The sequence below is a fragment of the Streptomyces sp. NPDC045968 genome, assembly GCF_056430475.1.
Map to the genome: position 1 here is coordinate 341239 of NZ_JBWKLF010000009.1, position 56362 is coordinate 397600.

Here is a 56362-nt window from a genome sequence, read left to right on the forward strand (position 1 = left end):
GGCGGTACGGACTCCGGCGGCGGTCTCGCGGCCACCGGGGCCGAGGACGACGGCGCACTGCGCGCACTCGGGCTGGTCGCCGGCACGGCGATCCTGCTCGGCGGCGCGGTGTTCACCTTCACCCCGTGGCGCCGACTGCGCGGAAACAGCTGACACCAGGGCGCGAGCCAAGGCCCAGGCCGGTACCAGGGCACGAGCCAAGGCGCAGGCCGCTACAAGGCACACGACGGAGGGCCGCCGCACCGGAATCGGTGCGACGGCCCTCCGTACGCGCTACGAGGCTGTACGCGTATCAGCGCACGTTGCCCATGAGCTCCTTGACCTTGCCGCGGTACATGAAGATCGCGACACCCGCGAGCACCGCGAGCGCGGCCTGGAGGGCGACCACCCCGGAGCCGTTGAGCTCGACCCCGGCGATGGACAGCAGACCCGTGGTGCAGTCACCGGCCGTCACGGCCAGGAACCAGACACCCATCATCTGGCTGGCGTACTTGGCCGGAGCCATCTTCGTGGTGACGGAGAGGCCGACGGGGGAGAGCGTCAGCTCGGCGACGGTCTGGATGAAGTAGATCGCGACCAGCCACATCGCGGCGGCCTTGTGGCCGTCACCCGCGATCGTCAGGGGCAGCAGGAAGACGAAGAACGACGCACCGACCAGCACCAGACCGGAGCTGAACTTCACGATGGTGCTCGGCTCCTTGCCCCGCCGGTTCAGCGCCAGCCAGAAGGCGGCGAAGACCGGGGCCAGCGCCATGATCAGGACCGGGTTGACCGACTGGTACCAGGAGACCGGGAAGTCCCAGCCGAGGACCGAGTTCTCGGCCGAGGACTCGGCGAAGATCGCCAGCGTCGAACCGCCCTGGTCGTAGATCATCCAGAAGATGGCGGCGGCGACGAAGAACCAGATGTAGCCGGACATCTTCGACTGCTCGGCGGCGCTGAGGTCCTTGTCGCGCTTGATGCGCGCCAGGACGACCACCGGGATGACCAGACCGGCGACGGTGATCGGGACCAGCAGCCAGTTGAGCGTGTAGACGCCGGTGACGACCGTGCCGATGTAGAAGACGGCGGCGACGCCCATCCAGATCATGGCCTTGCGCAGGGTCGACGCACGCTCGGCGGCGTCCAGCGGCTTCGGGACGACCAGGCTGCGCTCGTTCAGGTGACGCGTACCGAGCAGGAACTGCGCGACGCCCAGGCCCATGCCGAGCGCGGCGATCGCGAAGCCGAGGTGCCAGTTGACGTTCTCACCGATGGTGCCGATCACCAGGGGCGCGGCGAAGGCGCCCATGTTGATGCCCATGTAGAAGATCGTGAAGCCACCGTCACGGCGCGGGTCGTCCGGGCCGTCGTAGAGGTGGCCGACCATCGTCGAGATGTTGGACTTCAGCAGACCGGAACCGATCGCCACCAGTCCGAGACCGGCGAAGAAGGTGCCCTCGGACGGCAGCGCCAGCGTCAGGTGGCCGACCATGATGATTCCGCCGGCGATGGCGACGGTCTTGCGCGGACCCCAGACGCGGTCACCGAACCAGCCGCCGGGCATGGCGAGCAGGTACACCAAGGACAGGTAGACCGAGTAGATCGCGGTGGCCGTGCCCGCGTCCATGTCGAGCCCGTTGGGGGCGATCAGGTAGAGCGGGAGGAGCGCGCGCATTCCGTAGTAGCTGAAGCGCTCCCACATCTCCGTCATGAAGAGCGTGGCCAGGCCGCGGGGGTGGCCGAAGAAGGTCTTACCGCCGGTCGTACTGGCGGAATCCCTCGTCAGGCTGGAAGCCATGGTCGATCCTTGCTGGTCGGGACGCGTCGCCTCGTGAGCGTTACGCGCCCGGTGGGGGGTGGCCGGCACCGGCGCGGGCGTGCCCCGTCCCTCCACTCGCGAGGGACTCGCTCAGGCCACCGCTCTCCGTACGGAGTCGATGCCGGAGCCGGGGGAAGCCGACCGCACCGGGATCCACACCCGGCACGCGAGAGCGCACCGGGCCCGGCCCACAGGTCATCCACCTTCGAGGCCGGCGGGTACCGGCCCGCACACAAAAGTGACCCTTGGCGCTCAAAACAGCCCAAAGGTCCTTCAGTAGTGCATGAGGCGTCGGCACACCATACGACACGACACTGCGGCATATGAAAGGACTTGAGACATGGATCACAGGTGATGTTGGAACCACGCTCCCATATTCAAAGGTGTACGGAGAGTTCGCTGCCCAGGTGCAGAGGGCTTTACCGGCACCTCACTCCTCGCCCTCCGTGCGGACTACCATCACCCCATGACCCGTGTACTGCTCGCCGAGGACGACGCATCCATCTCGGAGCCGCTGGCCCGCGCACTGCGTCGGGAGGGTTACGAGGTCGAGGTCCGGCAGGACGGCCCGACCGCTCTGGACGCCGGACTCCAGGGCGGCATCGATCTCGTCGTGCTCGACCTGGGGCTGCCCGGCATGGACGGCCTCGAAGTCGCCCGCCGCCTCCGCGGCGACGGGCTCGCCGTGCCGATCCTGGTGCTGACCGCCCGCGCCGACGAGGTGGACACCGTGGTCGGTCTCGACGCGGGCGCCGACGACTACGTCACCAAGCCCTTCCGTCTCGCGGAGCTGCTGGCCCGTGTCCGCGCCCTGCTGCGCCGCGGCGCCACCGAGCCCGCCGCGCAGCCCGCCACCCACGGCGTCCGGATCGACGTCGAGTCGCACCGGGCCTGGATGGGCGAGGAGGAACTCCAGCTCACCGCCAAGGAGTTCGATCTGCTGCGCGTCCTCGTCCGGGACGCCGGCCGGGTCGTCACCCGCGACCAGCTGATGCGCGAGGTCTGGGACACGACCTGGTGGTCCTCCACCAAGACGCTCGACATGCACATCTCCTGGCTCCGCAAGAAGCTCGGCGACGACGCCGCCAATCCCCGCTACATCGCGACGGTGCGGGGCGTCGGCTTCCGGTTCGAGAAGAGCTGACGTACAGAGACAGTCATGCGCCGCCGACTGATCAACTCCACGCTCGCCGTGGTGCTCGTGGTGATCGCCGTCTTCGGCGTCTCCCTCGTCCTCGTGGAATCCCGCACCATCAGCAGCAGTGCCCAGGAAAGCGTCGACTCCGAGGCGCTGCGGCTGATCAGCGTCGTCGACAGCCGGCTGCTCGGTGAGGAGCGGATCACCGCGGGCGTACTGGCCGAACAGGTCGACTCCAACCGCTACGCACGGGTCGAGATCCCCGGCCGGGCACCCATCGAGGTGGGCGAGCGCCCCAGCGGCAGCGTCATCCGCAGTTCGGCGACGGGGGAGCAGGGCGAGAAGGTCACCGTCGAGGAGTCCGGTTCGGCCGTCACCCGTGAGCTCGGCCGCACCCTGCTGATCATCGGCGCGGTGGCGCTCCTCGCGATCGTCTCCGCGGTGCTCCTCGCCGTACGCCAGGCCAACCGGCTCGCCTCACCGCTGACCGACCTCGCCGAGACGGCCGAACGCCTCGGCTCCGGCGACCCGCGCCCCCGCCACAAGCGGTACGGAGTCCCGGAGCTGGACCGGGTCGCCGACGTCCTGGACTCCTCCGCCGAGCGGATCGCTCGGATGCTGACGGCGGAACGGCGCCTCGCCGCCGACGCCTCCCACCAGCTCCGCACCCCGCTGACCGCGCTCTCCATGCGGATCGAGGAGATCTCCGTCACCGAGGACCTGGAGACGGTGCGGGAGGAGGCGCATATCGCGCTGACGCAGGTCGAGCGGCTGACCGACGTGGTGGAGCGGCTCCTGACGAACTCACGCGACCCGCGTACCGGCTCCGCCGTCGTCTTCGACCTCGACGAGGTCGTCAAGCAGCAGATCGAGGAGTGGCGCCCCGCCTACCGCAGCGCGGGCCGCGCGGTCGTCTGCTCGGGCAAGCACGGACTGCGGGCCGTCGGCACCCCCGGCGCGGTGGCCCAGGTGCTCGCCGCACTGATCGAGAACTCGCTGATGCACGGGGGAGGCACCGTCGCCCTGCGCACCCGCGTCACGGGCAACCAGGTGGTCGTCGAGGTGACGGACGAGGGTCCCGGCGTCCCCGCCGACCTCGGTGCGCGGATCTTCGAGCGCACCATCAGCGGCCGGAACTCCACGGGAATCGGCCTGGCCGTCGCCCGGGACCTCGCGGAGGCGGACGGCGGCCGGCTCGAACTGCTTCAGCAGCAGCCCCCGGTCTTCGCGCTCTTCCTCAGCAGGGTGGCCAGACAACCCGAAGCCCCGGACCGCCCGGTCCGCTGAGGACGGCACCTGACGCGGACCGGGCCGGACCAAGCCCGTCCGGCGACGGAGACCAGACGGCAGCCGGACGCCCCGGTGCCTCTCCCGCCCTACCGACGGGCAGGGTCGGGCCCCACCCGCGGCACCTGCTCCACCACGGGCAGCCGTCCCACGACCGGCGCGGCCCCCACCGCACTCACCGCCACCTCTTTGGCAGGCAGCGCCCTGAACACCCAGGTCCGGTACGACCAGAACCGGAACAGGGTGGCGATCCCAATGCCGACGATCTTGAAGACGTTGTTCTGGAGCGGGGTGTCCCAGCCGAACCAGTAAGTCGCCGCGTACAGCACGCCGACCTCGATCACCGCCCCCACGGCGCTGAACGCCAGGAACAGCATCAGCTCCCGTGTCCGCCCGCTCTTGTCGCGGTCCCGGTAGGTCCAGTAACGGAAGCCCACGTAGTTGAAGAGGATGGCCACACAGGTGGCCATGAGGCCGGCCCTGACCACCGGAATGTCCGTGGTGCGCCAGATCAGGTTCGAGACCGCGATGTTGACCAGCACCCCGACCGCGCCTACCGCGCCGAACTTGGCGACCTCCCGGCCCAGCAGATCGATGCGGGCCCGCAATGCGCCACGTTCGTCCATGGTGATCGCTCAGCCCCGTCCGCTCGGTTTCGTCAACCCGGCCATGCTAACCAGCCCTCCCGTGTGATGCCCGTGAGCGCTGTGGAGGGCGGCGATGCCGTGACGTGCGCCCGCCGCCGGTCCGCCGCCGGTCCGCCGCCGGTCCGCCGCCGGTCCGCCGTCCGGGGAGCCCCGGCGCGCCGGATACTCTGGAGAGGTGACGTTCCCGGTAGTCGGCATGGTCGGCGGCGGTCAGCTCGCCCGTATGACCCACGAGGCGGGTATCCCCCTCGGCCTGAAATTCAAGCTTCTCAGTGACACCCCCCAGGACTCGGCCGCCCAGGTGGTGAGCGAAGTCGTCATCGGCGACTATCGCGACCTGGACACGCTGCGAGCCTTCGCGCGCGGCTGCGACGTGATCACCTTCGATCACGAGCACGTCCCCACGGAGCACCTGCGGGCCCTGGAGGCGGACGGCATCCCCGTCCGCCCCGGCCCCGACGCCCTGGTGCACGCCCAGGACAAGGGGGTGATGCGGGCCAGGCTCACCGAGATCGGCGCGCCCTGCCCCCGCCACCGCCTCGTGGAGGACCCGGCCGACGTCGCGGCCTTCGCGGCTGAGACCGGGGGCTTCCCCGTGATCCTCAAGACGGTCCGCGGCGGGTACGACGGCAAGGGCGTGTGGGTCGTCCGCTCCGAGCAGGACGCGGCCGAGCCGTTCCGGGCGGGAGTCCCCGTCCTCGCGGAGGAGAAGGTCGACTTCGTACGGGAGCTGGCGGCCAACATCGTCCGCTCCCCGCACGGCCAGGCCGTCGCCTACCCCGTCGTCGAGTCGATCCAGGTCGACGGCGTCTGCGACACCGTCATCGCCCCGGCCCCGGAGCTGGACGAGAGGCTGGCGGGCGAGGCCCAGCAGCTCGCCCTGCGGATCGCCGCCGAGCTCGGTGTCGTCGGCCACCTCGCCGTCGAGCTGTTCGAGACCCGCGACGGACGCATCCTGGTCAACGAGCTGGCGATGCGCCCGCACAACTCCGGGCACTGGACCCAGGACGGTGCGATCACCTCGCAGTTCGCCAACCACGTGCGGGCCGTCCTGGACCTCCCGCTCGGCGACCCGCGCCCGCGCGCCACGTGGACGGTCATGTGCAACGTCCTCGGCGGGGACTACCCGGACATGTACCGCGCGTACCTGCACTGCATGGCCCGTGACCCGCAGCTCAAGATCCACATGTACGGCAAGGACGTGAAGCCCGGCCGCAAGGTCGGACACGTCAACACCTACGGCGACGACCTGGCGGACGTGCGGGAGCGCGCCCGGCACGCGGCCGACTACCTGCGAGGAACGATCACCGAATGACCTCCCCCGGTACCGCCCCTGTCATCGGCATCGTCATGGGCTCGGACTCCGACTGGCCCGTCATGGAAGCAGCCGCGAAGGCCCTCGACGAGTTCGAGATCCCCTACGAGGTCGACGTCGTCTCCGCCCACCGCATGCCGCACGAGATGATCGCGTACGGCGAGGGCGCGGCCGGCCGCGGTCTCAAGGCGATCATCGCGGGCGCGGGCGGCGCCGCCCACCTGCCCGGCATGCTCGCCTCCGTGACCCCGCTGCCCGTCATCGGCGTCCCCGTCCCGCTGAAGTACCTGGACGGCATGGACAGTCTGCTCTCCATCGTGCAGATGCCCGCCGGAGTCCCGGTCGCCACCGTCTCGGTCGGCGGAGCGCGCAACGCGGGCCTGCTCGCCGCCCGGATCCTCGCCGCCCACGACAGTGAGCTGCTGGCCCGGATGAAGGACTTCCAGCAGGAACTGAACGAACAGGCCACCGAGAAGGGGAAACGGCTCCGGGCCAAGGTCGAGGGCTCCGACTCCTTCGGCTTCGGAAAGTAGGGGGACCGTGGACTACCTGGACCGGGCCCGGGAACTCCTCGCAGCCCACCCCGTCGCCGACGGCCACAACGATCTGCCGTGGGCCCTGCGCCAACAGGTCGGCTACGACCTGGACGCACGCGACATCGCCACCGACCTGACCGGCACCCTGCACACCGACATCCCCCGGCTGCGCGCCGGTGGCGTCGGGGCGCAGTTCTGGTCGGTCTACGTCCGCAGCGACCTCGCCGGTGACGCCGCCGTCAGCGCCACCCTCGAACAGATCGACGTCGTCACCGAACTGCTGGCCCGCTATCCCGCGGACCTGCGGCGCGCGCTGACCGCCGACGACATGGAGATCGCCCGCGCAGAGGGCCGGATCGCCTCCCTGATGGGCGCCGAGGGCGGCCACTCCATCAACAACTCGCTGGGCACGCTGCGCGCCCTGCACACCCTCGGCGTGCGCTACATGACGCTGACGCACAACGACAACATCGACTGGGCGGACTCGGCGACCGACGTCCCGCGCATCGGTGGTCTGTCGGCGTTCGGCCGCGAGGTCGTACGGGAGATGAACCGCATCGGCATGCTGGTCGACCTCTCCCACGTGGCGGCCACGACCATGCGCCAGGCGCTCGCCACCTCCACGGCGCCGGTGATCTTCTCGCACTCCTCGGCCCAGGCGATCTGCGACCACCCGCGCAACATCCCGGACGACGTGCTGGCCCAGCTCCCCGCCAACGGCGGCGTGGCCATGGCGACCTTCGTGCCGAAGTTCGTCCTCCCGGCCGCCGTCGCCTGGACGCTGGCCGCCGACCGCAACATGCGCGAGCACGGTCTGCACCACCTGGACACCACATCGGCGGCCATGCGCGTCCACGCCGACTTCGAGGCGGCCTACCCCCGCCCCGAGGCCACCGTCGCCACGATCGCCGACCACCTCGACCACATGCGCGAGGTCGCCGGGATCAACCACATCGGCATCGGCGGCGACTTCGACGGCACGGCCTTCCTCCCGGAGGGCCTGCGGGACGTCGCCGGCTACCCGAACCTGATCGCGGAGCTCCTCGGCCGCGGCTGGTCCGACGCCGACCTCGCCAAGCTGACCTGGCGGAACGCCGTACGGGTGCTGCGCGACGCGGAAGCCGTCGCCCGGGACCTCAGCGCCCGCTACGGCCCGTCCCACGCCACGATCGAGGAAGTGGACGGCCACACGTACTGAGTCGTCCGGGGTACGGGCCTGCCCGTACCCCGGAAGGCCGGCCGCAGCCCTAGGCCTTCGGCCGCCCCATGGCCCGGTACGTCCAGCCCGCCTCACGCCACAACGCGGGATCGAGTGCGTTGCGCCCGTCCAGAATGATCCGCCGCGTCGCCACCCCGCCCAGCTCCGCCGGGTCGAGCTCACGGAACGCGCGCCACTCCGTCAGGTGCAGCACCACATCCGCCCCGCGCACGGCATCGAGCGCCGAGTCCGCGTAGGCAAGTGTGGGGAAGAGCCGCCGGGCGTTGTCCATGCCCTTCGGGTCGTACACCGTGACCTGGCCGCCCTGAAGGTGGATCTGACCGGCCACGTTGAGCGCGGGCGAGTCCCGTACGTCGTCCGAGTCCGGCTTGAACGTCGCGCCGAGCACCGCCACCCGCTTGCCCAGGAACGAATCGCCGCCCACGGCCTCCCGGGCCAGCTCCACCATGTGACCGCGACGCCGCATGTTGATCGAGTCGACCTCGCGCAGGAACGTCAGCGCCTGGTCCGCCCCCAGCTCACCGGCGCGGGCCATGAAGGCCCGGATGTCCTTGGGCAGGCAGCCGCCCCCGAACCCGATGCCCGCACGCAGGAACTTCTTCCCGATGCGGTCGTCGTGCCCGATCGCCTCGGCCAGCTTCACCACGTCACCGTCGGCCGCCTCACAGACCTCGGCCATGGCGTTGATGAAGGAGATCTTGGTCGCGAGGAACGAGTTCGCGGAGGTCTTGACCAGCTCGGCGGTCGGGTAGTCCGTCACCACGAACGGCGACCCCTCCCCGATCGGCCCCGCGTACACCTCGCGCAGCAGCTTCTCGGCCCGCTCGCTCCGCACCCCGACGACGATCCGGTCCGGGTGCAGGGTGTCCTGGACGGCGAAGCCCTCCCGCAGGAACTCCGGGTTCCACGCCAGCTCGGCATCGGCACCCACCGGCGCCAGCTCCGCGAGCCGCTCCGCGAGCCGGGCGGCGGAGCCCACCGGCACGGTGGACTTCCCGACGACGAGGGCCGAGCGGGTCAGCTGCGGTGCGAGCGACTCGAAGGCGCTGTCCACATAGCTCATGTCGCAGGCGTACTCGCCGTGCTTCTGCGGAGTGTTCACGCAGACGAAGTGGACATCACCAAAGGCACCCACCTCCTCCCAGGAGGTGGTGAACCGCAGCCGCCCGGTCGATCCCTCGATCCCCGCGACGTGCTTCCGCAGGATCTCTTCGAGCCCCGGCTCGTACATCGGCACCTTGCCGGCCGAGAGCATCTCGATCTTCTCCGGCACCACGTCGAGCCCCAGGACGTCGAAGCCCAGCTCCGCCATGGCCGCGGCATGGGTGGCGCCGAGGTAGCCGGTGCCGATCACAGTGATCTTGAGGGCCATCGAGTGCTCCTGGGAGATACGGACGGGAGTGCGGAGCCGAGCATAGTCGGGCCCCCTGGCCACGCCTTTCCCCCACCCCACCCCCTGCTTGCCCCTTTTGCCCCACCCCTGTCGTCAAGCTCACGCGCCGGTTGCGTATGCCATTGCCGGGGCGGCCCACTAAAATTGGGTTACTTAACGGTAGTTAGCACATTTGGGGAGTGAGAGTCTTGGCGGGTTCGACCGATTTCGACCTGTACCGTCCGGCGGAGGAGCACGACATGCTCCGCGAGACGGTCCGCTCGCTCGCCGAAGCGAAGATCGCCCCGCACGCGGCAGCGGTCGACGAAGAGGCCCGCTTCCCGCAGGAGGCCCTCGACGCGCTCGTCGCCTCCGACCTGCACGCGGTCCACGTACCCGAGGAGTACGGCGGCGCCGGTGCCGACGCGCTCGCCACGGTCATCGTCATCGAGGAAGTGGCCCGCGCCTGCTGCTCCTCCTCCCTCATCCCCGCAGTGAACAAGCTGGGCTCGCTCCCGGTGATCCTCTCCGGCTCCGAGGACCTGAAGAAGAAGTACCTGGGCCCGCTCGCCAAGGGCGACGCGATGTTCTCGTACTGCCTCTCCGAGCCCGACGCGGGCTCCGACGCCGCCGGTATGAAGACCAGGGCCGTCCGCGACGGCGACTTCTGGGTCCTCAACGGCGTGAAGCGCTGGATCACCAACGCGGGCGTCTCCGACTTCTACACGGTCATGGCCGTCACGGACCCGACCAAGCGCTCCAAGGGCATCTCCGCCTTCGTCGTCGAGAAGTCCGACGAGGGCGTCTCCTTCGGCGCCCCGGAGAAGAAGCTCGGCATCAAGGGCTCCCCGACCCGCGAGGTCTACCTCGACAACGTCCGCATCCCCGCCGACCGCATGATCGGCGAGGAGGGTACGGGCTTCGCCACCGCGATGAAGACCCTGGACCACACCCGCATCACGATCGCGGCCCAGGCGCTCGGCGTCGCGCAGGGCGCCCTCGACTACGCCAAGGGCTACGTCCAGGAGCGCAAGCAGTTCGGCAAGCCGATCGCCGAGTTCCAGGGCGTGCAGTTCATGCTCGCGGACATGGCCATGAAGATTGAGGCCGCCCGCCAGCTGACCTACGCGGCCGCCGCCAAGTCGGAGCGCGGCGACAGCGACCTCACCTTCGCCGGCGCCGCGGCCAAGTGCTTCGCGTCGGACGTCGCCATGGAGGTCACCACGGACGCGGTCCAGCTGCTCGGCGGCTACGGCTACACGCGGGACTACCCGGTGGAGCGCATGATGCGCGACGCGAAGATCACCCAGATCTACGAGGGCACGAACCAGGTCCAGCGCATCGTCATGGCAAGGAACCTTCCGTAGCAGGGTTTTCGCAGGTCAGTCGCCTTTTCCGGTGATCCCGGAGAGGTGATCGGCTTCCAGTCCGTTCGGGCCCGTTCCGGACCCTTCCGGGGCGTCATGCTGGGGGAATCCTGGGCGGACACTGGCCCCGGAACGGGTGCTGACCTGCATAAACGACAAGGCCTCCGGCGTGATGCCGGGGGCTTTTCGTATGGGCTGGGTCAGGCGACTTCGTCTCGCTCGGTGGGGTCGTCCGCGTCGGGGGTCAGCATGGTGGCGATGGCTGCGCGCCCTCGCTGCTCGGCACCCTCGAAGATGTAGTGATAGTGCTCGCGGAGCACGTCCGTGCTGCTGTGCCCCATCCAGTCGGCAACGTCGTTCTCAGGGACGCCCGCATAGAGCAGCCGGGACCCGTAGGAGTGCCGCATGGAGTGCGGCTTGCAGTGGGTCACCTCACCCTGCGTCAGGGCGACCAGCCAGATTTGCCGGTAGAAGTACGAGGCGTACAGGTACCCGGTGCGAGTGACGTTGGGGAACAGCAGGCGCTCTGATCCCCAGACGCCGTGGTTCTTGATGTGCCTGCGCAGCTCGAAGGCCACGTTCGGCGGAAGGGGCACCACTCGCCCCGGCTCCTCTTCGTCACGGGCCTTGATGTGCCGCCGCTGTAGCGCGCTGTTCTTTCCTGACTCGGATTCACCGTCCTCCGCTATCTGGAAATCGACGCGTAGGACCCCGGCCTGGAAGTCGATCTGATCGCGTGAGACCGCCATGGCCTCGCCGATCCGGAGACCGCATCCCGCCATAAGCCAGAGCATCGCCCGATATCGGGGCGGGACCCCGTTCAGCATGGCCAGCACTTCCCGAGTCGTCAGCCGCCGGGCGTTGCTCTTGTGCTCGCGTATTTCTTTGGCACGGCTGCCTGCGTGCCTGATCTTCTTGCACGGATTGCGCCCGATGATTTCGTTGACGACAGCCCAATCCATCATCCCGGAGAAGAACGAAAACCGCTGACGCCGAGTCCGGGCAGAGAGGTTTCTGTCCTGCTCCATCCACAGCAGCCATTGTTCGATGTCCGCGACCTTCAAGGACACGATGGAGCGGGCCTTGAAGAACGGTTCCAGGGTGGTGTTCTGGATCGATCTGTACTGCTTCTTGGTGCTGTTCTCCAGCCTCCGTGTTGCCGTACGCGCGCGGTCAGCAGGCCAGCGCGCGTACGAGCATCGTGCCCACGGTCCTGTCCTGCGGCGGATCGATAAGCGATGCTGACACCGCCGTGAATCCGTGGCTTGTGAGCAGACGCTCCCATGCGTCGAGGCTGTGATTGTGCCGCAACCCTGCCCCGCCTGGTTTCACGTCTTGGATTCCGGCGGGGAGGTGGGAGAACGCGAGAGTGCCGCCCGAAATCATGCGTGATCGAATCAGCGGTAGCAGGGTTCGCGGATCGACGAACCACACGGCACCAAAGATTGAGAGCACGACGTCAAACGTCTCGTCCGTCTCGGTCAGGAATGCCGTCACCTCTGCGGTGCGAAACTCAAGACCGGCCAGGCCAGCCCAACGCTCCTTCGCGACCGTTTCGCGGGCAGGTGCAACGTCCACTCCCAGGCCCGTCGCACCGAGCGTGACCAGGTGCGCCAGGTTGCTCCCGCTGCCTGAGCCGAGTTCCAGCACCCGACGTCCGGCGACGGGTCCTAGAACGCTCTCGTTCGGTCCGTGATCGGCGTACTGAGTCCAGTTCAGCCACGTCGTCTCGCCCGTGGCGTTCACTGCCCTGCGCGGCTTGCTTCCGACCGCGTATTTGTCCCAGGACTCAGCCAATGACATGCGGTGATCCTTTCCAGCAGAAGGGGCCTACTCCCAACGTACGGGGTAGGCCCCAACTCAACGGCTATGCAGTACTACTTGGGTGAGTCGTGGCACCCGGCGTGGCACTGGTTGCAGTCGGCTGCACTCTCCATGCCCCACAGGTCGGGGTCGATCTCGAACCCGGCCCCCTTGATGGCCTTGATCGTCTGCTCCAGGACCAGCGGGCCGCCGGTCCTGGAGTCGTGCCCGTCCCGCGTCGCCTCGTCGTCGCTGAGACATTGGACCCCGGCCCTCGTTCCCGGAAGCTCGGGAACGTGGTGGATGTACCGGCCGAAGTGCCGGTTGGTGAAGTGGTGATAGGGGATCGAGTCGAGCATGAACGAGTGCCACGCCTCGTCCACCTGCTCGGACGGACCCATGAGAAGGTCCGGGTTCTCGCCGCACGTGACCAGGTAGGCGATGGCCTGCCCGAACTTGGCCTCCGCGAGTTCGCGGGTGTTCTCCGGGTTCCGGAGGAGGAGGGTAACCTCCCGCTCCCACACGTCCGGCGTGACGTACGTCTTCGGGTCGCGGATCACTACTGCCGTACTCATGCTGGCCTACCTCCACGTAGTTGGATGTCCGACGTGCTCCGTTCATGCCGCCCGCCTCTGCACCTCGGGCACAGGCACGGGGGCATAACGCCAGTCGCGAGGGGCGCTCCGCCCTCACCCTCGTACAGGGTTCGCGACTCGGTCTGCGTACCGTCGGCTCTCACCTTGTAGGCGCTGATGCGGATGGACATGTCGACCATGCTCCGGATTAACCTCGACCATTGCGGCGACGTTCGAGACGACCCTCCGGCGTCATCTCGACGTCGTTCCGAGGGCGTCAAACCGGTGTCATTGGAGGTCCCGCGTCGCTAGCCTCGGATTCATGACGACTACGGCCGAGCGCGAGCGAGTTCCCAACGACGTCCTGACCTCCGTACGCAAGTCGATGAATCTCAGCCAAGACGAGTTCGCCCAGGGATTACGTGGAGCGGGGGAAGAACTGGGCGAACCGAACGATGCCTCCAAGCGACTTGTGCAGCGTTGGGAGTCCGGGATGACCAGGACGTGCCGCCCGCTGTACGCGCGAGCGCTAAAACAGTTCACTGGCCGCGCCCCCGAGTCACTAGGCTTTGCGATCCCCATGACACGCGTCCACTCAGACGGCGCAGGAGGCCACGATATGGAAGCTGGGGAAGTCGGCACGACCAGTGCCGTCACAAGTCCGGAGCCGGAGACGCAGGGAGAGTACGCAGGTATCTGGCTATCTCGGTACGAGTTCTACTCGTCCAGCCGTGACGAGACTTTCGACTGCAAGCACCATGTCGTCATCGTCCAGCACGGCAACAGGCTGACAGCCCAGAGCCTGCCCGGGGCGTCGACCAACCCGGACAGCCCCTTGTCTTTGGACCTGACCGTGGACCGGAACATCATCACAGGCACGTGGACGGAACAGACGGCGCTGGACGGCTACTACCACGGTGCCCGCTACCACGGTGCTGTTCAGCTACTGATCGAGCCGACGGGTCGCCGTATGGCAGGCAAGTGGGTGGGGTTCGGGAAAGACTTCGACGTGAACAGTGGGCCCTGGGAGCTGCGCCTACTCGACCGCTCCACCGGACGGGCCAGCGTCGAAAGGTACTCGGCTTCCCCAGAGTGAGTGCCAGGTTGGTTACGTTCCTCGTGCGTGAGAGCACCGCTTCTGGACTGATCCTGGGGGAATCCTGGGCGGCCCCTCACTTTCAGTGTGTTTTGGCAGGCCAGGTCGATGTATGCCGTAGAGCACCCAGATCTACGAGGGCACGAACCAGGTCCAGCGCATCGTCATGGCGCGCAACCTGCCGTAGCAGGGCTTGGCAGATCAGCGAGGCGGTCCCCGTGCGTGAAGCCGGGGGCCGCCTCGCGTGCTCAGGCGCACCGCCGGACGCAGCGGAGCGTCCGCACGGGCTGTTGGCGGGTCGCGGAGGATGGGGCCCATGCGCGCTCTCTTCGACAGCCCCGAGCCCCGTCGCGTCTGGCCCGGCGAGTACCCCCTGTGGGACCGGGCGGTCGCCCTCCTCAACCGGGACCTGGCGGTGACCCTTCCCGAGCAGCAACCTCTGCGACTGCTGGCCCTTCCCTCCTGCGACGCGGATGAGCCGGAGGGCGTCCACGTCGCTCTGGCCAACGGCGAGTGGCACGGCAACTCCCTGTACCCGGAGTCGGCGGACGACCCCGCCTCCGCGCTGGCGATCGTCGCCGATGCCGCGCAGGAGACCGTCACCGAGCGCCTGTGGCAGGCGTGGCCTCTGTGTGCCGAGCATGGCCTGGGCATGCACCCGCGGGATGCGGACGGGCAGTTGTCCTGGTGGTGCGCGGGAGGAGGGTCGCGCGGCGGCCCGGCCCATGTCCGCGCGGCCGTGGGCGCGCTCGACACCCTCCACCCGGGCCCCTCGGTTCCGCGGGTACGGCCCTAGGCGGCCACGGAGAGCTCGTGGCGGCAGTCGCGGCAGTGTCCGGGTTCGGTCGAGCGGAAGGCGCGGTCGCAGCCGTCGCAGTTCTGGAGGGGGACGGCGCGGCGTGCGGGAGTGAAGACCGGCGCGCCGGGGAGCGGAGGCGGCAGCAAAGTCGTCAGCCGGTGCTTCAGCAGCTTCACCGGGATCTTCACCGGCTGCGGCAGATCGGTCGTGAGCGTGCGCCGGAGCGAGTCCGGGTGCACTTCGCGCTCCAGCCACGTGGCTACGGCGGGGGCCAGCAGCTCGATGTCCTCTTCGGGCAACGTCAGTTGGGGAGTGTCGCGTCGGAGGTCGGCGAGGAGCGCGGTGGCGGCGCTGTGCAGTTCCGGGGTGAGGTTGGCCGGCCGGGGGAGCGGCGGGGGCGGCGGCTTGGGTGCGGTCGGAGGCGGTACGCGGGCGGGGGCGCGCGGCGGTACGGAAGCGGCGGCCGGACTCGGCTGTTCCGGTGCGGGCGGCGCGGAGGCCGGACGCGGCGGGGCGGTCGTGGCCGCCGGTGCCTGCTGCTGCGAGGCGGCGCCGGGCTGGTTGCAGTACGCCGTGCGAGTGATGATCCGGCCGCTGGGCAGGCGGCTGCGGGTGCGTTGCAGATAGCCGTGCTTCTCCAGCTCCCGCAAGGCGGAGGCGATACGCGTCTCGCTCTCCGGGAAGCGGCAGGCAAGGATCTTGATGCCGATCTTCGCCCCGGTGGGCAGCGACTGGATGTGCACGGCGAGCCCGATGGCGACCAGCGAGAGTTCGCGGTGCTGGGCGAGGTGGTTGCCGATGACCGTGAACAGCCGGGTGTGCGGGATCACGATGTGGATCACACCGGAGGGCGCCGGAGGTCCGGGAACATCCGTCATGGCACGCGCGAGCGCGGTAATCTGCTGAGCATCCATCGGGAAGGGTCTACTTCCTCGTTGGTCAGGCCCTCGATCGGGATTGCCGTCCCGGCCGGGGGCCGACGTATGTCTGATGTTGTGACGTGAGCATATGCCAGCCAACCAGGCGGAAATCCAGCTGAGTTGGCAAACCTCACCCGTGTGGGTGACGGTCTCTCCGGGGAGGTGGGAGGGGTTGGGTGGGGTAATTTCCCAAGTTCTTTAATTCTTTGATGTCGTGGGCCGCCAGGTCGCGGTCCACCGGGTCGCGGATATCCACGATCCGGTGGAGACGGTCACGACACGAGGGAGATTTCCGCCCAAACCGTCTTGCGGGGTACGGGTCCCGGGATGACTCCCCAGTGGTCGGCGAGGGCCTCGACGATGAGCAGGCCACGCCCGGTCTCCGCGTCATCGGTGGGCGGCCTGGTGGCACCTGGACCGGGCGGCAGACACTCGCCCCGGGCGTCGGTGACCTCGATCCTCAGCAACGAGCCCTCGCGCACAGTGAGTTCCAGGCGGAAGTCCCGCCCCGGTACGCGCCCATGCACCGCGGCGTTCGTGGCCAGCTCGGCCACGATGTGCGCGGCCGCCTCCGAAGGCAGTCCCCACAGGTCGAGATGAGCCACGGTCAGTAGTCGGGCGAGCCTGGCGCCCCGACGGGTGGGCGAGAGCAGCACGGTGAACGCACGGGTCATGGTGGGGCGTTGGGGAAGCGCGGTTTCTGGATTCACATCACTCAGCGTGGCCGTGTCTGCGTACCGTGAACAGTGACGGAGCCCTTGCGTACGGTGATTGTCCCGGGCTTGTCCAGTGCTGTCCCGGCTGTCCGGCGTGACGTGCGGGGAACAGAGGCGGTTGAGGACGAACGGCACGCAAGGCGGGAAGTGGGGCACGGATGAGCGTGGATGGGGCCGGTACGCAGCACGGGGACGGCGGGGCGGACGAGCCTGGCTGGGATGTCGACCCGGACGACGAGTCGGGGGTCGCGGTGGTCGCCGCGGTGGGCCGCCAGATCAAGGCGTGGCGCGAGGCGTCGGGCCTGCGCGCGGGCGAGTTCGGAGCGGCGATCGGGTACGGCGAGGACCTGGTCTACAAGGTGGAGGGCGGCCGGCGCATCCCCCGCCCGGAGTTCCTGGACAGGGCGGACGAAGTCCTGGGCGCGGGCGGGAAGCTTGCCGCGATGAAGAAGGATGTGGCGGAGGTCCGGTACCCGAAGAAGGTGCGGGATCTGACGAAGATGGAGGCCAAGGTCGTCGAGGTGGAGGCGTACCACAATCACAACATCAACGGCCTGTTGCAGACCGAGGAGCATATGCGGGCCCTGTTCGCCTCATGGCTGCCTGCCTACACGCTCGATGAGGTGGATCGGGTGGTTGCCGCTCGCATGGCCCGGCGATCCATCTTCGACCGCAATCCGCTTCCATCGCTCAGTTTTATCCAGGAGGAAGTGACGCTTCGCCGCCCGGTCGGAGGCACAATGGTCTGGCGCCGACAACTCGAACGCCTACTGGAAGTGGGTCAGTTGCGGAACGTAGCGATCCAGGTGATGCCTACCCACCGTGAAGAACATCCCGGCACGGGTGGGCTGATCGAGGTGCTGAAATTCCCTGACGGCAGTGCTGTTGGGCGTTCCGAGGGGGCGTTCAGCGGCCGTCCAGTTTCCGACCCTAAGCAGCTCAGAATCCTTGAGTTGCGCTATGGGATGATCCGGGCCCAGGCTCTCACGCCACGGGAGTCACTGGCCTTCATCGAGCAAGTGCTGGGAGAGACATGATCGACAACCCCTCTGCTGGGGACTTCTCTGAGCTGGAGTGGTTCAAGAGCAGTTACAGCAGTAGTGGCGACGGCAACGACTGCGTCGAGGTGGCACCCGCCCCCGGCACCGTCCACGTCCGCGATTCCAAGAACGTGCAGGGCCCCCGCCTGGCCTTCGGGCCGGGAGCATGGGCGGGCTTCGTCTCGTACGCCTCCGACAACTGACGTCCCAGGGGGAGTCATGGTCAGCAACGCCGCGCTGGTGTGGTTCAAGAGCAGCTACAGCAGCAGCAGCGAAGGCGACTCTTGCGTCGAGGTCGCGTCCGCCCCCGGCACCGTCCACGTCCGCGATTCCAAGAACGTGCAGGGCCCCCGTCTGGCCTTCGATCCGGGTGCATGGGCGGGCTTCGTCTCGTACGCCTCCGACAACTGACGTCCCAGGAGGGAGTCATGGTCAGCAAGGCCGCGCTGGAGTGGTTCAAGAGCAGCTATAGCGACAGCAGCAACAGCAATGAGTGCGTCGAGGTCGCGTCCGCCCCCGGCACCGTCCACGTCCGCGATTCCAAGAACGTGCAGGGCCCCCGTCTGGCCTTCGGGCCGGGAGCATGGGCGGGCTTCGTCTCGTACGCCTCCGGCAGCTGACCCCGCGAGGGTCAGCGGCGCCGACCCGTCGCGTAGGCCAGCACCCAGGCCGTCGCCGCCGCGATCACGAGGCCGAGCAGGGAGACCCACTCGGTGTCCCCGTGGCCGCCCCACCACGCCTTGACCGGGATGAACGGGTCGGCCTCCATCATGTCGCCGACGGCGGCCATCCCGTTGATGTCGGCGATGATCATCGGCACCGCGTTGGTGTGGCCGAAGAAGACACCGAGCGGGGCGATGATCGCGCCGCTGATCCAGGCGCCGCCGCTGCGGCGCCCCACCAGTCCGATCAGGGCTCCCACGACCGCTCCGTTGAGGAGTGCGTGGGCTATGTACAGGATCTGGGCGACGTCCTTCGTCTGGTCCTCGTACGTGGCCAGGACGAGGCCGCTGTAGGCCAGCGAGACGACGACCGAGGCGACGTAACCGAGGAAGAACGCGCCGACCGGATGGCCGCGCCTCTCCGGCTGCCCGAAGGGCATCGGCTGCTGCGGGTACGGCGGGCCCGGAGGCATCGGCTGCTGCCAGGACTGCATGGGCGGCTGACCGGGGTACGGCTGCTGCGGTGCCCCGTACCCCGGCGGCGCCTGGGGCATGGGCGGCGGTTGGCTGTACGGGTTGTACTGCGGCGGCTGGGGCTGGCTCATGGTTCCCCCGAAGAGCTGAAGACAGGCAGAAGCAGCCCAAGTTACCAACGGGACAGGCGGGTTCCGACCGGCCGTGGCGTACCTTCCCTGTCCATGACCGACATCGACAAGCTCACCGTCCTGTTCGAGGCGCTGGGTGCCGACGACGCACAGGGATGGGCCGAATCCGAGGCCGAGGAGAACATCCCTCAGCTGGCCCGCTACCGGTTCCTGCGCATGGTCTGGCAGGACATCGACGCATGGAGTTCGGCGGCGCCCCAGTGGGTCGAGGCCTACCGGAGGGGCGGCCCGGCGAGCGCGGTCGTCGAGCGGGCGCTGAGTCTCGGGCTGACGCCCGATGAGCTGGGCGAGATGGCCCGCGAGGTCGCCAGGGAGACGGCGTTCGGTCTGCTCTACGGACTGGCCGATCCGGCGGACGGCGGCCTCCCGCCCGAGGTCGAGGTTCAGCTGCCCAGGTGGCGTCTGGCCGAGCTGTCGCCGCAGGGCGAGCCCACAGGACGCGTGCTGGGCGCGCTCTACGAGGACCTCGGCGAGGTGGAGCCGCAGGGCCCGGCCGGTGGCGTCGTGTGACCGCGCGGCACACGGAGGGGCCCGGACGGAAAACCGTCCGGGCCCCTTAGCCGTGCGCCGTCAGTTGCCGGTGACGGTGACCTTCTCGTCGTTCTTGAGCTCCTTCACCAACTGCTCGACCTTGGGCTTGTCCCAGACGAGGTTGCTGCCGATGCTGCCCGAGATCGGCATGTTCAGCGACGTACCGTCGCCGCCCGTGACGCCCTTCATCGCGAGGAACATCTGGCTCAGGGACCAGATCGACATGTCCTTGTCGACGATCAGCGTGTCCAGGCCGGCGCCCATCGTCGGGTACAGCTTGAACGGGTTGAGGACCGTCGACGGGGTGGCCGTCTGGCTCGCCAGTGCCGCGAGGAACTTCTGCTGGTTCTTGGTGCGGTCCAGGTCACTGCTGAACGCGTGCCGGGTACGGACGAACGCGAGGGACTGCTCGCCGTTCAGGGTCTGCTTCCCGGCCTGGAAGTCGGCGCCGGACTTCTTGTCCTTGAACGCCTTGGGAATGTCGAGCTCCACCCCGCCGATCGCGTCCACGATCTGCGCGAAGCCGCCGAAGCCGATCTCGACGTAGTGGTCGATGCGCAGTCCGGTGTTGAACTCGACTGTGCGGACCAGCAGTTCGGGGCCGTCCTCCGCGTACGCGGCGTTCAGCTTCACCGTACGGCCGGTGCCCTTGTACGACTTGCCGGACTCCGAGCCGACGAACGACGGTATTTCGACGTTCGAGTCACGCGGCAGGGAGACCAGCGTCGGGCCGTTGGAGCCGTCGTGCAGGATCATCATCGAGTCGGTCCGCTTGCCCTCGGCGGAACCGGTGTGGAGCTTCTTCTTGTCCTCGGCCGTCATGCCCTCACGGCTGTCGGAACCGACGATCAGATAGTTCGTGCCGTCGCCCTCGGACGGACGCTCGATGACCTTCGAGAGGTCCACCTCGCGCTTGAGCTTCGAGTCGGCCCAGAAGTACGTGGAGATCGAGACGCCGAGCACCACGACCACCAGGGTCAGCGCGCCCACCTTGATCCGGCGGCGCCAGTCGGGGGCCGGGCGGCCCTGGACGTAACCGCTGTCGCCGTATCCGCGACCGCCGCCCCCGCCGTGTCCGCCACCGCCCTGGCCGCCGGCGTTGCCGCCGCCGTAGACCTGGCCCGTGTTGTACCCGCTGTCATAGCCGGGGCCGTTTCCGTAACGGTCGTCGTAGCCCTGGCCCTGCGGCGGGACCTGGGGCGCCTGCGGCGGCGCGGGGCGCCGCTGGATGTGCGGCATGGCGCGCACGCCCTCCGGCTGGGGGCTGGAGCTTCCCCGGCCGTAGCGGTCGCGGTCGCCGGTCCGTCCTTCGGGCCATTCGTTCATGCGGACCAGTGTGCAGTCCGAGCCCACGGCTCTTACAGGGGGTGAGCCAAATCGGTCCAGGGCTGTTGCGAAGCTGATGCATTCTGCGGTACCCAACCCCGCGCATAAGGTGGAGGGCATGACAGATCAGGCCCCGCACCCGGAGGGCGAGATTCCGGGCAAGCCGACCGCGGCTTCACGGACGACTCTCAGCCACATCATGACCGGCAACGACACCAATCTCCTCGGTACGGTGCACGGCGGCGTGATCATGAAACTGGTCGACGACGCGGCGGGCGCCGTGGCCGGTCGGCACTCCGGCGGGCCCGCCGTGACCGCGTCGATGGACGAGATGGTCTTCCTGGAGCCGGTCCGCGTGGGTGACCTTGTTCACGTCCGCGCCCAGGTCAACTGGACCGGCCGCTCCTCGATGGAGGTCGGCGTCCGTGTCATGGCCGAGCGCTGGAACGAGTCGACCCCCGCCCAGCAGGTCGGCAGCGCGTACCTCGTGTTCGCGGCCGTCGACGCGGACGGCAGGCCGCGCACCGTACCGCCGGTGATTCCCGAGACGGAGCAGGACAAGCGGCGCTACCAGGAGGCCCAGATCCGCCGGACGCACCGGCTGGCCAGGCGGCGCGCGATCAGGGAGCTGCGCGAGAAGCGCGTGGCCGACGGCATCGACGACTGACAGGCGCCGGCCGCGTCACGGGCAGACCACCTCGTCGCCCGTCACCGCCGAGAACTCGCCCTGCTGAGGGCTCTCCGCCTTCACCCGCTGCACCGAGCGGTAGTCGGACCCGGCCGTCACCCTCAACGTCGCGCCCTGACCCTTCACGGCCTTCAGCTCGGCCCCGGGCAACGCGGTGGCCAGGGTCTTCGCCGAGCGGTCCCAGCGGGGGTCGTACGTCACCAGGGTCCGCTTCAGATCGCGCACGTCCCCGTTGAGCGGGGCACGCGTGGTGTCGAAGCCCGTGCCGCGCAGGGCCGCGTCGACGTCCTTGCCGAGGCCGTCCTTCGGGGTGCCGTTGTAGACCTGCACCCGGATCTCCTGCGGTGACACGTCGACGAGCGTCGCCTTGGGCTGCTTCGGCCGCACGGGCGCGAGCGGCTTGTCGTCGCGCAGCGCCCGGAACAGCTTCTGCGACTTCTTCGCGTCCCACTGCACCGTCGAGCCGATGCCCTTGACCGGGAACGACGGATTCGCGATCGGCACGGAGGTGAATTCGGACGAGGCGGGGGTGAAGCCGCGCATCGCCTTGCCGAGCGCCAGCATCTGCTTCGTACCGAAGCCCTTGTCGGCCCGGACCGAGCCCAGCATCGACGAGGCGACCTGCTGGAACTTCACGGGGTTCATCAGCACGCCGCTGCTGGTGGTCTGCCTGATCAGCGCGGCCATGAACCTCTGCTGGCGCTGCATCCGCCCGAGGTCGGCCGCGCCGTCGATGTGCCGGGAGCGGACGTACTGGAGCGCCTCGCCGCCGTTCAGCTCGTGCGTGCCGGCCGGGAGGTCCAGACCCGTGTACGAGTCCTTCATCGGCCGGGCCGTGCAGATCTGCACCCCGCCCACGGTGTCGACCGTCTTCATGAAGCTGGTGAAGTCGGCCTCCAGATAGTGGTCGATCTTCACGCCGGTCATGTGCTCGACGGTCCGTACGGTCAGATTGGGGCCGCCCTCCGCGTAGGCGGCGTTCAGCTTCACCGGGTGGCCCTCGTGGTGCTTCCCGGTCGTCGCGTCCGTATGCGCGGGCATCTCCGCGTAACTGTCGCGCGGCAGGCTCACCACGCTGGCCCGCCCCTTGTCGGCCGACAGGTGCACCAGCATGATCGTGTCGGTGCAGTGGCAGGGAGCACCGCCCAGCCGGTACTCCTTCTTCTCCGCGGTGGTGATCTTCTCGCGGCCGTCCGTGCCGACGAGCAGGAGATTGAGGCCGTGGCCGCCCCGGGGCCGGTTCTTCATGTCCTTGAACGCGTCGACGCGGTCGATCCCGGTCTCCAGGCTGCTCACCACCGCGTGACCGATGCCCCCGGCCCCGAGCACCAGCACGGAGATGCCGGTGGCCACGCGCATGCCCCACCGGGGCCGCTCGTCCTGGACGCGTGAGCGGGGAGCCGCCTGCGGCTTTCTGGGCCTGCGCTGCGGGGGAGCGGTGCGGGGGCGCGGCGGACGGGGCGGGCGGTGTGGCGTGGGCACGGGGGGACACCTCCGCGGTGCAAGGGGGACCGTTCGCACAGTAGGCCCATACGATCTGCATTCCGGGATGCGACCCGGCGGCGCGCGACCGTGTCCCTCGTTCGCGGTAACGTGGCGGCCGAACAGCGCCACCCCCGGGGACTGTCCCCCGGCGCCCCGAGGACCCCCTGAGGACTACATGTCTGCCGCGCAGTACCCCGCCGTCTCCGTGATCATGCCGGTGCTCAACGAGGAGCGTCACCTCCGGAACTCGGTCCGGCACATCCTGGAGCAGGAGTACGCCGGTGAGATGGAGGTGGTGATCGCGCTCGGCCCCTCCACGGACCGCACCGACGAGATCGCCGCCGAGCTCGTACGGGAGGACTCCCGGGTCCACACCGTGCCCAACCCCACCGGCCGCACCCCGGCCGCGCTCAACGCGGCGATCAAGGCGTCCCGGCACCCCATCGTGGTGCGGGTCGACGGCCACGGCATGCTCTCGCCGAACTACATCGCGACCGCCGTCCGCCTCCTGGAGGAGACGGGCGCGCAGAACGTCGGCGGCATCATGCACGCCGAGGGCGAGAACGCCTGGGAGGACGCCGTCGCCGCCGCGATGACGTCGAAGATCGGCGTCGGCAACGCGGCCTTCCACACGGGTGGCCAGGCGGGACCGGCCGAGACCGTCTATCTGGGGGTCTTCCGCCGGGAGGCCCTGGAGCGGGCGGACGGCTACAACGTGGAGTTCATCCGCGCCCAGGACTGGGAGCTGAACTTCCGGATCCGCGAGGCGGGCGGCCTGATCTGGTTCTCGCCCGAGCTGAAGGTCCAGTACCGCCCCCGCCCCTCGGTGCGGGCGCTCGCCAAGCAGTACAAGGACTACGGCCGCTGGCGCCATGTCGTCGCCCGCTACCACGCCGGCTCGATCAACCTGCGCTACCTGGCCCCGCCGACCGCCGTCTGCGCGATCGCGGCGGGTCTCGTGGCAGGCGTGGCCGTCACCCCGTGGGCGCTCGTCGTGCCCGCCGGTTACGTCGCCGCGATCGTCGCCGGTTCACTGCCCGCCGGGAAGGGCCTGCCGCTCAAGGCCCGCGCCCAGATCCCGGTGGCGCTGGCCACCATGCACATGTCGTGGGGGTACGGCTTCCTGACGAGCCCGCGGGCGCTGGCGAAGAAGGTCATCGCCTCCCGCCGCCCGGCGGTCGGCCAGCCCGCCTGACCCGCAGCAGCACGAAAGAGGAGGCCACCCGGATCCCCGGGTGGCCTCCTCTCGTCATGCCCTCATGCCGTCACGGTGTGCGGTACGGCCAGTACACATCCATGCAGGCGCCCTCGTCCGACGCGTTCTCCGCCTCGGTGCCCTCCAGCGGATCGGTGTCGTCCTCCAGGGCCTTCGGATAGGCGTCACCCGTCCGCCAGTCCGAACCGACGGTCAGCGTCACGGAGTCGGCCTCGGAGGACACCTTCACCGCGGAAGCGGGCAGCCCCAGCGCCTCGGTGAGGGAGAGCGCGTCCACCTTGCCCTGGGCGCCCGCGGACTTCGGGTACGTCACCTGGGTGGTCAGCGCGGACCCGGGCACCGACGCCGCCTCCGCCTGGGTGAAGCCCTTCGTCCGGAGCAGCTCCGCGATCGTGCGCGCCCGGCCCTCGGCAGCCGACGAGCCGTCCGCGGCGGTGCCGTTGACCACGGTCACGTCGAGGGCGTCGGCAGCCGCCGGATCAGGAGCGTCCGACGCCTCCTGCTTGGCCTGCTCCTTCTTGCGCTTCTCGACCTCGGCGTCCCGGCCCTTCTTGTCGAGCGGCCGGTCGTCGCGCAGCAGCGACCAGAGCTTCTCCGCCGCACCGGGCTTCGGCAGCACCCGGCTGTCGGGGTCCAACGGGTCGGGAATGCGCGGCATGGTCAGCATGTTGAGGCGGTCCAGCGGCACGTTCTTCAGCTGCATGGCGAGGTCGAACAGCTTCTTGACCGTACCGATCTCCTCGGACACCTGGAGCGACTCGGTGGCCGTCTCCGCGAGGTTCATCAGCCGGCCGGTGTCGGTGAAGGCGTTCTGGTTCGTCAGCTCGCGGATCACCGCGTTCATGTACATGTGCTGGGCCTTCGCCCGGCCGAAGTCGCTCTCGAAGGCATGGCGGGTGCGGAGCCACTGAAGGGCCTGCTCGCCCTTGATCTTGTGCTTGCCCTTCTTCAGCCGCAGACCCGAACCGCCGGGCACCCTGGGCTTGGGGAGGTCGTAGACGTCGTCCTTCACACAGACCCAGGCGCCGCCGATCGCGTCGGCCATGGAGACCACACCGGCGAAGTCGACCATCATCCAGTGGTCGATGTAGATGCCGGTCTCCTTCTCCCAGGTGTCGAGCGTGCAGCCGGGGCCGCCCCGGCCCAGCGTCTCGTTGATGGGAGCGTTGGTGGCGGGTGCCTCCTCACCGCTCTCCGGGTCCACACACGCGGGGATGTCGACCCGGGTGTCGCGCGGGATGCTGACCACCGAGGCGTTCTTGCGGTCCGCGGACACGTGCAGGAGCATCTGGACATCGGCGAGCGGCTTGGCGCCGACGGACTTCTTCGAGCCGCCCAGCTTGAGGTTGGCCGCCGAGTTACGGCTGTCCGAGCCGATCAGCAGGATGTTCAGCGGCGTCTGTCCCGCCGCGTTCGGCTCGGTCTTCTTGGCCGCACTGTTGCCCGCGCTCCGCTTCCCCTTGCGGAGCTGGCTGTTGAGGTGCTCGTAGTAGAAGTAACCGGCGGCGCCGGTGGCGAGTATGAGGAAGGCGAGAACGGACGCGGCCCAGCGGAGTATGCGGTGTTTCCCGCGTTTGGCCGACCGCCTGGAGCGGCGGTTGGGTCCGCCGCGCCGATGTCCGCTCTCCGGAGCGGCAGGCCTCCTGCCGCTGTCGCCCCGGCGCCCCCCGCCCCGGTTCGCGCCGCGCCCCTCGCCGTCCTCGTTCCGGTGGGAACCGTCGTCCCTCCCGGGTTGACGGTCGTGCCGGACGCGAGACCGCGTCCCCTCCCCAGGCGTACTGCTCCGTCCCACCAGGCCCCCCTGCTCAGACTTTCCGTATGGCGCGCTGACGCAAGGTCACTTGGCGCACTCCGCCTTGTCGGCGCTTGCCCTCTGAATATCGTCCGGCGCCTTTGCCGGCCCGGTGACGGGAATGCCCGCACCCTTGAAGTCGGCCCCCAGGGTGAGCACCATCGCCTGAAGCCCCTCGGCGTCGGTGGTGCCCTGCTTCATCGCCGTGGCGGGCAGCCCCATCAGCTCGGCGAGCTTGCGGGCCTGGTCCGCCTGGTTCGGCGCGTACTCCAGCGTCGTCTTGGTGATCTTCGCCGGGGCGTTCGCCTTGTTCGTGGACTTCAGCACGCCCTGCTCGTTCTGGAGCCAGGTGACGGTGGTGCCCGCCGCGCCCGCGATGTCGCCGCCGTTGAGGACGTCGACGCGCACATCGGCCGCTTCGGCCTGCGGGCCCTTGAGCAGGGCCGCCTGCTTGCTCTTGGCGGCCTGCGCCTTCTGCTTCTCCTGCTTCTTCACCTCGGTCAGCGAGGTGTCGTTGCGCAACATGGCGAACAGCTGCTCGCCCTTCGTCGGGGCCACGACCACGGTCACCGGCTTCGGCTCGGCCGGGTTGTCGATGACGGGCATGGTGACGAAGGTGATGTTCTTGGTGTCGACCTTGCCGAGCACCTTGGCGAGGTCCGTCAGCTTCTTGACCGACCCGATGCCGGAGTCGACCGTGAGGGCCTTGGTCGCCGTGTCCGCGAGCTTGTAGAGCTTCGAGGCGCTGGTGAGGGTGTCGTCCGACTTCATCTGGCGGATCATCGAGCCGATGAACTGCTGCTGGATCTTGATGCGGTCCAGGTCGCCGTGGTTGCCGAAGCTGTGCCGGGTGCGTACGAAGGCGAGTGCCTGCTCGCCCTGGACCCTGGAGACGCCTGCCGGCAGATCGAGGTGGGAGTCGGGGTCCTTGACCGGCTTGGCCAGACAGACCTCGACGCCGCCGACCGCGGTGGAGAGCTCCTTGACGGCGTTGAAGTCCACCATCATGAAGTGGTCCACCGATATACCGGTGATCTCCTTGACCGTACGCATGGTGCAGCCGGGGTCGCGGCCCTCCTGGCCGAGGCTGATGTTGAAGCGGGCGTTCTGCGTGCCCGGAATGACTTTGGTCGACCCGTCCGGCTGTTTCGTCTCGCAGTCCGGGATATCCGTTATGAGGTCACGCGGGATGCTCATCGCCGTGGCGTTGGTGCGGTCCTCGGAGACGTGGAAGAGGATGTTGGTGTCGGCGTGGCCGGTACTGCCCTTGTCGCCGTATCCCTCGTTGCCCTTACCGGTCCGCTTGTCCGTCCCGATGATCAGGATGTTGAGCGGACCGTCGGCGGTGACGCTCTTGCTGCCCGCGTCGCCCACGTCGATCGTGTCGAGGTTCCCGTTGAACTTCTGATAGAGCGCGTACGCACCGGTGGAGCCCGCGACGATCACGAAGGCCATCACCCCGCCCGTCCACAGCAGCGCCTTCTTCTTGCGGGTCTTCGGTGGCTTGCGCTTGCGGCGGCCGACGGGCGCGCCGGCGGTTTCGGGGGCGCGGCCGTTCTCCGCCGAGCGGCGTCCGCGCTGGCGGGGCACCCGTGGCTGCACGTCGGAGCGGCCGGCGGAGCCGTCGCGGGGGTCACCGGCGGGGGAGCCGCTTCTGAGGCCGGCGTCGGAGCCGCCCGCCGGACGCGGTCCGGAGTGGTCCAGTCGCAGTTCGTAGTCACCGGTGTGCGGGTTGAGAACCCACTGGTCTGCGGGGTCGGTTCCGTCCGCCCGCCCACGGCTTTGCGCATCCACGGTTGCTTGGGTCCTCCGTCGGTGCCACGCGAGGCGCCTCCCCCGACTAGGCGCTCGGTCTTTCGCTGAAGCAGTGCGCGACCTGACGGTCGGGAGCACCGGATCGCGTCACACTATCCGGCCACTCAGCCGACGAGCGACGGTCGTGACACATTGCACGCCCCTTACAACCGGGCATACTTCCCATTCCTCGCCGATTGTCATCGGTGGCTTGGGAATTGCTTTACTGCTTGCACAGGTCATCCGCAGCATTCGAGCCCGAAAAGGTCGGTGCGGGGCTCGGCTTCGCGGAGTCCGAATCGTCCGGCTTTCCATCGGATGGTTCGTTCTCGGTGGGGTCGACGTCCGGTGATGCGGACGAGGTGATCTGGTCGGCCGGCACCACCGCGACGGGTGCGTCCTCGCGCAGCTGCTTGAACAGGCGCCCCGCGTCGGGCTCGACGAGCTCGTCGCGATTGCGGTTCGCCCGGTAGGGCTGCCGGGGCACCGTCAGGAACTGCACCTTGTCGGTGGGTACGTTCCGCATTCCGCGCACCAGGTCGTACAGATCCCGGAGCGAGTCGAGCCCCGGGTCGGTGGTCAGCGACTTCGTCGCCGCGTCCAGGACCGGATAGAGACGCGTGGGATTGAGCAGAACGCCATTGCTCTGCATCTTGTTCACCAGAGCGCCCAGGAACTTCTGCTGGCGGTCCATTCGTTCGGTATCGCTGCCGTCACCGATGGATTTACGGGCGCGTACGTATCCGAGCGCCGCCTCACCGTCGAGTTTCTGCCGCCCCGCCGGGAGTTCCAGATGGGCGTCGTCGTCCTTGACGGGCTCCTTCAGGCAGACCTCGACACCGTCCACGGCATTGACCATGTCCTTGAAGCCGTTGAAGTCGACGACCATGTGATGGTCGACGCGGACGCCCGTCATCCGCTCGACGGTACGGATCGTGCAGGCCGTTCCGCCGACCTCGAAGGCCCAGTTGAACTGGGCGAAGCGCTTGCCGGTGGTCTTCTTGTCGGCCGTGTGGCACGTGGGGATGTCCACCATCAGGTCGCGCGGGATGGAGACGGCGGTGGCGCTCCGCCGGTCCGCGGCGAGGTGCAGCAGGATCGTGGTGTCCGAACGCTGGCTGCCGCCGTCGTCGCGGCCGTACTTGCGGTTGTCGCCGGCCCTGCTGTCGGAGCCGATGAGCAGGATGTTCTGGGCATCCACCGCGATCGGCGTGGGCCGCTCCTTCTCGTACGCCTTGAGCTCGGCGGCGGCGCTCGTATCGGTCTTGATGTTCCCGTCGAGCTTCTTGTACAGCCACCAGCCGGTTCCGGCGGCGATCAGCACGAGGAACGAGGCGGCGAGGGCCGTCCACCGGAGCCAGTGGCGCTTGTAACCCGGGGGAAGCCCGTCCTTGGGCCGCTCGGACCAGGTCTGCACGCCACCGCCACCGGCCGCGGCACCCTGACCGTCACCGGCGGCGGCACCGTCACCGGCCTCCGGCTCGGAATCGCTCCCGGACCCGGGCTCACGCGGTCCGTCCTGCGGGGCGGTGGCCCCGGACCCGGCCTGCGCCCCGGCCTGTGCCCCCGCCCGCGGCTCGTCCTCGGCCTGGTGGCCCGGCTGATCCGGGTCGGCCGGCGTGCCAGCACTGTCCGTCACGTCTGCGTCCATCCTTCACGGTCGGCGGCGCGATGGGCCGCCGGTCGCAGGAGTAGACGGCTGAACCTCACGCTTGGTTGTGCGTCTCGGGAGACTGGTCTGTACCGCCGATCATGTACCGCGGTGGGCGCTCAGCCCTGGGGGCTCGGCCCGCCATGGGCCGTACAGGTGAACCTCAGAGCGCTTGTCATACCGCGGTGTTGGTGACGCGCTCGCTCTCGACGCGCTTCGCGAGCCCCTCCTCGTCCAGCTGTCCGAGGTGCCGGCACAACACCACGGACGCCCCGGCCGCCAGCGGCGCGAAGAGTCCGGCGACGAGCCCGTCCCAGGTGTCGTACGTACGTCCCGACAGCAGCCGCGATCCGGACTCCAGTCCCAGCGCCGCGGCGTCCTCACGGGCGCGGGCGACCAGTTGTGCCCCCGTCAGCTCCATACCGCCCACGACCAGCGCGGGCGCGTCCGGGTCCACGGGCGCGTACGGAGCGAAGCGGTCGCCCTGGCTCGGCACTTCCACGGCGTAGTCCGCGAACCCCTCGGGCGGCTGCGGGAAACGGCCGCCCATCGGGCGCAGGGCCAGCGCGACCCGCTCACCGCGGCAGGCACGCGCACGGTCCAGGGTGTCCGGACCGGTGACGACGAGGTCGGCAGACGCCGGGTCGCCCTGGACGTCGGCCACGACGCCGACGGACGAACAGGCGAGCAGCCAGACGGCGGACTGCCAGTGCGCGGGAAGCAACAGGGCGACCCGGTCGCCCGGTTCCGCGGCCAGATCGCCCTGGAGCAGATTGGCGGTCTTCGCCACCCAATTGGCGAAGGTGGCCACCGACAGTTCGACCCGCTCTCCGGTGGCGTCGTCGTAGAAAGTGATCAGGGGGCGGGCCGGGTCCGCGGCGAGCGCGGAACGCAGCAGGTCGGCGGGGGTGCGGTCGCTGGAGTTCATCCGCGCAAGGGTACGCGGCCGAGGTGGCCGGGAAGGGTGAGCGGGGCGCCCGCGTACACCGGTTCGGCAGACGGCGCGTCAGGAGCCCTCGCACATCCCGGTGGCCGGAGTTGTCCCTCTATGCCAAGGATCATGTGTATGCGTGCTCTTCTTGCAACCTCCATCGGCGTCAGCTGCGCGGCGGCACTCACCCTGCCGCTCGCCGCGCCTGCTCCCGCCGCGCCCGTCCCTGCCTCAGCGACACGGGCCGTCCCCGCACCCCTCCCCGTACCCGACCCCGTATCCGCCGCCGAGTCCACCGACTCCGCCCGGACGACGGCGCCGGCCGACCCCTCAGCGGCCGAACTCCCGGGCTCGACCCGGTCCCTGCCCCTGTCGCCGCTCCCTCCCGCGACCGGCCGGGCCACCGGTACGCCCACCGGTCCCGCCGCCCCCGCCGGACAAGGGCTGCGGCAGCGGGACGTCCGCCCGTTCTCGCTCGTCGGCGTGGTCTGGGACGACGCCGAGGCCGAACTCCACGGCACCGTCCAGATCCGCACCCGCGCCACCGGCGCCACCCGCTGGTCCGCCTGGCAGGACGTCGAGACCCACAACGCCGAACACGCCGCCGACCCCGGCACCGCCGAGCGCGAGTCGGGCACGGTCCGAGGCTCGACGGCACCGCTCTGGGTCGGTGAGTCCGACGGCGTCGAGGTCCGCGTACAGCCCGGGGCCGCCGACCCGCACGACCGGGCAGCCACCCCGCAGGCACTCCCCAAGGGGTTGCGCCTGGAACTCGTCGACCCGGGCGAGGCCGCGCCGCAGCCTCCCGCCGCAGGCACCCCGGGCGCCGCCCGCGCCACCACACCCGCAGCCGTCACACCGCTCTCCGTCGAGGCCGCCGCCGCGCCCCTCACCGTGGAGTCCGCCGCCGCGTCGGCCGTCAACGCCGACCTCGCCCCCCTGGGCGCCTCCGTGATCCCCGCCCTGAGCAAGGCCGAGTCGGAGGAACAGGCCGGAGTCGCGGCAGGCGCCAAGCCGTATGTGGGCCCGCGCCCGCGCATCATCACGCGTAAGGGATGGGGCGCGGACGAGAAGCTCCGTGAGCGCCAGTTCGCCTACACCACGCGGGTCAAGGCCGCCTTCGTGCACCACACCGCGACGGGCAACAACTACAGCTGCTCGCAGGCGCCTTCCGTCCTCCGCGGCATCTACCGCTACCACGTCGTGAGCAGCGGCTGGCGCGACCTCGGCTACAACTTCGCCATCGACAAGTGCGGAAACATCTACGAGGGCCGCGCGGGCGGCGTCTCGAAAGCCGTCCTGGGGGCGCACACGCTCGGCTTCAACAGCAACAGCATGGGCATCGCGGTCCTCGGCACCTTCAGCTCCTCGAACCCGCGCGCGGCCTCGGTGAAGGCGGTCTCCAAGCTGACCGCCTGGAAGCTCGGCCTGTTCGGCGCCAATCCGAAGGGCAAGACCACGCTCGTGTCGGGCGGAGGCAACCGGTTCAGGAAGGGAACGAAGGTCAGCCTCAACGTCATCTCAGGACATCGGGACGGTTTCGCAACCGAATGCCCCGGAGGACGTCTTTACAAGAAGCTCGGCACCGCCCGGGCCGGCTCGGCCCTCCTGCAGGGCCGCTGACCGGGGGGCCGGTCCCGGTCTGCATACACTGGCCAGCCGAAACGAGGCCCGGCCCCAGCAGGAAGCAGAGACAGTGCTGTGACAGAGGCAAAAGAAGCGATCCTCCTGGTCGGCGGCAAGGGCACCAGGCTGCGTCCGCTCACGGTGCACACCCCGAAACCGATGGTGCCGGCGGCGGGCGTCCCCTTCCTCACCCATCAGCTGGCACGCGCCAGGGCGGCGGGGGTCGAGCACATCGTGCTCGCCACGTCGTACCTGGCGGAGGTGTTCGAACCGTACTTCGGCGACGGTTCCTCGCTCGGCCTCTCCATCGAGTACGTCACCGAGCGCGAACCGCTCGGTACCGGGGGCGCCATCCGCAATGTCGCCTCCCGGCTCGCCTCAGGACCGGACGAACCGGTCCTCATCTTCAACGGCGACATCCTCACCGGCCTCGACATCCGCGCGCTGGTCGGCTCGCACGCCACGTCAGGGGCGGACGTCTCCCTGCACCTCACGCGGGTGGAGGACCCGCGCGCCTTCGGCCTCGTCCCGACGGACGGCACGGGCAGGGTCACCGCCTTCCTGGAGAAACCGCAGACGCCCGAGGAGATAGTCACCGACCAGATCAACGCGGGGGCGTACATCTTCCGCAGAGCGGTCATCGACACCATCCCGGCCGACCGCCCCGTCTCCGTGGAACGCGAGACCTTCCCCGGCCTCCTGGCCGAGGGCGCCCATCTCCAGGGCATGGTCGACTCCACGTACTGGCTCGACCTCGGGACCCCGCAGGCCTTCGTACGCGGCTCCGCCGACCTGGTCCTCGGCCGCGCCCCCTCCCCGGCGGTCCCCGGCCGCTGCGGCGACCGCCTGGTCCTGCCCACCGCGTCCGTCGCCCCCGACGCCAAGCTCACCGGAGGTACGGTCATCGGCGACCGCGCGGTGATCGGCGAAGGCGCCCGGATCGACGGGTCCACGGTGCTGGCCGACGCGGTCGTCGAACCCCACGCGGTGATCACCGACTCCCTGATCGGAGAGGGCGCGCGCATCGGCAGCCGTACGGTGCTGGCAGGCGCGGTCATCGGCGACGGGGCCCGCGTCGGCGCCGACAACGAACTGCGCGACGGAGTCCGCGTCTGGTGCGGCGCCACCCTCCCGGACGCCGCGGTCCGCTTCTCCTCCGACCAGTGAACGACCGGCGCCGGCCGCGGGCCGACCGGCCTTACCCTCGATAGGCACCCACCGACTTTCGAGGACCTCACCCGTGGCAGGACGTTTCGCACCCCGCACGCACCGAGCGGCGCTTCCGCACCAGGCGACGCCGTCGGCCGCGGACGCCCCGGTGGTGTCGGAGGCCGTCACCCGGGACTGGACCCCGCCGGGCCCGCTGGACCTGCGGCTCGTCCTCGGCCCGCTGCGCCGTGGCCCGGCCGACCCCACCTTCCGGGCGCTCCCCGACGGGTCGTTCTGGCGGGCCACCCGCACCCCGGCAGGGCCGGGCACGCTCCGCCTCACCGCCCGCGACGGCCGCGTCGAGGCCTCGGCCTGGGGCCCCGGCGCGCAGTGGCTCCTGGACCAGCTTCCGGTGCTGCTCGGCGAGACCGACGACCCGGACGCCTTCCGTCCGCGCCACCGCCTGCTCGCCGTGTCCCGGCACCGCCGCCCCGGCCTGCGTCTGCTGCGCACCGGCCTGGTCCTGGAATCGCTGATCCCCTCGATCCTGGAACAGAAGGTCACCACCGACGAGGCGTACCGCGCCTGGCGCCTCCTGGTGCGCACCTACGGCACCCCGGCCCCCGGCCCCGCGGGCCCCCGCTTCGGCGCGCTCCAGCTGTACGTGATGCCCGATGCCCGGACCTGGTCCCTGATCCCGTCCTGGGAGTGGCACCGCGCGGGAGTCGACGCCAAACGCTCGGCGACGGTCCTGCGCGCCGTCCGGGTGGCGCGCCGTCTGGAGGAGGCGGCCACCATGCCCCTGCCCGAGGCCGCCGCCCGCCTGGAGCTGATCCCCGGCATCGGGCCCTGGACCTCGGCCGAGACCCTCCAGCGCTCGAACGGAGCCTCCGACGCGGTCTCGGTCGGCGACTTCCACCTCCCGGGCATCGTCGGCTACGCCCTGGCGGGCAACAGGGACGCCGACGACGAAGAGATGCTGGACCTGCTCAGCCCGTACGCGGGCCAACGCCACCGGGCAGCGCGACTGATCCTGCTCTCGGGCCACATCCCGCCCCGAAGAGCCCCCCGCATGACCAGAGGCGACATCGCCCACCTCTGAAGCGCCCTACCGAGCCCGTTTTCAAGCCCGCCGCGCCCTTCCTCAAGCCCGCCCCGCCCCCCTCACCGCACAGCCACGAACCCCTCCACCGCCCGAACCCCCCGCTCGGCCGGCGCAGCCCCCGCATGGCCCACGGCCACCGCGCCCAGCGGGTCCCACGAGGCCGGCAGGTCCAGCACCTCCCGCACCACGTCACGGCAGAACATCGTCGAGGACACCCACGCCGAGCCGAGCCGCTCGCCCGCCAGCGCGACCAGGAAGTTCTGGACCCCCGCACCCGCCGCGACCACGAACATCTCGCGCTCCGCCGTGTCCCGCCGCACATCCCCGTACGTGTGCGAGCCGTCCATCACCAGACACGGCACCGCCAGATACGGCGCCCGGCGCAGCACATCGCCCCGCCGCACCCGCCGCTCGATCGACTCCTCGCTCCTGCCGTCACGCCGGAGATCGGCGACCCAGGCATCCCGCATCGCGTCCAGCAGCCGGGTCCGCGACTCCGCCGACTCCAGCAGGACGAAGCGCCACGGCGTCGTGTGGTGCGGCGCGGGAGCCGTCAGCGCCGCGGCCACCGCCCGCCGGACCGCCCCCGGGTCCACCGGCTCGTCCGTGAACTCCCGCACCGTGCGCCGCAGGGACACCGCTTCGCGTACCGCCTCGGACGTCCCGAGCCGGAACATGTCATCGGCCGCGCTCCGCACGATCTCGCGAGCACCGACGTCACCGGCGGCACCCCCGGCGGGACCGACGGCACCCTCCCCGCCCGCCACCACATGGGACAGCCCCCGCACCACCGCGACCGGCAGCCCCTCCGCCTTGCCCTTCACCAGGTCACCGGCCGAAGCCAGCTCGTCCGCGGTGGCGACGACCGTCGCGCTCAAGGGGTTGCCGAACACGTCGGTGCCGCCGCGCAGATCGTCCAGGACCCGGACCCCCGCCGCCCCGATCGCGACATCCGTCAGACCGTTGCGCCAGGGCCGCCCGAAGGTGTCCGTGACGATCACCCCGACCGACACCCCGAGCGTGTCCCGCAGCCCGTCCCGGATCAGCCGGGCGGAGGCGTCGGGGTCCTCGGGGAGCAGCAGCACCGTCCCAGCAGGCGTGTTCGACGCGTCGACCCCGGCCGCGGCCATGATCAGCCCCTGCCGGTTCTCCACGATCCGCAGCGTCCCGCGCCGCGCGACCACCCGCACCGTCTCGGCGTCGATCGCCGCCTCCCGGTCGGAGGCCCGCACGATCCGCCCCTCCGCCTTGGAGACGATCTTGGAGGTGACGAGCAGGACGTCCCCGTCCACGAGCCCCGGCTCGGCGCCCGCGATCAGCTTCGCGAGGTCGTCCCCGGCCCGCACCTCAGGAATCCCCGGCAGCGCCCACACGCGGTACGACGGCGCCTCGGCAGGAGCGTCGCTCACGCCCGGACCTCCTCGGCCAGCGCCAGCGCCTGCCGCGCCATCTCGGCCGTCGCGTCCACGTCCGTCATCATCAGCGGCACGGCGCGGCAGCGGATGCCCGCCGCCTCCACCTCGTCGACCGCACCGGCGTCCACCGTGTCGACGAGCCAGCCGTCGAGCAGTCCGGAACCGTAGTGCTGAGCCACCGCGGCGGCCGTCGTCTCGACGCCCACGGCGGCCAGCACCTTGTCGGCCATGCCCCGCACCGGCGCGTCCCCGACGATGGGGGAGAGCCCGACGACCGGCACCCCGGCCTCGGCGATCGCTTCCCGGATTCCCGGCACGGCCAGAATCGTCCCCACCGAGACCACCGGGTTCGACGGCGGGAAGACGATGACATCGGCCTCCGCGATCGCTTTCAGCACACCCGGCGCCGGCTTGGCCTGCTCCGCGCCGACCGGCACGATCGCCTGCGCGTCGACCGACGCGCGCAGCTTCACCCAGTACTCCTGGAAGTGAATGGCCCTGCTCTCGCCGTCGACATCGACCGCCACATGCGTCTCGACCCGGTCGTCGGACATCGGCAGCAGCCGGACCCCCGGCTTCCAGCGCGCACAGAGCGCCTCGGTCACCGCGCTCAGCGGATAACCCGCGCCGAGCATCTGCGTACGGACGATGTGGGTCGCGAAGTCACGGTCGCCGAGCCCGAACCACTCGGGCCCCACGCCGTACGCCGCGAGTTCCTCCTTGACGTGGAAGCTCTCGTCGGTACGCCCCCAGCCCTGCTCCTCGTTGATGCCACCGCCGAGGGTGTACATCACGGTGTCCAGGTCGGGGCAGACCTTCAGTCCGAACAGATGGATGTCGTCGCCGGTGTTGCCGATCACCGTGATGTCCGCGTCGGGCGCGGCCTGCTTGAGGCCACGCAGAAAACGAGCACCACCGATACCGCCGGCCAGAACCACAATGCGCATGCACAGCAGTTTGTCAGGCGGGTACGACATCCACGGCGGCCGGGGCGCACTGTGCGGCGTGCATCGGCATGTCGGTCAGGCCGGGGAAGTAGATGTGCAGGCTGACGGCCGGTTCGAGCGAGTCGTTGACGACCTCGTGGACGTAACCCGGCGCGAAGACGCGCTGTGCTCCGGCGTCCAGGGCCTGTGCCCCGCGGCGCGTGTGCTCGGTCAACTGTCCGTCCAGGACGGTCAGTACGCCGGACGACAGGCCGTGGTCGTGACGCCCGCTGCCCTGGCCGGGCACCCAGCTGAGCAGCCAGACCTCGTAGCCGGGGCCGACCCGGAGGCGGTGGTACCAGCGGCTCGCGGTGTCGTACTGGACGAGGGGCGCCCACTGGGCGCGGTCGGCCGCGATGGAACGGGCCAGGCCGACGAACTCGGCCACGGTGGAGGGGTGCTCGCGGGCGGGCTGCAGGAGGTGCTGGACCTCAAGGATGTCGCCGGCGATCTGAAGGTCGCTGTCGCTGTTCATGGGGTGCGGTGGTTCCTCGGCGTGGGGTGGCACGTGCGGGGGGCGTCGCGTGGGGAAGGGTCGCGGGGCAAACGAGTCGCGGGAGCGAAGAGTCGCGCGAATTTCGAGAGCTGGATCAGAGCTGGAGCACTAGGGCATCAACAGCTGTGACAGCTGGAACAGCAACAGCGGGCCTGGACAGCGCTGCGGAACCCACGGACGTGGGTTGCGTACATCGCTGCGGTCGCTGGCATGCAGTCAAGGAGACCGGCTGTCCGCACCTCTGTCAACCCAATGCCCGATTTGGCGGCAATGTTTCACCTCATCCGGTTGCGTCGTCCGGAGAAAGGTTTGTGCAGCGGCCTCAGCGGAGATGTGGCGCATCAACCGCACCGGTAAACGCCGTTGGGGTTCCGTGACCCGAATGTGATCTTGGTCGCTTCGGTGATCGAATCGCAACAATGCGGGGTACCCGGTCGTCTCACACGGTGAGAACGGGGTGATGTGCCAGGCGCATGGCATATGTCAGGTTTTTGACGATTTGAACACTTTCCGCATACGCTTGGTTCCGCCGAGTGAATCCCGGGGCCAATACCAGATCTTCGCTTGACTGGCCTGGAGCTACACACTTGTAATTTCACTCGTGTCGTTCGGCCGCAACCAGTAACGGCCGCACCACGGGGACGCAAGAGACAGACGAGGGGCGCACATGACCGAGCTGTTCCAGCAACTGCTGGTCGAGGACGCGGATGAGGAACTCGGCTGGCAGGAGCGCGCACTGTGCGCCCAGACCGATCCCGAGTCCTTCTTTCCGGAGAAGGGCGGATCCACCCGCGAGGCCAAGAAGGTCTGTCTCGCTTGTGAGGTCCGCTCCGAATGCCTTGAGTACGCGCTTGCCAATGACGAGCGGTTCGGTATCTGGGGCGGGCTCTCCGAGCGTGAGCGGCGGCGCCTCAAGAAGGCCGCCATCTGAGACGCCGTACAGCCACAGAGCCGTACAGCCTCGGCGCCGTACAGCCGAGGCGTCGTGAGACCGGCGACGGTCCGTCCGGGAGTTGACCACTCGTCGGCCGCGGCCGCCGGAGCGGGACCAGGCCGATGGCCCGTGGTCCGGACCCTGCCCCGCAGGGTCCGGACCACGGGCCATCGCCCTGTCCGCACCCGCCCGGCCGCCCCCGGGAACGGTGCCCCGGCCCTCGTTCAACCGCTCGGCGCTGCCCCGGTTGTCCGTACCGTTAGTGTGGGGCCCCGTCCGAGACGCGCCAACGCCCCGCCGGGGCGCGCGTGTACACCGATGCAGCCCCCGGGGTGACGCCCCCCGGACCCGGCCGGAGGGCCCGTACCTCGATGTCCGTGCACAGCCACTCGGCGGCGCCGAACCCGGCCGCCGCCGCCCCAGAGTTCCCCCGGCACGTCGTCACCGCCGTGCTCGTCTCCCACGACGGCGCACGCTGGCTGCCCGATGTGCTCGCCGGGCTGCTCGGGCAGGAGCGCCCCGTACAGAACGTCGTGGCAGCCGACACCGGCAGCGCCGACGACTCCGCCCGGCTGGCCGGTGAGGCCCTGGGCGACGAGCGGGTCCTGCATCTCGCACGCCGTACGAGCTTCGGCACCGCCGTCGACGAGGCGGTCCGTACGGCCGGTGTCCTCACTCCCGAAGAGCTGCCGTACCTGAAGCGTCCCAGCGGCTGGGACCCGGTCACCCGGTCATGGCGCGACGACGCGTACGACATGCCCGAGCTCCCGCACGGCGAACCGGTCCAGTGGCTGTGGCTGCTGCACGACGACTCCGCACCCGAGCCCGACGCGCTCGCCGAGATGCTCCGCATCGTCGACGGCGACCGTCACGCCGCGATCGTCGGACCCAAACTGCGCGGCTGGTACGACCGCAAGCAGCTGCTCGAAGTCGGCGTCTCCATCGCCAACAGCGGACGCCGCTGGACCGGCCTCGACCGCCGCGAGCAGGACCAGGGCCAGCACGACCAGGTCCGCACCGTGCTCTCCGTCTCCTCCGCCGGGATGCTGATCCGCCGTGACGTCTGGGAGGAGCTCGGCGGGTTCGACCGCAGGCTCCCGCTCATGCGTGACGACGTGGACCTCTGCTGGCGCGCGCACAGGGCGGGCCACCGGGTGCTCATCGCCCCAGACGCGATCCTGCGCCATGCCGAGGCATCCGCGCGGGAACGCCGCCCCATCGACTGCGCGGGGCGCTCCGTCTCCAGCCCCCACCGCGTCGACAAGGCGGGCGCCGTCTACACGATGCTCGTCAACGCCCATGGCAGAGCCCTGCCGTGGGTCCTGCTCCGCCTGGTGGTCGGCACCCTGCTCCGTACGCTCGCCTACCTGGTCGGGAAGGTTCCCGGACAGGCCGTCGACGAGGTCACCGGACTCCTCGGGACCCTGCTGCGGCCCGGCAGGATCATCGCGGGCCGGCGCGGACGCGGTAAAGCCGTGGTCGAGGCGGGCGAACTGCGCTCCCTCTTCCCGCCGCCCGGCGCCACCGTCCGCGCCACCGTCGAGCAGGTCGCGGGCAACTTCGGCGGCGGGTCCGAAGCCGAGGCCGGAGGCTCCAGGCACGGCGCCGTCGAGTCCGGCCCCGGCGGTGACGACGCCGACTTCCTGGAGATCGAGCAGTTCGCCCGGCTGAAGCGGATCGCACGCAAGCCCGGCCCCGTCCTCTTCGCCCTCCTGCTGCTCGTCTCCCTCATCGCCTGCCGGGGGCTCCTCGGCAGCGGCGCGCTCGCCGGCGGCGCACTGCTGCCCGCGCCCGGGGACGTCTCCGAACTCTGGGGGCGGTACGCGGACGCGTGGCATCCGATCGGCACCGGCGGCACCCAGACGGCACCGCCCTACCTCGCCGTGATCGCCGCCGTGTCGGCCCTGTTCCTCGGCTCCACCGGATTCGCGCTCACCCTGTTGCTGGTCTGCTCGGTTCCGCTCGCCGGCCTCACCGCGTACTTCGTCTCCCGGCCGCTGATCGAATCACGTCTGCTGCGGGCCTGGGCGAGCGTCGCGTACGCCTTCCTGCCCGCCGCGACCGGCGCACTGGCCACCGGCCGCCTCGGCACCGCCGTCCTGGCCGTCCTGCTCCCGCTGATCGCCCGCGCCGCCGTATCGGCCCACGGGCTGCGGGGCGCACCGGGCCCCGGCGCGGCTCGCGGCAGCTGGCGCGCCACCTGGGCGTACACCCTGCTGCTCACCTTCGCGATGGCCTTCACGCCCATCGTCTGGCCGCTCGCCGTGACCTTCGGCATCGGTGTGCTGGTGCTGCGCAGGGGCGACATCACCGCGTACGGCCTCCGCTTCCTGGCCGCTGTCGGCACCCCGCTGCTCGTCCTGGCCCCTTGGTCCCTGACCCTGCTGACCAGCCCGGCGAGCTTCCTCAAGGAGGCGGGCCTCGACCTCGGTGCGGGCACCGCCTCCGCCATCGACCTCCTCGGGATCAGCCCCGGCGGCCCGAAGGCGGCGGGTGGCTTCCTCCTGCTGGGCATCGTGCTGGCCGCCCTCGCGGCGCTGCTGCGCGGCGAGCGGCAGTTCGCGATCCGTACCTCCTGGGCCGTCGCGCTCGTCGCGCTCCTCTTCGCGGGCATCGCCAACGGCTCCACGTGGGCCGGCCCCGCCACCCTCGTCTACGGCATCGCCCTGATCGCGGCCGCCCTGCTCGGCGCGGACGGCGCCCGGGTCCGGGTCGCCGAGCTCAGCTTCGGCTGGCGTCAGCCCGTCGCCGCCCTGATCGCGCTCGCCGCGCTGGCGGCTCCGGTCCTCGCCGCGTTCGCCTGGATGGCCGGCGGCGCGACCGGTCCGCTGGAGCGCCGGGACCCGGTGCAGGTACCGGAGTTCGTCGCGGAGGAGAGCGTCACCCGCGACCAGCCCCGCACCCTCGTCCTCGGCGGTACCTCGCCGGCCTCGGTCTCGTACACCGTGGTCCGCGGCTCCGGCGCCCGCCTCGGGGACGCCGAACTGACCGAGTCGGGCGGCAGCAACACCCACCTCGACAAGGTCGTCGCCAACCTCGTCGCCGGCTCCGGCGCCGACCAGGGCCGCCAGCTGAGTGGCTTCGCCATCCGCTACGTCCTCGTACGGGACGGGGCGCCGCGCGGAATGAGCCGGGTGCTCGACTCGACGCCCGGCCTGAGCAGGCTCAGCCAGCTGGACGGCAGCGCCCTGTGGTGGGTCGACCGCCAGGTGGCCCGGGTCATGATCGTGCCCCCGACGAGCGGGAGCGGCCCGGACAGCGAGTGGCTGCCGGTCGCCTCGCTCCCCGTCGAGGCGCACACCAAGATCCCCTCGGGCGGCTCCGGCCGTGTGCTGCGGATCGCCGACGCGGCCGACCCGGGCTGGCAGGCCACGCTCAACGGGAAGGCCCTGACGGGCAAGACCGTCGACGGCTGGGCCCAGGGCTTCGAGCTGCCCGCCGAGGGCGGCACGCTGGACCTCACGTACGACGCCCCGGTCACGCACACCGCCTGGATCTGGGCGCAGGCCCTGCTCGCCGTCTTCCTGCTGGTGATGGCCCTGCCGGGCCGGCGGCGCGAGATCGACGACGACCTGCCCGAGGAGGCCGTCGCCGTGCCGCTCGAACCGGTCGCGGGCGAGGGCCGCCGGGCACGCAGGCTCCGCGCCGCAGCCCAGGCGGAGGCCGAGGACGGCCAGGAGGACGGCCCGCTCGCTCCGGAACCGATGGCGGCTGCCGAGGAGTACATCCCGGCGCAGCAGTCCGCCGACCCGTACGCGGCGGCCCCGGACGGGCAGGACGCCTTCGCCCAGCAGGGCGACACCGGTACGTACGGGGCGGTGCCCCAGCAGCAGTACGCCGAGTGGGACGCGCAGCAGTATCAGAGCGCCGACTACCAGCAGTACCAGGGCGAGCAGTACCAGGAGCACTACCAGGGCGGCGAACAGCCGCAGTCCGGCCGGTACGGCGGCGAGCAGTACCAGGCCGCCGAGCAGTACCGGACCGACCCGTACCAGCAGAACGCCGCCTACGACCCGTACGGCTACGCACAGCAGCAGCCCTACGCCACGGGTACGGGCGAAGCCACCCCGTACGACAACCAGGGGCACTACCAGCAGCCGCACGCCCCCCAGAACGACGAGCACGACGAAAGCACCGCCCCGGGCGAGGGCCCGTGGCATCCCGGTAACGCATCGCGAGGCGAGTCCGAGTGAAGTCCACCCCCCTTTCCCTCATCGCGGGCGTCGTCGCCCTCGCCGCCGTCACCGGGTTCGCCGCGCTCAACGCGCCCGGCGACGCGGTCACCACGGAGGCGAAGGCCTCACCGTCCCGGCTGCCCGTCGAACGATCGAGCCTGGTCTGCCCGGCGCCCAGCAGCTCCGACCTGGCGGCCACCACGTACACGTCCTTCACCCCGGCGGGCAAGAGCGACGGCGAGGCCGGCGGCGCCGAGCTGAAGCCCGCCACCGCCCTCACCTCGGACGAGGCGACGGAACCGGACCCGAAGAAGGACAAGAAGGCCGCGGCGAAGGCCGACAAGCCGGTCATCGCGCTCAAGGAGCCCGGCCGGCCGGTCGGCGCCGAGACCTCGAAGTCCGACGCCCCTGCGCTGGTCGGCACCGCCACCGGCCGCCTGGCACCCGGCTGGACCGCACAGCAGACCACCGAGGTCACCGCGGGAGCCGCCCGCGGCCTTCTCGGGGCCGCCTGCACCGGGCCCGACACGGACTTCTGGTTCCCGGGCGCGAGCACGTCGAAGGCGCGCCAGGACTACGTCCACCTCACCAACCCCGACGACGCCGCTGCCGTCGCCGACATCGAGCTGTACGGCCCTGAAGGCCCTCTCCAGTCCGATGTGGGCGAGGGCATCACCGTCCCGGCGCACTCCAGCGTCCCGCTGCTGATCTCCACCCTGACCAGTGAGGCGGTCGAGGACGTCGCCATCCACGTCACCACGCGCTCCGGCCGGATCGGGGCCCTCGTCCGAGCCGCGGACGACACGGCGGGCAGCGACTGGCTGGCGTCGTCCGTCGACCCCACGGGCACCGTCGTGCTGCCCGGTATCCCGTCGGACGCCACCTCCGTACAGCTGGTGGCCTTCGCGCCTGGCGAGGACGACGCCGATGTGAAGGTGCAGCTGATGGGGAAGACCGCGACGTTCTCCCCGGCGGGGAACGACACCCTGCACATCAAGTCGAACATGACCGCGAGCATCGACCTGCGGGATGTCACCAAGGGCGAACCGGGCTCGCTGCGGCTGACGCCCGTCGATGCCAGACGCGCCACCCCGATCGTCGCCGCGCTGCGTGTGGTCCGCGGCACCGGCGCCAAGCGGGAGGTCGCCTTCATCCCGGCGACCGGACCCGTGGGTGCCTGCGCGAGCGTGGCCGACAACAGGGCCAAGGGGTCGACCCTCTCCCTTGCCGCCCCCGGCGCCACGGCCGAGGTCAAGGTCACCGCGTCGGCGGGCAGCGAGGGCGGCGAACAGGTCGTCAAGACGTACACGGTCAAGGGCGGCACCACCCTGGCGGTCACCCCGCCGGTGCCGTCCGGCCTCAAGGGCACCTACGCGCTGACGGTCGAGACGGAGTCCGGCGGCCCGGTCCACGCGGCCCGCATGCTCGCGCTCCCGGACGACGGCATCGAGATGTTCACGGTGCAGACGCTGGCCGACGACGGGGGCACGGTCGAGGTCCCCACGGCGCGGCAGGACCTCTCACTCCTGGACGACTGATCCGAGGACGTCGACGACGGGCCCTGGGTGTGTCCGCGCCCAGGGCCCGGGGCGTGTCCCCGCCCGGCACCCGGGGCGTGCCCCCGCCGGACACTCACTCCCTAGTCCTGCCCGTACCTCGGATCGACCGACTCCGGTGCCAGCCCGAGGAGCTCCGCGACCTGCTCGACCACGATCTCGTGGACCAGCAGCGCACGTTCGTCGCGGCTCTTGGTGCGGATCTCGACAGGGCGCCGGTAGACGACGACCTGCGCCGGCCGCCCCTTCTCGGCGGAGACCGCACGTCCCAGCGGCACGGTGTCACCGAGCGTTCCCGGTACGTCCAGGACCTGGAAGTCGACATCCGCCAGCTGCGGCCAGCGCCGCTCCAGCCGCTCCACCGAGTCCTGCACGAGATCGCGGAACGTCTCACTCCTGCTGGACGACAGCGGCACCTGGGGCGGCGCCACGGGCCCGCGCATGCCGCGCCCGTGGCGGTCGCGGCGGCGGGGACGGGGCTCGGTCGGGTGGGGAGGTACAGGACTGTCCATCACCGACGCAGCGTAACTCTCCGCGCGGCGAGCCGATCGCGGCTCGTGACCAGGCCCTCCGTGTGTCCATTTCTGAACATTCAGGCCAAGGTGAGTCCGGATCAGGCCCCGACTCCGACAGCCGATCCCGCGCCAAATGACAGCTCGCGCTCACGACTATGACCGGAATCGACGGGCGACGGCCGGGGGCCGCCTGCTGCCGCGCAGGTCAGGGCAGTTGCCCCGAAGACGGCTGTGCCGGACGTCACAGGGCGACACGTGGGGGTGAGGTGCGGGAGAGTCGTCGCAGCCCGCTCAAGAGTGCGGTACCGTCCAACATCGTGAGCCCTGTACGTCGCTGTTCGCGAACTGCGTGCGGCCGCCCTGCCGTCGCGACACTGACGTACGTCTATGCCGACTCGACTGCGGTCCTCGGCCCGCTCGCCACCTATGCCGAGCCCCACTGCTACGACCTGTGCGCCGAACACAGTGAGCGGCTGACCGCGCCGCGCGGCTGGGAAGTGGTCCGGCTCTCCGACCCCTCCGCCCCCACGCGCCCCAGCGGTGACGATCTCGAAGCCCTGGCCAACGCGGTACGGGAAGCGGCGAGGCCGCACGACCGCGGGCCGGGCGCCGGAAACCGCGGACCGCGGACGGCCGACCCGGTGGAGGTCGCCCGTCGCGGCCACCTGCGGGTGCTCCGCTCGCCCGATTCCTGACCGACGCCGAACCGGCCCCTCCCGTTCCAGGAAACTTTTCCGGCACGGGCCATAACCTGGGTGCCCGCACTCGTCTGCGGAGCGGCCTTCGCCGTCGCCCAGACCCCCCGTCAAGCGGCTGCTGGCCGAGGCGACCCGCGTCTTCGACTGGCCGTATCTGAATGTCACGGGCCCCACGGGCGAACCCGTCGGCGCCAACCTCTTCACTCTGCCGGTCGTCGCCACCGGGGGCGCGCTCGTCCTGCTGGCGGGACTGGTCAGTCCGTGGCCGCCGCGGGGGCCGGGCTCGCCTTCCTCTCACCGGCCCTCGGCCTCACCGGAACTGCTCGCCGCCGCCCACAGCTCCGGGGGAGTGCTGGGCACGATGATCTCCCCGCAGAACCTGACCATCGCCTGCGCGGCGGTCGGCCTGGCAGGCCGCGAAGGCGACCTGCCGCGCAAGGTCCTCCCCTGGAGCCTCGGACTGCTGCTCGTGATGTGCCTCGTGGTGATGGGACCGAGCACGCCCGTACTGGGCTGGATGCTGCCCTGACCGAGCCCCCGGGTAGTTTGGGCGCTCCGCAGAGACCCCAGGAGGACCGGCCGTGGTTGCTGATCTGTCGCAGCTCGTGAAGGCGTACGACGTGCGCGGAGTCGTGCCCGACCAGTGGGACGAGTCGCTGTCGGAACTCTTCGGCGCCGCCTTCGTCCAGGTCACCGACGCGGACGCGATCGTGATCGGCCACGACATGCGGCCCTCGTCGCCCGGCCTGGCCGCGGCCTTCGCCCGCGGCGCGGCGGCGCGCGGGGCCGACGTCACCCTGATCGGGCTCTGCTCGACGGACCAGCTGTACTACGCGTCGGGGGCACTGGACCTGCCGGGCGCGATGTTCACGGCCTCGCACAACCCGGCCCAGTACAACGGCATCAAGATGTGCCGGGCCGGCGCCGCGCCGGTCGGCCAGGACACCGGTCTGACGGAGATCCGCACCCTGGTGGAGGACTGGTCCACGAACGGCGCCCCCCGCCACGCCACCACACCCCCCACCCCCGCCACTATCACCGAACGCGACACCCTCACCGACTACGCCGCCCACCTCCTCGGCCTGGTCGACCTGTCCACGATCCGTCCCCTGAAGGTGGTGGTGGACGCGGGCAACGGCATGGGCGGCCACACCGTCCCCACCGTCTTCGCGGACCTCCCGGTGGACCTGATCCCGATGTACTTCGAACTGGACGGCACCTTCCCCAACCACGAGGCCAACCCCCTCGACCCGAAGAACATCGTCGACCTCCAGGCCCGCGTACTGGCCGAGGGCGCCGACCTGGGCCTCGCCTTCGACGGCGACGCGGACCGCTGCTTCGTCGTCGACGAGCGCGGTGCGGGCGTCTCCCCGTCCGCGATCACAGCCCTGGTCGCGGCCCGCGAGCTCGCCCGCAACGGCGGCAAGGGCACCGTCATCCACAACCTGATCACCTCCTGGTCCGTACCCGAGGTGATCCGCGAACACGGCGGAACCCCCGTCCGCACACGCGTCGGCCACTCCTTCATCAAGGCGGAGATGGCCGAACACGGCGCGATCTTCGGCGGCGAACACTCGGCGCACTACTACTTCCGCGACTTCTGGAACGCGGACACGGGCATGCTGGCCGCCCTCCACGTCCTGGCCGCCCTGGGCGGCCAGGAGGCCCCGCTCTCGGAGCTGCTCGCCGAGTACGACCGCTACACGGGCTCCGGCGAGATCAACTCCACCGTCGAGAACCAGGCCGGACGACTGGCCGCGATCAAGGCGGCGTACGGCAACCGCGACGACATCACCTTCGACGACCTCGACGGCCTCACGGCGACATCGAAGGACTGGTGGTTCAACGTCCGCGCCTCCAACACGGAACCGCTGCTGCGCCTGAACGTGGAGGCCCGCGACGAGGAGACGCTGACGGCGGTACGAGACGAGATCCTGGCCTTGATCCGAGCCTGACGGGACATGCTTCGCGGGTGCGGCGGGTGCGGCGGGTGCGGCGGGTGCGGCGGGTGCGGCGGGTGCGGCGGGTGCGTGGGGCTCGCGGGTCTCTTGGGATGCGTGGGGCTCTTGAGGCGCATGGGGCACGTGGGGCGCCTGGGGCGCCTGCGGATGGGACGCCGGGCACCTCTCTCCCCGTACCTTCCGGCACACCCGCTCCTCCCGCGCCCGTTCCTCCCGCCCCCACTCCTCCCGCGGTACAGCCCGTCCGGCAATTTCCAGCCCCTCCGGCGTTTGAGGAGCGGGGTCCGGGGCGGAGCCCCGGTTTCGGGAAGGGGCGGGTAGGGGACAAGCCCCGCCGCAGGCGCCCCACCCCGCAGCAGACGCCCACAGCCCCGCACCCCCGCACCCCCACGACCACCCCTCCACCCCGCCCGCCCCGGCCGCGCCCCCGCCACCCCAGCGGTAGGCTGACGTCGCCTGATCCCCGCGACCCGCACCCCGCACCCCGCGACTGCGACCGCGAACCGCTCGTTCGAACGCTCGAAGGGACCCACCCCATGCCGCTCGAAGCCGGCCTCCTGGAGATCCTCGCCTGCCCGGCCTGCCACTCTCCGCTCGACGACCGGTCGGCAGCCGAAACCCCGGAGCTCGTCTGCACCGGCACGGACTGCGGTCTGGCCTACCCGGTACGCGACGGCATCCCGGTTCTCCTCGTCGACGAAGCCCGCCGCCCCGCGTAACAGCGCGACCCGCGACACGCGAGACCGGGCACGGCGCGACCGAGTCGGCGACGACGAGGCGACCCTGCCCGCACCGCGCGAACCGGACCCGCACCCGCACCGCATCCCGCACCCGTACGGTGATCGGAGGCCCACCGCCATGCTCGACGAGTCATTGCTCGATGCCCCGGAAGCCCTGGCCCGCGCCGACCGCCGAGGTCTGCTGCGCGGCGCCGCAGAAGCCGGCGCCCGAGTCCGTACTGCCGCCCGGCACGCCGCCGAGGCCGGCATCGGCTCCCTGGCCCCGGAAGGCCGGCCCCGGGCCGTCCTCGTCGCGGGCCCCGGCGCCGCCGCATCCGGCGTCGCCGACCTGATCGGCGCACTCGTCGGCGCCGCAGCCCCCGTCATCCGTATTCACTCCACCGGCGTCGCCCCCGCCGCGGGCGCCCTGCGCTGGGCGCTCCCCGGCTGGGCAGGCTCCGTGGACCTGCTGCTCATCGCCACGCCGGACGGCTCCGAACCGGGCCTCGCCCAGCTCGCGGAGCAGGCATACCGCCGAGGATGCACGGTCGTCGCGGTCGCCCCCACGCGATCCCCGCTCCGCGAGGCCGTCGACGGCGTCCACGGCCTCGTCGTACCTATGGCGGCCGCCCCGCACGGTGAGTACGACGCCGAGACCGAGGGGGCGGGCCCCGGCACCCTCTGGGCGCTGCTCACCCCGCTGCTCGCCCTGCTCGACCGGCTGGGCCTGGTCGACGCACCCGCCGACGTGCTGCAAAGCGTCGCCGACCGCCTCGACCACACCGCCGAGCGCTGCGGCCCCGCCATCGCGACGTACAGCAACCCGGCCAAGACCCTCGCCGCCGAACTCGCCGACAGCCTCCCCCTCATCTGGACGGAGGGCGGCGCCGCAGGCCCGGTCGGCCGCAGGTTCGCCGCGGTGCTGACCGATCTCGCCGGACGCCCCGCACTCGCCGCCGAACTCCCCGAGGCACTGCCTTTGCACGGCCAGCTGCTCGCCGGAGCCTTCGCCGCCGGAGCCGACCCCGACGACTTCTTCCGGGACCGTGTCGACGAGCCGGAAGCGATGCGGGCCCGCGTCGTCCTGCTCCGCGGCCGCCCCACCGGCGGCCTGAGCGCCGCCCCCGCGGCCCGCGAACTGGCCCTCAGCCACGACACCGCGATCAGTGAACTCGAACCGGAGGAGGGCGCCGAACTCGAAACCCTCGCCGAACTCCTGGCGGTCACCGACTTCGCCGCCGTCTACGTGGCCCTGGCCTCCCAAAACCACTAACCCTCCGCAACACCCCTCACGCCTCGCCCCACCAGAGCCAGCCCACCCGCGCCACCCCCAGCCCCGCAACCAACTCCGCTTCCCCAAGGACGAACTCCATGGACCGGCTCTCCAACACCGTGCGCCCCTACGCCTGGGGCTCCACCACGGCCATCCCCGAGCTGCTCGGCATCGCCCCCACCGGCGAGCCGCAGGCCGAGATGTGGATGGGCGCCCACCCAGGAGCGCCGTCCATGGTCACCCGGTCCGGCGCCGAGCAGCCGCTCACCGAGGTCATCGCCGCCGACCCCACGCGCGAACTGGGCCCGGCGGCCGTCGCCAAGTTCGGCCCCCGCCTCCCGTTCCTCCTGAAGCTGCTGGCCGCCGGCGCACCGCTCTCCCTCCAGGTGCACCCCGACCTCGACCAGGCCGAGCAGGGGTACGCGGACGAGGAGCGCCGGGGCGTCCCGCTCACCGCCCCCCACCGCACGTACAAGGACGCCAACCACAAGCCCGAACTGATCTGCGCGCTCACCCCCTTCGAAGGACTCTGCGGCTTCCGCAGGCCCGCCGATTCGGCCGACGCGATAGAGGCCCTAGGCGTCGATTCCCTCAAGCCGTACGTGGACCTCCTCCGCGCCAAGCCCGAAGAGGCGGCCCTGCGCGAGGTCCTGACGGCGATCCTCACCGCCGAGCCCGCGGAGATGGCGGCCACGGTCACCGAGGCGGCGGCCGCCGCCGAACGCCTCGGCGGAGCCCACGCCCCGTACGCCCAGATCGCCCACCACTTCCCCGGCGACCCGGGCGTCATCGCGGCGATGCTCCTGAACCACGTGGAACTCCAGCCCGGAGAGGCCCTGTTCCTCGGCGCGGGCGTCCCGCACGCCTACCTCGGCGGCCTCGGCGTCGAGATCATGGCCAACTCGGACAACGTGCTGCGCTGCGGGCTGACCCCCAAGCACATCGACGTCCCCGAACTCCTGCGTATCGTCCGCTTCGAGGCGACCGATCCGGGCGTCCTGCGCCCCGAGGCGGCCCCTTCCGGCGAAGAGCCGTACGAGACCCCGGTCGACGAGTTCAGGCTGTCGCGCTACGACCTCTCGCCCGGCGCCGACCCGGTCGACCTGACGGCGCCCACTCCGCAGATCCTGCTCTGCACCTCCGGCGCTCCTCTCGTCGGCGAACTCGAACTCGCCGCCGGAGAATCGGTTTTCGTACCGGCGGACGAAAAGGTCGAAGCCTCTCGTACGGGCACACTCTTCCGAGCCACTGTGGTGGCTTGACGTACCGTCCGCACCAACGGCTGCAACAATGTCCGGCCGTACCGCGGCGCCAGTGCCGCAGCACCGAGGAAGGGACACCAGGCACCCATGAGCGCGTCAGGCGGAACCAAGGCGATCGTGGCGGCACTAGCCGCCAACCTCGCGATCGCAGTCGCCAAATTCGTGGCGTTCCTCTTCAGTGGCTCGTCGTCGATGCTCGCGGAGAGCGTCCACTCGCTGGCCGACTCCGGTAACCAGGGCCTCCTGCTGCTCGGCGGCAAGAAAGCCAAGCGCGCGGCCACCCCCGAGCACCCCTTCGGATACGGGCGCGAGCGCTACATCTACGCGTTCCTCGTCTCCATCGTGCTGTTCTCGGTCGGTGGCATGTTCGCGATCTACGAGGGCTACGAGAAGATCAAGCACCCGCACGAGATCGAGGCCTGGTACTGGCCGGTCGGCGTGCTGGTCTTCGCGATCATCGCCGAGAGCTTCTCCTTCCGTACGGCCATCCTGGAGTCCAACCTCACCCGTGGCGACCGGTCCTGGACGGAGTTCGTCCGCCGCGCGAAGGCCCCCGAGCTCCCCGTCGTCCTCCTGGAGGACCTCGGCGCGCTCGTCGGCCTGATCCTGGCTCTCGCGGGTGTGGGCCTGGCCCTCGGCACCGGCAACGGCGTCTGGGACGGCATCGGCACCCTCTGCATCGGCATCCTGCTGATCGTCATCGCGATCGTGCTCGCGGCGGAGACGAAGTCCCTCCTCCTCGGTGAGTCCGCGGGCATCGAGGACGTCGAGAAGATCAAGGCGGCGGTCGTCGACGGCGAGACCGTCACCCGCATCATCCACATGCGCACCCTCCACCTCGGCCCGGAAGAGCTCCTGGTCGCCGCCAAGATCGCGGTCCAGCACGACGAGAGCGCCACCGAGGTGGCCCGCGCCATCAACGCCGCCGAGACCCGCATCCGCGAAGCCGTCCCGATCGCCCGGGTCATCTACCTGGAGCCGGACATCTACAACGAGGAAGCCGCGGCGGCGGGCACCAACCCGGCCAAGACCCCCGGAGCCCCGGGCCCGACGGAATCCGGCCACTGACGGCCACGTCATCCCGGCCACTGACGAGCCACTGACGAACCCCGACGTCCGCACCCGACGGCCCGGTGATCGCCCCCAGCCCCTGGGCGGGCTGGGGCACACCGGGCCGACCGGTGTAGATTCTTATGGAGTAACAGACGTCGCTGCTGATGGCGGTCGATCGGTCCGCACTGTGGACCGGCCGAGGGAGAGAGGGCCTCCGACGGACTGCACTGTGAACCGTCGGGCATTCCTGTGCCCGCCGCCGCAGAGCCAGCCCAGCCCACCCTCGACCCTTCACGAGGAGCAGCCCGTTATGACGACGGTCGCCAATCGCCAGGACTTCAAGGTCGCCGACCTTTCCCTTGCCACCTTCGGGCGCAAGGAGATCACCCTCGCCGAGCACGAGATGCCCGGCCTGATGTCGATCCGCAAGGAGTACGCCGCCACGCAGCCGCTGGCAGGCGCCCGGATCACCGGTTCGCTGCACATGACGGTGCAGACGGCCGTGCTCATCGAGACCCTGGTCGCCCTCGGCGCCGAGGTCCGCTGGGCGTCCTGCAACATCTTCTCCACCCAGGACCACGCCGCCGCGGCCATCGCGGTGGGCCCGAACGGCACCCCGGACGCCCCCGCCGGCGTCCCGGTCTTCGCCTGGAAGGGCGAGACGCTGGAGGAGTACTGGTGGTGCACGGAGCAGGCTCTGACCTGGCCGAACACCCCCACCGGCGGCCCGAACATGATCCTGGACGACGGCGGCGACGCCACCCTCCTCGTGCACAAGGGCGTCGAGTTCGAGAAGGCCGGCGCGGCCCCGGACCCGTCGACGGCGGACAGCGAGGAGTACGCGCACATCCTCACGCTGCTGAACCGCACCCTCGGTGAGGCCCCGCAGAAGTGGACCCAGCTGGCGTCCGAGATCCGCGGCGTCACCGAAGAGACCACGACCGGCGTGCACCGCCTGTACGAGATGCACCGCGACGGCACCCTCCTTTTCCCGGCGATCAACGTCAATGACGCGGTCACCAAGTCGAAGTTCGACAACAAGTACGGCTGCCGCCACTCGCTGATCGACGGCATCAACCGCGCCACCGACGTCCTGATCGGCGGCAAGACCGCCGTCGTCTGTGGTTACGGCGACGTGGGCAAGGGCTGCGCGGAGTCCCTGCGCGGCCAGGGCGCCCGCGTGATCATCACCGAGATCGACCCGATCTGCGCCCTTCAGGCGGCGATGGACGGCTACCAGGTCGCCACGCTCGACGACGTCGTCGGCCAGGCCGACATCTTCGTCACCACGACGGGCAACAAGGACATCATCATGGCCGCGGACATGGCCAAGATGAAGCACCAGGCGATCGTCGGGAACATCGGTCACTTCGACAACGAGATCGACATGGCCGGGCTGGCGAAGATCGACGGCATCGTCAAGGACGAGGTCAAGCCGCAGGTCCACACCTGGACGTTCCCCGACGGCAAGGTCCTGATCGTGCTGTCCGAGGGCCGCCTGCTGAACCTGGGCAACGCCACCGGCCACCCCTCGTTCGTCATGTCCAACTCGTTCGCGGACCAGACCCTGGCCCAGATCGAGCTGTTCACGAAGCCCGAGGAGTACCCGACCGACGTCTACGTGCTGCCCAAGCACCTGGACGAGAAGGTCGCCCGTCTCCACCTCGACGCACTCGGCGTGAAGCTCACGACCCTGCGTCCCGAGCAGGCCGCCTACATCGGCGTCGAGGTCGACGGACCGTACAAGTCCGACCACTACCGCTACTGATCCACCCGCCGGCGCCATGGCCGTCACCACCTGGCGCCGACGGAGGGAAACAGCCTCAGCGGCAGCTACGAGCGCAGGCCCCCGCACCCCCGTGCCGGGGGCCTGCCCTCGTATCGCACCCGCACAGCCCGAGGAACCCGAAGGACCCCATGCCCCGCGGCCGATATTCGCTCCACGATCTCCACGACCACACCCCCCTCGGTGAAGAGCACTTCCACTGCGCCCCCGGCCCTTCCGGCTGGCGCTACGTCTCCCAGACCACGGCCCCGTCCGGAGACCATCTCGGCTCCCTCGATCTCACCCTCGACGAACTCGGCCGTCCCATCCGCCTCGAACTCCACGCCAGAAGCTGGCAGGTCCGCGGCGCAGCCCTTGAGGGCGTCACCTGGGTCCGGACCGACCCGACCGGCACACATGCCACCGAAGGCAATGTCCGCGCCCACGCCTTCGCCGGCACGTCCCCCGCGTTCCTCGTCGCCACTGCCAGGCTCCTGCGCCTCACCCCCGATTCCGCCGAGACCCGGGTCCGCCTGGTCACCTTCACAGACCCGGTCCTCGCCCCCCGCACTGTCGATCAGTCCTGGGCCCTGGTGAACAGTGAAACCCACGCCACTGACAACGGCCCCCTGATCGTGGACGAATACCAGGTCAGCGCCTTGGACACGGGCGACAGACACACGGTTCACCTCGCCGGCGACGTAGTCCTCTCGGGCCCCGGCATCGAGCTCGAACACCTGGAGTCACCGCCCTCGCCCACCCCGCGCTAAGCAGGCGGAGCGAATCCGGTCGAAGCGGCCCCCTCGGGCTTCGTCATCGAAGCCCCCGCCCCGGACTCCACGGGACCACCAGCAACCGGCCCCGGCACCGGCCCCGTCGGCACAGCGACCACAGGCCGGGCGACCGCCGGCACCACAGGCTCCCCGGCCCCCCTCACCGCCCCGCCCTCACCGAAAGCCCCACGGGCCCCGGCAGGGGAAGGCGCGAAGGCCCGCCGCGCATCCCGCGCCTGCCTCTCGTTCACCACCGCCGCCAGGTAGGCGGCCGCCGGCACCCCCTGAGGCACCGGAACCCCGGTCCGCGCCGCCAGATCACCGGCCAGCCGCTCCGCCACCGACCAGCCCACACCGGGATCGAGTTGGTGCATACGCGTCAGGTACTGCCGGACCGCCAGCCAGAGCTCATCGGGAACCGACGACAGGTCCAGCTGCGCGAACCGCCCGACCAGCCAGGGCGGCGGAGGCGGTACGGCGACGGCTCGCCCGGCCGGCAGCCGCTCACGTACGACGAGTGTCCCCGCGAAGACATCACCGAGCCGCCGCCCACGCGCCGACACCAGCGACGCGACGCACGCCACGACGCCGAAGCTCATCAGAATCTCGACGATCCCCATCGCTCCTCGGACGAGCGCGTGCCTGAACCTGATGGGCCCGCCGTCGTCCCGCACCACGCGCAGCCCGCACGCCAGCTTCCCCAGCGAACGACCGTGGCTCAGTGTCTCGACCGCGATGGGGCCTCCCACCAGCACCAGGAGAAAGGTCGCGACCGCTATCGCGGCCTTCGCCGCCTCGTCGAGCGACGCCGTCGCTATCGCAAGACCGATCGAGACCACCACGAACACCAGCAGAATCACGGCGAGATCGATCGCTATCGCCAACGCGCGGCTCGGCAGCCTCGCCGGCCGCAGCCCCAACACGACCGCGTCACCGGTCACCAGCTCATTCATCGCGCCCCACCCTTCGCCGACCTTCCCTGCCCCTCGGAACCTCAGTCTGCCAAGCTGGCCCGCAGCGCGCCGCAGTAGTACGGACCCGTACGCACCCATGCCTGGAGCAGCAGCCGACCATGGACCTCGACGTCTTCGTCACCGCCCACCGCACCGAGTGGGACCGCCTGGACCACCTCCTGCACCGTGGAAGGCAACTCACCGGGGCGGAGGCGGATGAGCTTGTCGCGCTCTACCAGCGCACGGCGACCCACCTCTCCCTGATCCAGTCCAGCGCCCCGGATCCTGTGCTCACCGCGCGTCTGACCCAGCTGGTGGCACGGGCCCGCTCCACGGTCACCGGCACACGCAAGGCGTCCTGGCGCGACGCGGCCCAGTTCCTGACCGTCGGCTTCCCCGCGGCCGTCTACCGCTCCCGGCACTGGTGGGTCCCCACCGCCGTACTCTCCACGCTCCTGGCGGCACTCATCGGCTGGTGGATCGGCACTCACCCGGAGGTCCAGGCGGCGATCGCCGCCCCGGACGACCTGCGCCGGCTCACGCGCCCGGGCGGCGAGTACGAGACGTACTACTCCAGCCACCCGGCAGCATCGTTCGCAGCGCAGGTATGGACGAACAACGCGCAGGCCGCAGCCATGTGCCTGGTCCTCGGCGCCTTCCTCTGCATACCGGTGATCTACATCCTCTTCGTCAACGTCCTCAATCTCGCCGTGGGGATCGGCCTGATGTCCTCGGCAGGCAGGCTGGACACGTTCCTCGGCCTCGTCCTCCCACACGGCCTGCTCGAACTGACAGCGGTCTTCGTGGCCGCCGGTACGGGCCTCCGGCTCGGCTGGACGGTCATCGACCCGGGACCCCGCACCCGTCGCTCCGCTCTTGCCCAGCAGGGCCGCGCCGCGATCGGTATGGCAATCGGTCTGGCCCTCGTCCTGTTCATCTCGGGCCTCATCGAGGGCTTCGTGACCCCTTCCGGCCTCCCGACCTGGGCGCGCATCACCATCGGCATCGCAGCTGAGCTGGCATTTCTCGCGTACGTCTACATCCTCGGCGGCCGAGCAGCCCGCGCCGGCAACACCGGCGACCTCGATGCGGGCGAGCGCAGCGCCGAGCTCCCCTCCGCAGCCTGAGGACCGATGTGCAACGGCCCTGCCTGACCTGCTAGTCTCCTCTTCGCCCACAAAACTGTTGACACAGTCCGTGTGGGGAGGTAGATTCAAACAGTTGATCCGGACTGGACATGTTCGGGATCAGCCGTTAAGTTCATCTCGCTCGTACCGGAAGCCCAAGGCTTCCGCAGAGCCATTGATTCTCTTATTTGAAATCATCAGGCCGTTCAATCGGTTGGAATGTTTCTGATAAAGTCGGATCAGCCGAAAGGCAAAGGCCCTCCAACAGGCCGCCGGAAACAAATTCGAACCGGAAACGGAACGAAATGAGTCTGGTAAGGTTGGAACCGCCGGAAAGGGAAACGCGAAAGCGAGGAACTGGAAAGCGAAACCCGCTTCGACCGGGAATCGGACACGAAAGAGTCTGATAGAGTCGGAAACGCAAGAACGAAGGGAAGCGCCCGGAGGGC

At 70.2% G+C, this 56362-nt stretch carries 52 protein-coding genes and 1 pseudogene (1 of these 53 cut by a window edge); 32 read left to right on the forward strand and 21 right to left on the reverse strand.

What is annotated here, in order from left to right; all coding sequences use genetic code 11:
• On the forward strand, positions 1 to 153 hold the 3' portion of the coding sequence (locus AC07FA_RS26330) for a hypothetical protein (protein ID WP_479078814.1). 1194 nt of this gene lie to the left of the window's left edge; the window shows 153 of its 1347 coding nt (coding positions 1195-1347); the start codon falls outside the window, past its left edge; its stop codon occupies positions 151 to 153.
• A gap of 139 nt (positions 154 to 292) precedes the next feature.
• Here the strand turns inward: AC07FA_RS26330 and AC07FA_RS26335 are convergent, their stop codons facing one another.
• Positions 293 to 1780: an oligopeptide:H+ symporter gene (locus tag AC07FA_RS26335; protein WP_479078708.1), complete on the reverse strand. Its 1488-nt coding sequence runs from the start codon at positions 1778 to 1780 to the stop codon at positions 293 to 295.
• A gap of 487 nt (positions 1781 to 2267) precedes the next feature.
• Between AC07FA_RS26335 and AC07FA_RS26340 the strand changes: the two genes are divergently transcribed.
• Positions 2268 to 2945 carry a response regulator transcription factor gene (locus tag AC07FA_RS26340; protein ID WP_479078710.1) on the forward strand — a complete coding sequence of 226 codons (678 nt, stop codon included), beginning with the start codon at positions 2268 to 2270 and terminating at the stop codon, positions 2943 to 2945.
• A 15-nt stretch (positions 2946 to 2960) separates the two neighbouring features.
• Positions 2961 to 4226, forward strand: a complete 1266-nt coding sequence (locus AC07FA_RS26345) for an ATP-binding protein (protein WP_479078712.1) — start codon at positions 2961 to 2963, stop codon at positions 4224 to 4226.
• An 89-nt stretch (positions 4227 to 4315) separates the two neighbouring features.
• Here the strand turns inward: AC07FA_RS26345 and AC07FA_RS26350 are convergent, their stop codons facing one another.
• Positions 4316 to 4852: a GtrA family protein gene (locus tag AC07FA_RS26350; RefSeq protein ID WP_479078713.1), complete on the reverse strand. Its 537-nt coding sequence runs from the start codon at positions 4850 to 4852 to the stop codon at positions 4316 to 4318.
• Positions 4853 to 5048: 196 nt separating this feature from the next.
• Here AC07FA_RS26350 and AC07FA_RS26355 point away from each other — a divergent pair, with 196 nt between their 5' ends.
• From AC07FA_RS26355 to AC07FA_RS26365, 3 genes are read left to right on the forward strand one after another with little or no spacing between them, the layout of a single operon-like run.
• On the forward strand, positions 5049 to 6188 hold the full coding sequence (locus AC07FA_RS26355; protein WP_479078714.1) for a 5-(carboxyamino)imidazole ribonucleotide synthase: 1140 nt from the start codon (positions 5049 to 5051) through the stop codon (positions 6186 to 6188).
• On the forward strand, positions 6185 to 6721 hold the full coding sequence (purE, locus tag AC07FA_RS26360) for a 5-(carboxyamino)imidazole ribonucleotide mutase (RefSeq protein ID WP_479078715.1): 537 nt from the start codon (positions 6185 to 6187) through the stop codon (positions 6719 to 6721). The genes AC07FA_RS26355 and purE overlap by 4 nt, the downstream gene beginning before the upstream one ends.
• Before the next feature lie 7 nt (positions 6722 to 6728).
• Entirely contained in the window at positions 6729 to 7922 is a 1194-nt protein-coding gene (locus tag AC07FA_RS26365) for a dipeptidase (protein ID WP_479078717.1), read from the forward strand.
• Positions 7923 to 7971: 49 nt separating this feature from the next.
• Here the strand turns inward: AC07FA_RS26365 and AC07FA_RS26370 are convergent, their stop codons facing one another.
• Entirely contained in the window at positions 7972 to 9315 is a 1344-nt protein-coding gene (locus AC07FA_RS26370) for a UDP-glucose dehydrogenase family protein (RefSeq protein WP_479078719.1), read from the reverse strand.
• A gap of 209 nt (positions 9316 to 9524) precedes the next feature.
• Between AC07FA_RS26370 and AC07FA_RS26375 the strand changes: the two genes are divergently transcribed.
• Positions 9525 to 10682, forward strand: coding sequence for an acyl-CoA dehydrogenase (locus tag AC07FA_RS26375; RefSeq protein ID WP_479078721.1), 1158 nt, complete (start codon positions 9525 to 9527; stop codon positions 10680 to 10682).
• Between the two features lie 200 nt (positions 10683 to 10882).
• On the opposite strand, the gene AC07FA_RS26380 is transcribed toward AC07FA_RS26375, so the two are convergent.
• The 3 genes from AC07FA_RS26380 to AC07FA_RS26390 all read right to left on the reverse strand — a co-directional run bounded on the left by AC07FA_RS26380 (position 10883) and on the right by AC07FA_RS26390 (position 13060).
• Positions 10883 to 11752 (reverse strand): tyrosine-type recombinase/integrase, encoded by an 870-nt coding sequence (locus tag AC07FA_RS26380; RefSeq protein WP_479078722.1) that lies wholly within the window; start codon positions 11750 to 11752, stop codon positions 10883 to 10885.
• A 103-nt stretch (positions 11753 to 11855) separates the two neighbouring features.
• Entirely contained in the window at positions 11856 to 12485 is a 630-nt protein-coding gene (locus AC07FA_RS26385; protein WP_479078724.1) for a class I SAM-dependent methyltransferase, read from the reverse strand.
• Between the two features lie 74 nt (positions 12486 to 12559).
• Entirely contained in the window at positions 12560 to 13060 is a 501-nt protein-coding gene (locus AC07FA_RS26390) for a glycine-rich domain-containing protein (protein WP_479078725.1), read from the reverse strand.
• 322 nt (positions 13061 to 13382) lie between these two features.
• On the opposite strand from AC07FA_RS26390, the gene AC07FA_RS26395 reads away from it, so the two are divergent.
• Both AC07FA_RS26395 and AC07FA_RS26400 read left to right on the forward strand, forming a co-directional pair.
• The gene (locus tag AC07FA_RS26395) at positions 13383 to 14156 is read left to right on the forward strand and encodes a helix-turn-helix domain-containing protein (RefSeq protein WP_185300451.1); all 774 of its coding nucleotides are present in this window, start codon (positions 13383 to 13385) and stop codon (positions 14154 to 14156) included.
• Between the two features lie 316 nt (positions 14157 to 14472).
• The gene (locus AC07FA_RS26400; RefSeq protein ID WP_479078726.1) at positions 14473 to 14952 is read left to right on the forward strand and encodes a hypothetical protein; all 480 of its coding nucleotides are present in this window, start codon (positions 14473 to 14475) and stop codon (positions 14950 to 14952) included.
• Here AC07FA_RS26400 and AC07FA_RS26405 read toward each other — a convergent pair.
• Both AC07FA_RS26405 and AC07FA_RS26410 read right to left on the reverse strand, forming a co-directional pair.
• Entirely contained in the window at positions 14949 to 15869 is a 921-nt protein-coding gene (locus AC07FA_RS26405) for a hypothetical protein (protein ID WP_479078728.1), read from the reverse strand. The genes AC07FA_RS26400 and AC07FA_RS26405 overlap by 4 nt on opposite strands.
• Before the next feature lie 278 nt (positions 15870 to 16147).
• Entirely contained in the window at positions 16148 to 16549 is a 402-nt protein-coding gene (locus AC07FA_RS26410; protein ID WP_479078815.1) for an ATP-binding protein, read from the reverse strand.
• 200 nt (positions 16550 to 16749) lie between these two features.
• Here AC07FA_RS26410 and AC07FA_RS26415 point away from each other — a divergent pair, with 200 nt between their 5' ends.
• From AC07FA_RS26415 to AC07FA_RS26430, 4 genes are read left to right on the forward strand one after another with little or no spacing between them, the layout of a single operon-like run.
• Positions 16750 to 17628, forward strand: a complete 879-nt coding sequence (locus tag AC07FA_RS26415; RefSeq protein WP_479078730.1) for a helix-turn-helix domain-containing protein — start codon at positions 16750 to 16752, stop codon at positions 17626 to 17628.
• Positions 17625 to 17834: a DUF397 domain-containing protein gene (locus AC07FA_RS26420; protein ID WP_479078732.1), complete on the forward strand. Its 210-nt coding sequence runs from the start codon at positions 17625 to 17627 to the stop codon at positions 17832 to 17834. Before AC07FA_RS26415 ends, AC07FA_RS26420 begins: the two co-directional genes overlap by 4 nt.
• A 16-nt stretch (positions 17835 to 17850) precedes the next feature.
• On the forward strand, positions 17851 to 18042 hold the full coding sequence (locus tag AC07FA_RS26425; RefSeq protein ID WP_479078734.1) for a DUF397 domain-containing protein: 192 nt from the start codon (positions 17851 to 17853) through the stop codon (positions 18040 to 18042).
• A gap of 17 nt (positions 18043 to 18059) precedes the next feature.
• The gene (locus AC07FA_RS26430; RefSeq protein ID WP_479078736.1) at positions 18060 to 18251 is read left to right on the forward strand and encodes a DUF397 domain-containing protein; all 192 of its coding nucleotides are present in this window, start codon (positions 18060 to 18062) and stop codon (positions 18249 to 18251) included.
• Positions 18252 to 18262: 11 nt separating this feature from the next.
• On the opposite strand, the gene AC07FA_RS26435 is transcribed toward AC07FA_RS26430, so the two are convergent.
• Complete coding sequence (locus AC07FA_RS26435; protein WP_479078738.1) at positions 18263 to 18898, reverse strand: hypothetical protein; 636 nt, start codon at positions 18896 to 18898, stop codon at positions 18263 to 18265.
• Positions 18899 to 18991: 93 nt separating this feature from the next.
• On the opposite strand from AC07FA_RS26435, the gene AC07FA_RS26440 reads away from it, so the two are divergent.
• Positions 18992 to 19468 (forward strand): hypothetical protein, encoded by a 477-nt coding sequence (locus tag AC07FA_RS26440; RefSeq protein ID WP_479078740.1) that lies wholly within the window; start codon positions 18992 to 18994, stop codon positions 19466 to 19468.
• Between the two features lie 60 nt (positions 19469 to 19528).
• Here AC07FA_RS26440 and AC07FA_RS26445 read toward each other — a convergent pair whose 3' ends face one another.
• Positions 19529 to 20815 (reverse strand): LCP family protein, encoded by a 1287-nt coding sequence (locus AC07FA_RS26445; protein WP_479078741.1) that lies wholly within the window; start codon positions 20813 to 20815, stop codon positions 19529 to 19531.
• A 118-nt stretch (positions 20816 to 20933) separates the two neighbouring features.
• Between AC07FA_RS26445 and AC07FA_RS26450 the strand changes: the two genes are divergently transcribed.
• Complete coding sequence (locus AC07FA_RS26450) at positions 20934 to 21482, forward strand: acyl-CoA thioesterase (RefSeq protein ID WP_479078742.1); 549 nt, start codon at positions 20934 to 20936, stop codon at positions 21480 to 21482.
• A gap of 15 nt (positions 21483 to 21497) precedes the next feature.
• On the opposite strand, the gene AC07FA_RS26455 is transcribed toward AC07FA_RS26450, so the two are convergent.
• Complete coding sequence (locus AC07FA_RS26455) at positions 21498 to 22985, reverse strand: LCP family protein (RefSeq protein ID WP_479078743.1); 1488 nt, start codon at positions 22983 to 22985, stop codon at positions 21498 to 21500.
• Between the two features lie 178 nt (positions 22986 to 23163).
• Here AC07FA_RS26455 and AC07FA_RS26460 point away from each other — a divergent pair, with 178 nt between their 5' ends.
• Positions 23164 to 24183, forward strand: a complete 1020-nt coding sequence (locus AC07FA_RS26460) for a glycosyltransferase family 2 protein (RefSeq protein ID WP_479078744.1) — start codon at positions 23164 to 23166, stop codon at positions 24181 to 24183.
• A 70-nt stretch (positions 24184 to 24253) separates the two neighbouring features.
• On the opposite strand, the gene AC07FA_RS26465 is transcribed toward AC07FA_RS26460, so the two are convergent.
• From AC07FA_RS26465 to AC07FA_RS26480, 4 genes are all read right to left on the reverse strand, one after another.
• On the reverse strand, positions 24254 to 25996 hold the full coding sequence (locus tag AC07FA_RS26465) for an LCP family protein (protein ID WP_479078745.1): 1743 nt from the start codon (positions 25994 to 25996) through the stop codon (positions 24254 to 24256).
• Between the two features lie 45 nt (positions 25997 to 26041).
• Positions 26042 to 27790, reverse strand: a complete 1749-nt coding sequence (locus tag AC07FA_RS26470) for an LCP family protein (protein WP_479078746.1) — start codon at positions 27788 to 27790, stop codon at positions 26042 to 26044.
• Between the two features lie 223 nt (positions 27791 to 28013).
• Positions 28014 to 29441: an LCP family protein gene (locus AC07FA_RS26475; RefSeq protein WP_479078748.1), complete on the reverse strand. Its 1428-nt coding sequence runs from the start codon at positions 29439 to 29441 to the stop codon at positions 28014 to 28016.
• 175 nt (positions 29442 to 29616) lie between these two features.
• Positions 29617 to 30369: a TIGR03089 family protein gene (locus AC07FA_RS26480; protein WP_479078749.1), complete on the reverse strand. Its 753-nt coding sequence runs from the start codon at positions 30367 to 30369 to the stop codon at positions 29617 to 29619.
• A gap of 138 nt (positions 30370 to 30507) precedes the next feature.
• Between AC07FA_RS26480 and AC07FA_RS26485 the strand changes: the two genes are divergently transcribed.
• The 3 genes from AC07FA_RS26485 (at position 30508) to AC07FA_RS26495 (ending at position 34249) form a co-directional block, all read left to right on the forward strand.
• Positions 30508 to 31995 (forward strand): peptidoglycan recognition protein family protein, encoded by a 1488-nt coding sequence (locus AC07FA_RS26485; protein WP_479078750.1) that lies wholly within the window; start codon positions 30508 to 30510, stop codon positions 31993 to 31995.
• Positions 31996 to 32073: 78 nt separating this feature from the next.
• On the forward strand, positions 32074 to 33165 hold the full coding sequence (manB, locus tag AC07FA_RS26490) for a mannose-1-phosphate guanylyltransferase (RefSeq protein ID WP_479078751.1): 1092 nt from the start codon (positions 32074 to 32076) through the stop codon (positions 33163 to 33165).
• Positions 33166 to 33238: 73 nt separating this feature from the next.
• Complete coding sequence (locus tag AC07FA_RS26495) at positions 33239 to 34249, forward strand: DNA-3-methyladenine glycosylase family protein (protein WP_479078752.1); 1011 nt, start codon at positions 33239 to 33241, stop codon at positions 34247 to 34249.
• 62 nt (positions 34250 to 34311) lie between these two features.
• On the opposite strand, the gene AC07FA_RS26500 is transcribed toward AC07FA_RS26495, so the two are convergent.
• The 3 genes from AC07FA_RS26500 to AC07FA_RS26510 are packed head-to-tail and all read right to left on the reverse strand — an operon-like array spanning position 34312 to position 37128.
• Complete coding sequence (locus AC07FA_RS26500; protein ID WP_479078754.1) at positions 34312 to 35661, reverse strand: coenzyme F420-0:L-glutamate ligase; 1350 nt, start codon at positions 35659 to 35661, stop codon at positions 34312 to 34314.
• Positions 35658 to 36614 (reverse strand): 2-phospho-L-lactate transferase, encoded by a 957-nt coding sequence (cofD, locus tag AC07FA_RS26505; protein ID WP_479078756.1) that lies wholly within the window; start codon positions 36612 to 36614, stop codon positions 35658 to 35660. The genes AC07FA_RS26500 and cofD overlap by 4 nt, the downstream gene beginning before the upstream one ends.
• 13 nt (positions 36615 to 36627) lie before the next feature.
• Positions 36628 to 37128, reverse strand: a complete 501-nt coding sequence (locus AC07FA_RS26510) for a cysteine dioxygenase (protein WP_479078757.1) — start codon at positions 37126 to 37128, stop codon at positions 36628 to 36630.
• 688 nt (positions 37129 to 37816) lie between these two features.
• Between AC07FA_RS26510 and AC07FA_RS26515 the strand changes: the two genes are divergently transcribed.
• The 3 genes from AC07FA_RS26515 to AC07FA_RS26525 all read left to right on the forward strand — a co-directional run bounded on the left by AC07FA_RS26515 (position 37817) and on the right by AC07FA_RS26525 (position 43796).
• The gene (locus AC07FA_RS26515) at positions 37817 to 38080 is read left to right on the forward strand and encodes a WhiB family transcriptional regulator (RefSeq protein WP_014046372.1); all 264 of its coding nucleotides are present in this window, start codon (positions 37817 to 37819) and stop codon (positions 38078 to 38080) included.
• A 374-nt stretch (positions 38081 to 38454) separates the two neighbouring features.
• The gene (locus AC07FA_RS26520; RefSeq protein WP_479078759.1) at positions 38455 to 42276 is read left to right on the forward strand and encodes a glycosyltransferase family 2 protein; all 3822 of its coding nucleotides are present in this window, start codon (positions 38455 to 38457) and stop codon (positions 42274 to 42276) included.
• Positions 42273 to 43796, forward strand: coding sequence for a DUF5719 family protein (locus AC07FA_RS26525; RefSeq protein WP_479078761.1), 1524 nt, complete (start codon positions 42273 to 42275; stop codon positions 43794 to 43796). The genes AC07FA_RS26520 and AC07FA_RS26525 overlap by 4 nt, the downstream gene beginning before the upstream one ends.
• A 101-nt stretch (positions 43797 to 43897) precedes the next feature.
• On the opposite strand, the gene AC07FA_RS26530 is transcribed toward AC07FA_RS26525, so the two are convergent.
• Positions 43898 to 44326, reverse strand: a complete 429-nt coding sequence (locus AC07FA_RS26530; protein WP_479078817.1) for a metallopeptidase family protein — start codon at positions 44324 to 44326, stop codon at positions 43898 to 43900.
• A gap of 320 nt (positions 44327 to 44646) precedes the next feature.
• Between AC07FA_RS26530 and AC07FA_RS26535 the strand changes: the two genes are divergently transcribed.
• From AC07FA_RS26535 to AC07FA_RS26575, 9 genes and pseudogenes are all read left to right on the forward strand, one after another.
• The gene (locus AC07FA_RS26535; RefSeq protein ID WP_185300479.1) at positions 44647 to 45024 is read left to right on the forward strand and encodes a DUF3499 domain-containing protein; all 378 of its coding nucleotides are present in this window, start codon (positions 44647 to 44649) and stop codon (positions 45022 to 45024) included.
• Positions 44985 to 45556, forward strand: a pseudogene (locus AC07FA_RS26540) (L-lactate permease); the annotation flags it as partial. The gene AC07FA_RS26535 and the pseudogene AC07FA_RS26540, both read left to right, overlap by 40 nt.
• A 52-nt stretch (positions 45557 to 45608) precedes the next feature.
• Positions 45609 to 46982 (forward strand): phosphomannomutase/phosphoglucomutase, encoded by a 1374-nt coding sequence (locus AC07FA_RS26545; RefSeq protein WP_479078763.1) that lies wholly within the window; start codon positions 45609 to 45611, stop codon positions 46980 to 46982.
• 542 nt (positions 46983 to 47524) lie between these two features.
• Positions 47525 to 47707 carry a Trm112 family protein gene (locus tag AC07FA_RS26550; protein WP_383795778.1) on the forward strand — a complete coding sequence of 61 codons (183 nt, stop codon included), beginning with the start codon at positions 47525 to 47527 and terminating at the stop codon, positions 47705 to 47707.
• A gap of 139 nt (positions 47708 to 47846) precedes the next feature.
• Complete coding sequence (locus AC07FA_RS26555; RefSeq protein WP_479078764.1) at positions 47847 to 48980, forward strand: SIS domain-containing protein; 1134 nt, start codon at positions 47847 to 47849, stop codon at positions 48978 to 48980.
• 98 nt (positions 48981 to 49078) lie between these two features.
• Positions 49079 to 50242 carry a mannose-6-phosphate isomerase, class I gene (gene manA / locus AC07FA_RS26560; RefSeq protein ID WP_479078766.1) on the forward strand — a complete coding sequence of 388 codons (1164 nt, stop codon included), beginning with the start codon at positions 49079 to 49081 and terminating at the stop codon, positions 50240 to 50242.
• An 87-nt stretch (positions 50243 to 50329) separates the two neighbouring features.
• Entirely contained in the window at positions 50330 to 51310 is a 981-nt protein-coding gene (locus tag AC07FA_RS26565) for a cation diffusion facilitator family transporter (RefSeq protein ID WP_479078767.1), read from the forward strand.
• 295 nt (positions 51311 to 51605) lie between these two features.
• Positions 51606 to 53063: an adenosylhomocysteinase gene (gene ahcY, locus AC07FA_RS26570; protein WP_479078768.1), complete on the forward strand. Its 1458-nt coding sequence runs from the start codon at positions 51606 to 51608 to the stop codon at positions 53061 to 53063.
• A gap of 149 nt (positions 53064 to 53212) precedes the next feature.
• Positions 53213 to 53830, forward strand: coding sequence for a hypothetical protein (locus AC07FA_RS26575; RefSeq protein ID WP_479078770.1), 618 nt, complete (start codon positions 53213 to 53215; stop codon positions 53828 to 53830).
• Here AC07FA_RS26575 and AC07FA_RS26580 read toward each other — a convergent pair.
• Positions 53827 to 54786, reverse strand: coding sequence for an RDD family protein (locus AC07FA_RS26580; RefSeq protein ID WP_479078771.1), 960 nt, complete (start codon positions 54784 to 54786; stop codon positions 53827 to 53829). The two genes, AC07FA_RS26575 and AC07FA_RS26580, sit on opposite strands and share 4 nt — an antisense overlap.
• A 119-nt stretch (positions 54787 to 54905) precedes the next feature.
• On the opposite strand from AC07FA_RS26580, the gene AC07FA_RS26585 reads away from it, so the two are divergent.
• On the forward strand, positions 54906 to 55913 hold the full coding sequence (locus tag AC07FA_RS26585; protein ID WP_479078772.1) for a stage II sporulation protein M: 1008 nt from the start codon (positions 54906 to 54908) through the stop codon (positions 55911 to 55913).
• A gap of 120 nt (positions 55914 to 56033) precedes the next feature.
• On the opposite strand, the gene AC07FA_RS26590 is transcribed toward AC07FA_RS26585, so the two are convergent.
• Positions 56034 to 56362: hypothetical protein (locus tag AC07FA_RS26590; RefSeq protein ID WP_479078773.1), on the reverse strand; the 329-nt coding region annotated here is incomplete at its 5' end.

Excerpts from the sequence above, each read along its gene's own strand:
- AC07FA_RS26335 (WP_479078708.1), bottom strand. The coding sequence starts at position 1,780 with ATGGCTTCCAGCCTGACGAGGGATTCCGCCAGTACGACCGGCGGTAAG.
- AC07FA_RS26340 (WP_479078710.1), top strand. The coding sequence starts at position 2,268 with ATGACCCGTGTACTGCTCGCCGAGGACGACGCATCCATCTCGGAGCCG.
- AC07FA_RS26345 (WP_479078712.1), top strand. The coding sequence starts at position 2,961 with ATGCGCCGCCGACTGATCAACTCCACGCTCGCCGTGGTGCTCGTGGTG.
- AC07FA_RS26350 (WP_479078713.1), bottom strand. The coding sequence starts at position 4,852 with ATGGACGAACGTGGCGCATTGCGGGCCCGCATCGATCTGCTGGGCCGG.
- purE (WP_479078715.1), top strand. The coding sequence starts at position 6,185 with ATGACCTCCCCCGGTACCGCCCCTGTCATCGGCATCGTCATGGGCTCG.
- AC07FA_RS26370 (WP_479078719.1), bottom strand. The coding sequence starts at position 9,315 with ATGGCCCTCAAGATCACTGTGATCGGCACCGGCTACCTCGGCGCCACC.
- AC07FA_RS26385 (WP_479078724.1), bottom strand. The coding sequence starts at position 12,485 with ATGTCATTGGCTGAGTCCTGGGACAAATACGCGGTCGGAAGCAAGCCG.
- AC07FA_RS26390 (WP_479078725.1), bottom strand. The coding sequence starts at position 13,060 with ATGAGTACGGCAGTAGTGATCCGCGACCCGAAGACGTACGTCACGCCG.
- AC07FA_RS26395 (WP_185300451.1), top strand. The coding sequence starts at position 13,383 with ATGACGACTACGGCCGAGCGCGAGCGAGTTCCCAACGACGTCCTGACC.
- AC07FA_RS26400 (WP_479078726.1), top strand. The coding sequence starts at position 14,473 with ATGCGCGCTCTCTTCGACAGCCCCGAGCCCCGTCGCGTCTGGCCCGGC.
- AC07FA_RS26405 (WP_479078728.1), bottom strand. The coding sequence starts at position 15,869 with ATGGATGCTCAGCAGATTACCGCGCTCGCGCGTGCCATGACGGATGTT.
- AC07FA_RS26410 (WP_479078815.1), bottom strand. The coding sequence starts at position 16,549 with ATGACCCGTGCGTTCACCGTGCTGCTCTCGCCCACCCGTCGGGGCGCC.
- AC07FA_RS26415 (WP_479078730.1), top strand. The coding sequence starts at position 16,750 with ATGAGCGTGGATGGGGCCGGTACGCAGCACGGGGACGGCGGGGCGGAC.
- AC07FA_RS26420 (WP_479078732.1), top strand. The coding sequence starts at position 17,625 with ATGATCGACAACCCCTCTGCTGGGGACTTCTCTGAGCTGGAGTGGTTC.
- AC07FA_RS26425 (WP_479078734.1), top strand. The coding sequence starts at position 17,851 with ATGGTCAGCAACGCCGCGCTGGTGTGGTTCAAGAGCAGCTACAGCAGC.
- AC07FA_RS26430 (WP_479078736.1), top strand. The coding sequence starts at position 18,060 with ATGGTCAGCAAGGCCGCGCTGGAGTGGTTCAAGAGCAGCTATAGCGAC.
- AC07FA_RS26435 (WP_479078738.1), bottom strand. The coding sequence starts at position 18,898 with ATGAGCCAGCCCCAGCCGCCGCAGTACAACCCGTACAGCCAACCGCCG.
- AC07FA_RS26440 (WP_479078740.1), top strand. The coding sequence starts at position 18,992 with ATGACCGACATCGACAAGCTCACCGTCCTGTTCGAGGCGCTGGGTGCC.
- AC07FA_RS26445 (WP_479078741.1), bottom strand. The coding sequence starts at position 20,815 with ATGAACGAATGGCCCGAAGGACGGACCGGCGACCGCGACCGCTACGGC.
- AC07FA_RS26450 (WP_479078742.1), top strand. The coding sequence starts at position 20,934 with ATGACAGATCAGGCCCCGCACCCGGAGGGCGAGATTCCGGGCAAGCCG.
- AC07FA_RS26460 (WP_479078744.1), top strand. The coding sequence starts at position 23,164 with ATGTCTGCCGCGCAGTACCCCGCCGTCTCCGTGATCATGCCGGTGCTC.
- AC07FA_RS26475 (WP_479078748.1), bottom strand. The coding sequence starts at position 29,441 with ATGGACGCAGACGTGACGGACAGTGCTGGCACGCCGGCCGACCCGGAT.
- AC07FA_RS26480 (WP_479078749.1), bottom strand. The coding sequence starts at position 30,369 with ATGAACTCCAGCGACCGCACCCCCGCCGACCTGCTGCGTTCCGCGCTC.
- AC07FA_RS26485 (WP_479078750.1), top strand. The coding sequence starts at position 30,508 with ATGCGTGCTCTTCTTGCAACCTCCATCGGCGTCAGCTGCGCGGCGGCA.
- cofD (WP_479078756.1), bottom strand. The coding sequence starts at position 36,614 with ATGCGCATTGTGGTTCTGGCCGGCGGTATCGGTGGTGCTCGTTTTCTG.
- AC07FA_RS26510 (WP_479078757.1), bottom strand. The coding sequence starts at position 37,128 with ATGAACAGCGACAGCGACCTTCAGATCGCCGGCGACATCCTTGAGGTC.
- AC07FA_RS26515 (WP_014046372.1), top strand. The coding sequence starts at position 37,817 with ATGACCGAGCTGTTCCAGCAACTGCTGGTCGAGGACGCGGATGAGGAA.
- AC07FA_RS26520 (WP_479078759.1), top strand. The coding sequence starts at position 38,455 with ATGTCCGTGCACAGCCACTCGGCGGCGCCGAACCCGGCCGCCGCCGCC.
- AC07FA_RS26530 (WP_479078817.1), bottom strand. The coding sequence starts at position 44,326 with ATGGACAGTCCTGTACCTCCCCACCCGACCGAGCCCCGTCCCCGCCGC.
- AC07FA_RS26550 (WP_383795778.1), top strand. The coding sequence starts at position 47,525 with ATGCCGCTCGAAGCCGGCCTCCTGGAGATCCTCGCCTGCCCGGCCTGC.
- AC07FA_RS26555 (WP_479078764.1), top strand. The coding sequence starts at position 47,847 with ATGCTCGACGAGTCATTGCTCGATGCCCCGGAAGCCCTGGCCCGCGCC.
- manA (WP_479078766.1), top strand. The coding sequence starts at position 49,079 with ATGGACCGGCTCTCCAACACCGTGCGCCCCTACGCCTGGGGCTCCACC.
- AC07FA_RS26565 (WP_479078767.1), top strand. The coding sequence starts at position 50,330 with ATGAGCGCGTCAGGCGGAACCAAGGCGATCGTGGCGGCACTAGCCGCC.
- ahcY (WP_479078768.1), top strand. The coding sequence starts at position 51,606 with ATGACGACGGTCGCCAATCGCCAGGACTTCAAGGTCGCCGACCTTTCC.
- AC07FA_RS26575 (WP_479078770.1), top strand. The coding sequence starts at position 53,213 with ATGCCCCGCGGCCGATATTCGCTCCACGATCTCCACGACCACACCCCC.
- AC07FA_RS26580 (WP_479078771.1), bottom strand. The coding sequence starts at position 54,786 with ATGAATGAGCTGGTGACCGGTGACGCGGTCGTGTTGGGGCTGCGGCCG.
- AC07FA_RS26585 (WP_479078772.1), top strand. The coding sequence starts at position 54,906 with ATGGACCTCGACGTCTTCGTCACCGCCCACCGCACCGAGTGGGACCGC.